Origin of the sequence: Embleya sp. NPDC008237 (assembly GCF_042956465.1) — a bacterium.
Lineage (GTDB): Bacteria > Actinomycetota > Actinomycetes > Streptomycetales > Streptomycetaceae > Embleya.
Map to the genome: position 1 here is coordinate 595,156 of NZ_JBIBGL010000002.1, position 55,635 is coordinate 650,790.

Annotated in this window: 50 protein-coding genes and 2 pseudogenes (1 of these 52 only partly in view); 29 read left to right on the plus strand and 23 right to left on the minus strand. The window is 73.0% G+C overall.

Features of this window, described 5'->3' with window-relative positions:
* Positions 1-138: 138 nt before the first annotated feature.
* Positions 139-1,026 carry a class I SAM-dependent methyltransferase gene (locus ACFZBU_RS05820; RefSeq protein ID WP_391582225.1) on the minus strand — a complete coding sequence of 296 codons (888 nt, stop codon included), beginning with the start codon at positions 1,024-1,026 and terminating at the stop codon, positions 139-141.
* Positions 1,027-1,408: 382 nt separating this feature from the next.
* On the opposite strand from ACFZBU_RS05820, the gene ACFZBU_RS05825 reads away from it, so the two are divergent.
* The 3 genes from ACFZBU_RS05825 (at position 1,409) to ACFZBU_RS05835 (ending at position 3,258) form a co-directional block, all read left to right on the plus strand.
* Positions 1,409-1,813 (plus strand): DUF4440 domain-containing protein, encoded by a 405-nt coding sequence (locus ACFZBU_RS05825; protein ID WP_391582226.1) that lies wholly within the window; start codon positions 1,409-1,411, stop codon positions 1,811-1,813.
* 71 nt (positions 1,814-1,884) lie between these two features.
* Positions 1,885-2,262: a DUF952 domain-containing protein gene (locus ACFZBU_RS05830; protein ID WP_391582227.1), complete on the plus strand. Its 378-nt coding sequence runs from the start codon at positions 1,885-1,887 to the stop codon at positions 2,260-2,262.
* 393 nt (positions 2,263-2,655) lie between these two features.
* Positions 2,656-3,258, plus strand: coding sequence for a DJ-1/PfpI family protein (locus ACFZBU_RS05835; RefSeq protein WP_391582228.1), 603 nt, complete (start codon positions 2,656-2,658; stop codon positions 3,256-3,258).
* 136 nt (positions 3,259-3,394) lie between these two features.
* Here ACFZBU_RS05835 and ACFZBU_RS05840 read toward each other — a convergent pair whose 3' ends face one another.
* Together ACFZBU_RS05840 and ACFZBU_RS05845 are read right to left on the minus strand one after the other, a co-directional pair.
* Positions 3,395-3,715 carry a transcriptional regulator gene (locus ACFZBU_RS05840; RefSeq protein ID WP_391582229.1) on the minus strand — a complete coding sequence of 107 codons (321 nt, stop codon included), beginning with the start codon at positions 3,713-3,715 and terminating at the stop codon, positions 3,395-3,397.
* Positions 3,702-4,307 (minus strand): hypothetical protein, encoded by a 606-nt coding sequence (locus ACFZBU_RS05845; RefSeq protein ID WP_391582230.1) that lies wholly within the window; start codon positions 4,305-4,307, stop codon positions 3,702-3,704. The genes ACFZBU_RS05840 and ACFZBU_RS05845 overlap by 14 nt, the downstream gene beginning before the upstream one ends.
* Before the next feature lie 201 nt (positions 4,308-4,508).
* Between ACFZBU_RS05845 and ACFZBU_RS05850 the strand changes: the two genes are divergently transcribed.
* From ACFZBU_RS05850 to ACFZBU_RS05870, 5 genes are all read left to right on the plus strand, one after another.
* Complete coding sequence (locus ACFZBU_RS05850) at positions 4,509-5,072, plus strand: dihydrofolate reductase family protein (protein WP_391582231.1); 564 nt, start codon at positions 4,509-4,511, stop codon at positions 5,070-5,072.
* 181 nt (positions 5,073-5,253) lie between these two features.
* Entirely contained in the window at positions 5,254-6,315 is a 1,062-nt protein-coding gene (locus tag ACFZBU_RS05855; protein ID WP_391582232.1) for an ATP-binding protein, read from the plus strand.
* Between the two features lie 12 nt (positions 6,316-6,327).
* A complete protein-coding gene (locus tag ACFZBU_RS05860; protein ID WP_391582233.1) occupies positions 6,328-8,202 on the plus strand; it encodes a hypothetical protein in 1,875 nt (624 codons plus the stop codon).
* A 238-nt stretch (positions 8,203-8,440) separates the two neighbouring features.
* Positions 8,441-8,821 (plus strand): DUF4180 domain-containing protein, encoded by a 381-nt coding sequence (locus ACFZBU_RS05865; RefSeq protein WP_391582234.1) that lies wholly within the window; start codon positions 8,441-8,443, stop codon positions 8,819-8,821.
* A gap of 467 nt (positions 8,822-9,288) precedes the next feature.
* Positions 9,289-10,080: a glutamate racemase gene (locus ACFZBU_RS05870; RefSeq protein WP_391582235.1), complete on the plus strand. Its 792-nt coding sequence runs from the start codon at positions 9,289-9,291 to the stop codon at positions 10,078-10,080.
* Positions 10,081-10,105: 25 nt separating this feature from the next.
* Here the strand turns inward: ACFZBU_RS05870 and ACFZBU_RS05875 are convergent, their stop codons facing one another.
* The 4 genes from ACFZBU_RS05875 to ACFZBU_RS05890 all read right to left on the minus strand — a co-directional run bounded on the left by ACFZBU_RS05875 (position 10,106) and on the right by ACFZBU_RS05890 (position 13,616).
* On the minus strand, positions 10,106-10,507 hold the full coding sequence (locus ACFZBU_RS05875) for a VOC family protein (RefSeq protein WP_391582236.1): 402 nt from the start codon (positions 10,505-10,507) through the stop codon (positions 10,106-10,108).
* Between the two features lie 177 nt (positions 10,508-10,684).
* Positions 10,685-11,431 carry an ABC transporter permease gene (locus tag ACFZBU_RS05880; protein ID WP_391582449.1) on the minus strand — a complete coding sequence of 249 codons (747 nt, stop codon included), beginning with the start codon at positions 11,429-11,431 and terminating at the stop codon, positions 10,685-10,687.
* Between the two features lie 89 nt (positions 11,432-11,520).
* The gene (locus tag ACFZBU_RS05885; protein WP_391582237.1) at positions 11,521-12,672 is read right to left on the minus strand and encodes an ATP-binding cassette domain-containing protein; all 1,152 of its coding nucleotides are present in this window, start codon (positions 12,670-12,672) and stop codon (positions 11,521-11,523) included.
* Between the two features lie 209 nt (positions 12,673-12,881).
* Positions 12,882-13,616, minus strand: coding sequence for a PadR family transcriptional regulator (locus tag ACFZBU_RS05890; protein ID WP_391582238.1), 735 nt, complete (start codon positions 13,614-13,616; stop codon positions 12,882-12,884).
* 283 nt (positions 13,617-13,899) lie between these two features.
* Here ACFZBU_RS05890 and ACFZBU_RS05895 point away from each other — a divergent pair, with 283 nt between their 5' ends.
* Positions 13,900-15,051: a serine hydrolase domain-containing protein gene (locus ACFZBU_RS05895; protein WP_391582239.1), complete on the plus strand. Its 1,152-nt coding sequence runs from the start codon at positions 13,900-13,902 to the stop codon at positions 15,049-15,051.
* Between the two features lie 419 nt (positions 15,052-15,470).
* Here the strand turns inward: ACFZBU_RS05895 and ACFZBU_RS05900 are convergent, their stop codons facing one another.
* Positions 15,471-16,310 (minus strand): NAD(P)H-binding protein, encoded by an 840-nt coding sequence (locus tag ACFZBU_RS05900; protein ID WP_391582240.1) that lies wholly within the window; start codon positions 16,308-16,310, stop codon positions 15,471-15,473.
* 176 nt (positions 16,311-16,486) lie between these two features.
* On the minus strand, positions 16,487-16,981 hold the full coding sequence (locus ACFZBU_RS05905) for an FBP domain-containing protein (protein ID WP_391582241.1): 495 nt from the start codon (positions 16,979-16,981) through the stop codon (positions 16,487-16,489).
* 101 nt (positions 16,982-17,082) lie between these two features.
* On the opposite strand from ACFZBU_RS05905, the gene ACFZBU_RS05910 reads away from it, so the two are divergent.
* From ACFZBU_RS05910 to ACFZBU_RS05930, 5 genes are all read left to right on the plus strand, one after another.
* Complete coding sequence (locus ACFZBU_RS05910) at positions 17,083-17,649, plus strand: TetR/AcrR family transcriptional regulator (protein ID WP_391582242.1); 567 nt, start codon at positions 17,083-17,085, stop codon at positions 17,647-17,649.
* A 239-nt stretch (positions 17,650-17,888) separates the two neighbouring features.
* Positions 17,889-18,416 (plus strand): DUF1697 domain-containing protein, encoded by a 528-nt coding sequence (locus tag ACFZBU_RS05915; RefSeq protein WP_391582243.1) that lies wholly within the window; start codon positions 17,889-17,891, stop codon positions 18,414-18,416.
* 154 nt (positions 18,417-18,570) lie between these two features.
* Positions 18,571-19,242, plus strand: coding sequence for an ArsR/SmtB family transcription factor (locus tag ACFZBU_RS05920; protein ID WP_391582244.1), 672 nt, complete (start codon positions 18,571-18,573; stop codon positions 19,240-19,242).
* Positions 19,243-19,535: 293 nt separating this feature from the next.
* A complete protein-coding gene (locus ACFZBU_RS05925) occupies positions 19,536-20,285 on the plus strand; it encodes an ABC transporter ATP-binding protein (protein ID WP_391582245.1) in 750 nt (249 codons plus the stop codon).
* Positions 20,285-22,843: an ABC transporter permease gene (locus tag ACFZBU_RS05930; protein ID WP_391582450.1), complete on the plus strand. Its 2,559-nt coding sequence runs from the start codon at positions 20,285-20,287 to the stop codon at positions 22,841-22,843. The genes ACFZBU_RS05925 and ACFZBU_RS05930 overlap by 1 nt, the downstream gene beginning before the upstream one ends.
* Positions 22,844-23,152: 309 nt before the next feature.
* Here the strand turns inward: ACFZBU_RS05930 and ACFZBU_RS05935 are convergent.
* Positions 23,153-23,407 (minus strand): annotated as a pseudogene (locus ACFZBU_RS05935) (NAD(P)H-dependent oxidoreductase); the annotation flags it as partial.
* A 54-nt stretch (positions 23,408-23,461) separates the two neighbouring features.
* Positions 23,462-24,523, minus strand: coding sequence for an NADP-dependent oxidoreductase (locus ACFZBU_RS05940; RefSeq protein ID WP_391582246.1), 1,062 nt, complete (start codon positions 24,521-24,523; stop codon positions 23,462-23,464).
* Positions 24,524-24,690: 167 nt separating this feature from the next.
* On the opposite strand from ACFZBU_RS05940, the pseudogene ACFZBU_RS05945 reads away from it, so the two are divergent.
* The 8 genes and pseudogenes from ACFZBU_RS05945 (at position 24,691) to ACFZBU_RS05980 (ending at position 35,770) form a co-directional block, all read left to right on the plus strand.
* Positions 24,691-27,974: pseudogene (locus tag ACFZBU_RS05945) on the plus strand (BTAD domain-containing putative transcriptional regulator).
* A 372-nt stretch (positions 27,975-28,346) separates the two neighbouring features.
* The gene (locus ACFZBU_RS05950; RefSeq protein ID WP_391582247.1) at positions 28,347-28,703 is read left to right on the plus strand and encodes an arsenate reductase family protein; all 357 of its coding nucleotides are present in this window, start codon (positions 28,347-28,349) and stop codon (positions 28,701-28,703) included.
* A 602-nt stretch (positions 28,704-29,305) separates the two neighbouring features.
* Positions 29,306-32,245, plus strand: a complete 2,940-nt coding sequence (locus ACFZBU_RS05955; protein ID WP_391582248.1) for a Na+/H+ antiporter subunit A — start codon at positions 29,306-29,308, stop codon at positions 32,243-32,245.
* Entirely contained in the window at positions 32,242-33,030 is a 789-nt protein-coding gene (locus tag ACFZBU_RS05960; protein WP_391582249.1) for a Na(+)/H(+) antiporter subunit C, read from the plus strand. Before ACFZBU_RS05955 ends, ACFZBU_RS05960 begins: the two co-directional genes overlap by 4 nt.
* Positions 33,027-34,598 (plus strand): Na+/H+ antiporter subunit D, encoded by a 1,572-nt coding sequence (locus ACFZBU_RS05965; protein ID WP_391582250.1) that lies wholly within the window; start codon positions 33,027-33,029, stop codon positions 34,596-34,598. The genes ACFZBU_RS05960 and ACFZBU_RS05965 overlap by 4 nt, the downstream gene beginning before the upstream one ends.
* A complete protein-coding gene (locus ACFZBU_RS05970) occupies positions 34,595-35,158 on the plus strand; it encodes a Na+/H+ antiporter subunit E (RefSeq protein ID WP_391582251.1) in 564 nt (187 codons plus the stop codon). The genes ACFZBU_RS05965 and ACFZBU_RS05970 overlap by 4 nt, the downstream gene beginning before the upstream one ends.
* Positions 35,155-35,418, plus strand: a complete 264-nt coding sequence (locus tag ACFZBU_RS05975; RefSeq protein ID WP_391582252.1) for a monovalent cation/H+ antiporter complex subunit F — start codon at positions 35,155-35,157, stop codon at positions 35,416-35,418. The genes ACFZBU_RS05970 and ACFZBU_RS05975 overlap by 4 nt, the downstream gene beginning before the upstream one ends.
* Position 35,419: 1 nt before the next feature.
* Complete coding sequence (locus tag ACFZBU_RS05980) at positions 35,420-35,770, plus strand: cation:proton antiporter (RefSeq protein ID WP_391582253.1); 351 nt, start codon at positions 35,420-35,422, stop codon at positions 35,768-35,770.
* Positions 35,771-35,824: 54 nt separating this feature from the next.
* Here ACFZBU_RS05980 and ACFZBU_RS05985 read toward each other — a convergent pair whose 3' ends face one another.
* Positions 35,825-36,256, minus strand: a complete 432-nt coding sequence (locus tag ACFZBU_RS05985; protein ID WP_391582254.1) for a type II toxin-antitoxin system PemK/MazF family toxin — start codon at positions 36,254-36,256, stop codon at positions 35,825-35,827.
* A gap of 448 nt (positions 36,257-36,704) precedes the next feature.
* Here ACFZBU_RS05985 and ACFZBU_RS05990 point away from each other — a divergent pair, with 448 nt between their 5' ends.
* On the plus strand, positions 36,705-37,484 hold the full coding sequence (locus ACFZBU_RS05990; protein ID WP_391582255.1) for a sirohydrochlorin chelatase: 780 nt from the start codon (positions 36,705-36,707) through the stop codon (positions 37,482-37,484).
* 201 nt (positions 37,485-37,685) lie between these two features.
* Positions 37,686-38,237 carry an urease subunit beta gene (locus ACFZBU_RS05995; RefSeq protein WP_391582256.1) on the plus strand — a complete coding sequence of 184 codons (552 nt, stop codon included), beginning with the start codon at positions 37,686-37,688 and terminating at the stop codon, positions 38,235-38,237.
* Between the two features lie 64 nt (positions 38,238-38,301).
* Here ACFZBU_RS05995 and ACFZBU_RS06000 read toward each other — a convergent pair whose 3' ends face one another.
* Entirely contained in the window at positions 38,302-39,198 is an 897-nt protein-coding gene (locus tag ACFZBU_RS06000; RefSeq protein ID WP_391582257.1) for a hypothetical protein, read from the minus strand.
* A 155-nt stretch (positions 39,199-39,353) separates the two neighbouring features.
* Between ACFZBU_RS06000 and ACFZBU_RS06005 the strand changes: the two genes are divergently transcribed.
* On the plus strand, positions 39,354-39,932 hold the full coding sequence (locus tag ACFZBU_RS06005; protein WP_391582258.1) for a TetR/AcrR family transcriptional regulator: 579 nt from the start codon (positions 39,354-39,356) through the stop codon (positions 39,930-39,932).
* A gap of 174 nt (positions 39,933-40,106) precedes the next feature.
* Here ACFZBU_RS06005 and ACFZBU_RS06010 read toward each other — a convergent pair whose 3' ends face one another.
* From ACFZBU_RS06010 to ACFZBU_RS06030, 5 genes are all read right to left on the minus strand, one after another.
* Complete coding sequence (locus tag ACFZBU_RS06010) at positions 40,107-40,547, minus strand: NUDIX domain-containing protein (protein ID WP_391582259.1); 441 nt, start codon at positions 40,545-40,547, stop codon at positions 40,107-40,109.
* Positions 40,547-41,251 (minus strand): HAD family hydrolase, encoded by a 705-nt coding sequence (locus ACFZBU_RS06015; protein ID WP_391582260.1) that lies wholly within the window; start codon positions 41,249-41,251, stop codon positions 40,547-40,549. Before ACFZBU_RS06015 ends, ACFZBU_RS06010 begins: the two co-directional genes overlap by 1 nt.
* Before the next feature lie 127 nt (positions 41,252-41,378).
* Complete coding sequence (locus ACFZBU_RS06020) at positions 41,379-42,212, minus strand: SWIM zinc finger family protein (protein WP_391582261.1); 834 nt, start codon at positions 42,210-42,212, stop codon at positions 41,379-41,381.
* Positions 42,209-44,869 (minus strand): DEAD/DEAH box helicase, encoded by a 2,661-nt coding sequence (locus ACFZBU_RS06025; RefSeq protein ID WP_391582262.1) that lies wholly within the window; start codon positions 44,867-44,869, stop codon positions 42,209-42,211. The genes ACFZBU_RS06020 and ACFZBU_RS06025 overlap by 4 nt, the downstream gene beginning before the upstream one ends.
* Positions 44,870-45,003: 134 nt before the next feature.
* Positions 45,004-45,801: a TetR/AcrR family transcriptional regulator gene (locus ACFZBU_RS06030; RefSeq protein WP_391582263.1), complete on the minus strand. Its 798-nt coding sequence runs from the start codon at positions 45,799-45,801 to the stop codon at positions 45,004-45,006.
* Between the two features lie 219 nt (positions 45,802-46,020).
* On the opposite strand from ACFZBU_RS06030, the gene ACFZBU_RS06035 reads away from it, so the two are divergent.
* Both ACFZBU_RS06035 and ACFZBU_RS06040 read left to right on the plus strand, forming a co-directional pair.
* Positions 46,021-47,040 carry an ATP-binding cassette domain-containing protein gene (locus ACFZBU_RS06035; protein ID WP_391582264.1) on the plus strand — a complete coding sequence of 340 codons (1,020 nt, stop codon included), beginning with the start codon at positions 46,021-46,023 and terminating at the stop codon, positions 47,038-47,040.
* Entirely contained in the window at positions 47,037-47,831 is a 795-nt protein-coding gene (locus tag ACFZBU_RS06040; protein WP_391582265.1) for an ABC transporter permease, read from the plus strand. Before ACFZBU_RS06035 ends, ACFZBU_RS06040 begins: the two co-directional genes overlap by 4 nt.
* 67 nt (positions 47,832-47,898) lie before the next feature.
* Here the strand turns inward: ACFZBU_RS06040 and ACFZBU_RS06045 are convergent, their stop codons facing one another.
* Positions 47,899-49,800: a hypothetical protein gene (locus tag ACFZBU_RS06045; RefSeq protein WP_391582266.1), complete on the minus strand. Its 1,902-nt coding sequence runs from the start codon at positions 49,798-49,800 to the stop codon at positions 47,899-47,901.
* 200 nt (positions 49,801-50,000) lie between these two features.
* On the minus strand, positions 50,001-52,283 hold the full coding sequence (locus ACFZBU_RS06050; protein ID WP_391582267.1) for an excinuclease ABC subunit UvrA: 2,283 nt from the start codon (positions 52,281-52,283) through the stop codon (positions 50,001-50,003).
* A 130-nt stretch (positions 52,284-52,413) separates the two neighbouring features.
* On the opposite strand from ACFZBU_RS06050, the gene tsaD reads away from it, so the two are divergent.
* Positions 52,414-53,487 (plus strand): tRNA (adenosine(37)-N6)-threonylcarbamoyltransferase complex transferase subunit TsaD, encoded by a 1,074-nt coding sequence (tsaD, locus tag ACFZBU_RS06055; RefSeq protein WP_391582268.1) that lies wholly within the window; start codon positions 52,414-52,416, stop codon positions 53,485-53,487.
* A gap of 145 nt (positions 53,488-53,632) precedes the next feature.
* On the opposite strand, the gene ACFZBU_RS06060 is transcribed toward tsaD, so the two are convergent.
* Entirely contained in the window at positions 53,633-53,842 is a 210-nt protein-coding gene (locus ACFZBU_RS06060; RefSeq protein ID WP_391582269.1) for a hypothetical protein, read from the minus strand.
* 75 nt (positions 53,843-53,917) lie between these two features.
* On the opposite strand from ACFZBU_RS06060, the gene ACFZBU_RS06065 reads away from it, so the two are divergent.
* Positions 53,918-54,607 (plus strand): helix-turn-helix domain-containing protein, encoded by a 690-nt coding sequence (locus tag ACFZBU_RS06065; protein ID WP_391582270.1) that lies wholly within the window; start codon positions 53,918-53,920, stop codon positions 54,605-54,607.
* 17 nt (positions 54,608-54,624) lie between these two features.
* Here ACFZBU_RS06065 and ACFZBU_RS06070 read toward each other — a convergent pair whose 3' ends face one another.
* Positions 54,625-55,038 carry a VOC family protein gene (locus ACFZBU_RS06070; RefSeq protein ID WP_391582271.1) on the minus strand — a complete coding sequence of 138 codons (414 nt, stop codon included), beginning with the start codon at positions 55,036-55,038 and terminating at the stop codon, positions 54,625-54,627.
* A gap of 142 nt (positions 55,039-55,180) precedes the next feature.
* Positions 55,181-55,635, minus strand: the final stretch of a protein-coding gene (locus ACFZBU_RS06075; RefSeq protein ID WP_391582272.1) for an MFS transporter. 787 nt of this gene lie beyond the right edge of the window; the window shows 455 of its 1,242 coding nt (coding positions 788-1,242); its start codon lies off the right edge, out of view; it ends in the stop codon at positions 55,181-55,183.

Consider the following 55,635-nt stretch of genomic DNA (forward strand, 5'->3'; position numbering starts at 1 on the left):
GGGGACACGATCGGCTCGGTGCCGGTCGTAGCCCCGCCCCCGCCGCCCGTTCGGGTGGCCGCGATCGGTCGTGCGTCGTGCCTCGGTCGGGCCGTGGGTCGATGCGGGCTCGGGTGGGCGATGGCGCGGCGGCGTGGGTCACCTTCGGGTGCAGGCGCGGGCGGTGTGGATCGTGGTGGCGGCGAGGTAGAAGGCGTCCGGGCGCCACAGGATGCCGGTGTCGGCGTCGGTGTCGAGCAGGGCGTCCACGGTGGCCAGGTCCTGCTCGTCGAGGCGGTCGGCCAACAGGGCCCGGCGGAGCGTCAGTTCGGCGTACAGGTGTTCGCGCGGCGCGGCGTCCAGCGGCGACGGCAGGTCGATCAGGAACGAGTGCGAACCGGTGGGGACCAGGCCCGCGCGGGCCAGCATGGCCGGCCAGTCCTCGACCTCGGCGCGGGCACCGGGCAGCGCCGCACGCGATTCGGCGAACCAGTCCTCGTGCGCGGCGTCCAGCCGAGCCTGGAGCCCCGGCCGGCCGATGCCGATGTCGCGGGGTAGGAAACGCGGGGCCAGGCCGCGTTCGGCGACCGCGATCACCCCGCCGGGGCGCAACACCCGGGCCAGGGCGTCCAACGCGGCCTGTTGGTCGCCCAGGTGGTGCACCGCGTCGCCGGCCCAGACCAGGTCGGCGCTGCCCAGCGCGTCCAGGTCGGTGGGCAGGTCGACCCGGTGGGTGCGGACCCGGTGGCCCAGGCCCTCGCGCCGGGCCCGGGCGCCGGCTCGGGCCAGCAGGGTCGGGCTGGGTGCGCCGGTGACCACGTCGGCGTTGGGGAAGTAGCGGGCGAGCAGGCAGGAGGCGATGCCCGGGCCGCCGCCGAGGTCGAGGATGCGGTCCACCCGGGCCAGCGTGTGGTCGCCGTACAGCGCGAGATCGCGCAGGCGCGCGGCGGCCTGTTCCAGGAACGGGGCGTGCAACTCGGCCTCGCTGTCGAGGTGCCGGCCGACGGCGTCCGGATCCAGGTCGTCCGGGCTGGGGTGGATGGTCATCGCTGGGTCTCCCGAGGTCGGGGCGCTCATCGCGGTGGGCGGCCGGGTCCGATCTTGTGCGTTGCGGGAGACAACGTCGGCGCATGGGCGCGGTAATCCATGGCGATGGCGGGGGGTTCGATGCGGGGCGGCTCGGGAGGCGGGTGTGGGGGCGGGCGATGCGCGGGACCGGGCCGGGTCGAGGCGGGTTGGTGCCTGGCGGGGCGGGGGATGGGGCGCCGGAGCGGATACGTTTGCGTGGTGCGTGCGGCGTGGTGCGAGTCGGGTGGCGAGGGCGCGACGGGTGTCCTGCCCGGCGGTTCGACGGGTACGACGCGTTCGACGGGTACGACGGCGACAGGTTCGACAGGGGAGTGGGATGTCGGTGACGGAGGCGGGGGCTGTGGAGCACGATGCTGTCGCGTGTCGAGCGGAGATCGTCCGGCTGCACGTGCTGATCGAGGGCCTGCTCACCGGCGCCGGCGGCGATGCGGTCGGATTCGCGCTCGCGCACGCACCGGACTTCACCCTGGTCGAGCCCGGCGGCGGCACGCTGTCCCGGCCCGAGGTGCTGGCGATGGTCGAGGGGGCACGGGGTGTGTTGCCGGGCTTGCGGATCGGCATCGAGGACGTGCGGGTGGTGGCGTCGGCGAGCGAGTTCGTGGTGGCGTCGTACCGCGAGGTGCAGGTGCGGGCGGACGGCGGCGGCGATGTGCGGGCCGCGACTGTGGTGTTCGAGCGGGATGCGTCGGCGGTGCACGGGCTGCGGTGGCGGCATCTGCACGAGACGTGGGTCGAACGCTCCTGAGGGCCGCGCGGGTGGATCCGGTGGGCCGGCGGGGTCAGGCGGGTCGGCGGTGCCTGTCTTAGGGTCGAGGGATGAGCGACGAGACCGTCTACAAGCTGGTGGGCACCGACGAATGGGCGACCGCAACGCGGCGCGGGGTGTTCGAAGGGGCCGGGATCGACCTGGTGGACGGGTACGTGCACCTGTCCACGCAGACGCAGGTGGCCGAGACGGCGCGTCGCCACTTCGCCGGCCGTGACGCGTTGACCCTGGTCGCGGTGGATCCGGGTGCGCTGGGGTCGGCGCTGCGCTGGGAACCTTCGCGGGGCGGTGACCTGTTCCCGCACGTGTACGGCCCGGTGGAGCCGGCCGCGGTGCGCTGGGCCGAGCCGCTGGAACTGCCCGCGACGCCCGACGGCGACGCGGTCGCCGAGGCGGTCCGACGGGTCTTGCGGGCGCGCGGGCACTGACCGCGATGGAGTGACCCTGCGTGATCGCAGAGGGATGCGGCGGATGGGACGAAGATGACGCCGGAGATGGCGGAGGACGTCGCGGAGTAATCATGTGTGACGCCCCCACCTGCGGTGAAGCGATGGCGCAATTCGTGGGATACGTGTCGTGGACGCCACGATCGGCGTGCGCGACGCTGGAGGGGGGAGAGAGCGCGAGTCGTTTTCGTTGCCTTCGACCCGTTCCGGTCGTCGGATCGGGTCGGTCCCTACGACGTTCGCCGACGTGCCGCTGTGGGGGACCCGTTCAGCGGGCGACCTGCTGCGTGGTGCGGCGGACGCGGTGTCGGCCGACCCCGGCGCCCGTGTGTCGGCTGCGTCGGTTGTATCCACTGAATCGATGAAGGAGACGTTGTGACCACCTACGGGCTGTTGGCGTTCGAGGGACTCGAAGAGCTCGATCTGGTCGGGCCCTGGGAGGTGTTCACCGCGTCCGCGATGTTGCGCGAGGGCGCGGACACCGTCACCACGATCGCAGCCGACACCGAACCGGTGCGCTGTGCCAAGGGATTGCGCTTGATACCCGAGCACACCTTCGCCGACCATCCGCGTCTGGACGTGCTGTTGGTGCCGGGCGGCGTCGGGACGCGGACCGAGGTGGACCACGAGGCGTTGATCGGGTGGATCGCACGTACCGCGAGCGATGCCGCCTGGGTGACGAGCGTGTGTACCGGAGCGCTGCTGCTGCACGAGGCCGGCCCCGCGCGGGGGCGCCGGGTGGCCACCCACCACACGTTCGAGGACGCCCTCGCGGCACGCGGCGACATCACCGTGGTCCGCGACGCCCGCTACGTCGTGGACGGCAACCTGGTCACCAGCCAGGGCGTTTCCGCCGGTATCGACATGGCGCTGTGGCTGGTCGGACGCCTGCACGGAGTCGAGCACGCCCGCGCGGTACGCCGCTACATCCAGTACGAGCCGGCCCCGCCGTACCTGGCGGACGCCCCTGGGGCCTGACACCGGGCCGGACCGGACCGCGCCGAACGTCGTGCGGGTCACGGTCGGCGCGGCAGCGGGTCGTGGTCCGGATGCGAAGCGGCGCGGTGGGTCGGGTCGGGATGCGGAGCGGCGTTCGGGTGGGGTCGAAGTCGGGCTATTCCGAGGGGGATTGCGCCGAGAAGTTGCGCAGGCGGTCCAACCGGTCCCAATGTCGGCCGATGCGCTCCCGGCCGGTCGCGGTCAGGGCGACGTTCGTGTTGGGCTTCCGGTGTACGAACCGCTTCTCGATCGTGACCAGTTCGGCCTCGGCCAGTCTGGTCAGGTGGCTGGAGAGGTTGCCCTTGGTCAGTCCGGTCGCGCGCTGCAGGAACACGAAGTCGGCGGACTCCACGGTGGACAGCACCGTCATGATGGCCAGCCGGCCCGGTTCGTGGATCAGCCGATCGAGGATCGGCCCGTCGCTAGGCGCCGCCATCGTCACCGCCGAGTGCGGGACCCTGGGCGGGACCGAAGGCGCGCTGGAGCGCCGCATGATCGAGGACCCCCGTCACTATCGTTGCCACGCCGACGAGCATAAGACCTCCATTGATCTTGCCCGTCGCCCCCACATCCCCCCAGATCGGCAAGAGACCGGCCGCCCCGACGGTGCCCCAGATGGCCACATGGTGCGGCCTCGGACGCATGCCGACGGCGTAGGAGACGTACATCACCGACGCGAACGCGGCGGTGGTGGTGCAGACCGGCAGGACGACCCGCCAGTCCAGGGTCACCGCGCCGGCCACCAGGGCCGCACCCGCGGCGGTGACGATCGCGGCCCTGGTGCGGTCTCGGCCCGACGGAGTGATCCGACCGTAGTGCTCGGCGTAGTAGCGGGTCACCCACAGGTGCACCGCCCCGGCCACCACCACCAGTGCCCCGGCGGTCCAGGTGACCCAGGCGTGGTCCAGCGGTTCCCACCTCAGGTTCGTCAGCCCGGCGACGATGATCAGGACGCCCGCCGGGACCGAGAGCAGACCTCTGAGGTACGAGTAGTCCGCCGCCGCCGATTCGAGGCTCTTACGATCCATCGTGGCCCTCCCCAAACTGGTTTGTGCCACAGACTCTACGGGTCGGGAACGAGCTTGCAAACAGGTTTGTGTCACAAACTTGGCGCGGGGATCCTGGGCGGTCGGGAGATGGGACGGGCTGGGCGTGGGCGGTGGCGGGCAGGGTGCGGCGCGGGGCGATGGGGGTCGTACTGTCGAACCCGGCACCGAGGAGGACTTCCGATGCGTAGCGTGACCTATTCGATGAGCGTCTCCCTGGACGGCTACATCGCCGGGCCGGACGGCGGCTTCGACTGGACGACGCCCGACGAGGAGGTCTTCCGGTTGGCCACCGACGAGGTGCGGGCGGTCGGTGTCCACCTGTTGGGGCGACGGCTGTACGAGACGATGCTGTACTGGGAGACCGTCGAGCAGAATCCATCGCTCGACTTCTCGACGCTCGCATTCGCCGCGATCTGGAAGCCGCTCCCCAAGGTGGTGTTCTCCACCACGCTCTCGGCGGTACAGGGCAATGCCCGCCTGGCCTCCGGCGGCCTGGCGGAGGAAATCGAGCGGTTGCGAGCCGAACCGGGCGACGGCGACATCGCGATCGGCGGCGCGACTCTCGCCGCCGAGGCGGCCGCGTCGGGTCTGATCGACGAGTACCGGGCCAGGGTCTACCCGGTGCTGGTCGGCGGTGGCGTTCCGTTCTTCCCCCGGCACGAACACCGGGCGGATCTCGAACTCGTCGAGACCCGCGCCTTCGGCTCGGGAGTCGTCTACCTCCGCTACCGCGTGGCGCGTTAGCCGGCCGGCCGAGACGTCCGCCGCGTATTCGTCCCGGGCCCGATTCGGTCGTCCCGGGGCGTCGCCGGGCGGGAAAATCGGGCGACAGGTGTGGGGTTGGGCGGCAGTATTCGGGGGGCGGTCGCCGCTGTTCCCGCGGTGGTGTTCTGCCGGAACTTCCGTGCTCTGTGGAAAGGTTGCCGTGCAGGCCGCGCATACGATCACGCCCGCCCTATTGCCCGAGGTCTTGTTGCATACCGCGCTGGTGCGGCCGGTTTTCGTATGGGGGGCGCCCGGGATCGGGAAGTCCTCGTTGGTTCGGGATTTCGCCCGATCGCTCGGGCTGGAGTGTGTGTCGTTGCTCGGCACCCAGTTGGCTCCCGAGGACCTGATCGGCGTACCGCAGATCGTGGACGGGCGCAGTCGGTTCTGTCCGCCCGAGCAGATCGCCCGGGACGAGCCGTACTGCCTGTTCCTCGACGAACTCAACGCCGCGTCGCCGGATGTGCAGAAGGCGTTCTACTCGCTGATCCTGGACCGCCGGATCGGCTCCTACACGCTGCCGGCCGGCTCCGTGGTGATCGGCGCGGGCAACCGGGCGAGCGACAACGCGCTGGCTCGACCGATGTCCTCGGCGCTGATCAATCGCCTGGTGCACATACATTTGCGTGCCTCGGTCGACGACTGGCTGACCTGGGCCGCCGAGAACGGCATCCACCCGTGGATCCTGGACCATGTGCGGGCCCGGCCGGACCACCTGTGGAGCGCGCCGCCCAAGACCGAGGAGGCGTTCTCCACGCCGCGTGCGTGGCACATGCTCTCCGACGGGCTGTACTCCTTCGGCCCGGACATCACCGACGAACACGTCCGGCTGCTGGCACACGGCACGCTCACCCCCACCCACGCCGCCGCGTTCCTGGGCTTCCTCAAGACCGTGCGCAACGCGTACGGCCTGGATGCCATCGTCAAGGGGGACGCCCGCTGGCCGGCCGCGCCCGCCGACCGCGATCTGCTGTTCTTCCTGGTGGAAAGCTTCCGTGCGCGGCTGGCCAAGGACCTGCCCGCGGACCGTCGGCACGTCTCGCCCGCGCTGCGCGACTTCGCCTTCCGCGCCAAGGCCCTCCTGGTCGAACTCGCCGAGATCTCCCTGGAGATGGCCCAACTCGTGATCGCCGAGGACGACACCGGCGCCGCCCCGCTGCCCGCGTGGTTCCTCGTCGAGACCGCCCGCGACCTGCCGCGCCTGGTCGGCGCGCGGCGCTGAGCGGCCGGGCCGATGTCCGCGCGCCGCGCCCGCAAACCCGAGGTCGACCAAGCGCAACGAGCCCTGAAGGCGCAGAACGCCGGTTGGAAGCTGGCCTGCGTCCCGCCACTGGACCACGTCGGCGGATCGGCGAGACACGCCCACGCCAACCAGGCCCCCGGCGCGCTCGGCTACGTCACCAGTCGCGGCCTCCTCGTGGTCGATCGGCACCGCTACGTGCCGCCCACCGCGTGGGCCCGCGGCTACACCCACCTGCTGCTGCACCTGGCCATGGGCCACCTGGACCCGGACCACCTCGCCGAGGTCGGCCTGGGCGATCCGGCCGCCGAGATCGACGCCGCGTACGGCACCGCGTGCTGCGTCGCGGTACACCACTTCGCCGCCGGCCTGGGCATCGGCACGCCCCTGGACGACCTGCCCGAACTGCCCGTCGGCGACGAGCGCGAACTCACCGACCGCTGGCGCCGTGAGGGCGTCCCCCCGGCGCTGCGCCGCATCGGTGTCAACGGCGACTCGCCCTGCATGTGGCGCAGCCCGCCCTCCGCGAGCGCCGCGCCGCCGCCGGACTGGTCCGCCCTGCTGGCCCGCGGCCTCGTCCGCATGGTCGCCGGCTCGCTCGACTCCGCGGCCGGCGAGAGCAACCGGCGAACCGCCCGCGCCGACGGCCCCTGGGACCGGGCGCTGTCCTGGTTCGTCTCCTCCTACCCCCTCCTGGGCGCCCTCGCCGCCGGCCTCACCGTCGTCGCCGACGCCGAACTGGCCCGTTCCTGGGACATCACCATCGCCGCCGTCGACGCCGAGCACGGCGAGATCTACGTCAACCCGCACGCCGGCCTGAGCGTCGAGGAATGGCGCTTCGTCCTCGCCCACGAGATGTTGCACGCCGCGCTGCGGCACGACCGCCGGCGCGAGCACCGGGACGCGCACCTGTTCAACGTGGCGTGCGACTACGTGATCAACGGGTGGCTGGTGGAGATGGGCGTCGGAGTGTTGCCGGACGGGCTGCTGTACGACGCCCGCCTTGCCGGCCTGTCCGCCGAGTCGGTGTACGACACGCTGACCACCGACCTGCGCCGGGCCCGCAAGCTGCGTACCCCCGGCTCGCGCGAGCACGGCGACATGCTGGGCGAGTGGCTCTCCGAACCGGGCGCCGCGTCCCGGCGGTCGAGCCGACGGGGGCGGTCGGGGACACTGCCGGGGGCAGGTGGGCCCGGCGGTTCGTTCGTCGACCTGGACGCGTTCTATCGGCGCGCGCTCGCCACCGGGCTGGCCTACCACGATCCCGGCCGCGGACTGCTGCCCGCCGGGCTGATCGAGGAGATCCGCACGCTCGAACAGCCGCCGCCCGCATGGGACGTACGACTGGCCCGCTGGTTCGACGAGCACGTGCGGCGCCCCGAGTCCGCACGCAGCTACACCCGGGCGAGCCGGCGCCAGGCGTCCACGCCCGACATCCCGCGGCCCGGGCGGATCCGGCCCTCGGACGTCGACCGGCTGTGTACGTTCGGCGTGGTCCTGGACACCTCCGGTTCGATGGATCCGGTACTGCTGGGCAAGGCATTGGGCGCGATCGCGTCGTACGCCACCGCGCGGGACGTGCCGGCCGCGCGCGTGGTGTATTGCGACGCCGCCGCCTACGACGCGGGCTATCTGCCGGTCGAGGACATCGCGCACAGGGTGCGGGTGCGCGGACGCGGCGGCACGGTGTTGCAGCCGGGGATCCGGCTCCTGGAGGGCGCCGCGGACTTCCCCGCGGACGGCCCGATCCTGGTGGTCACCGACGGGCAGTGCGATGTGCTGCGGGTGCGGCGCGAACACGCCTTCCTGGTCCCGGCGGGCGCCCGGCTGCCGTTCACGGCGCGCGGGCCGGTGTTCCGGGTTCGCTGAGGCGGGCGGCGGCAGCCGAACGCGACGGAGAACTCGGCTTGCACGGGCGACGATTGCGCGCCTCGGCAGGCGAGCGCGTACCCCGAATACCCGAGGCCGCAGCCCGGTGCTCCCGGCCGGGGCCGCGGCCCGCCGGCCGGAATCTCGGATGCGGTGGGCCGGCCCGGCGACCAGACTCGGAGACCGGTCGCCGCAAAACGGGACCGCCGTATCGGAGTTCGGAAGGACGTTGCTCGACATGCCCGACACCATGGAAACCCTGCACGACACCTCGGTGTGGATCTGCGCCCCGGAGGGCGCGCCGATCCGGTCGGTAGGCGACGCCCTCGATCTGATCGGCGAGGCGGGCTACCGGGGCGCGAGCTGGGTCGTACTGCCGACGGCGCGCCTGGACCCGGACTTCTTCCGGCTGCGCACCGGCGTGGCCGGCGAGGTGTTGCAGAAGTTCGCCAACTATCGGATGGGGGTGGCCATCCTGGGCGACGTCACCGAGCACACCACCGCGAGCGAGGCGCTGACCGACTTCGTCCGCGAGTGCAACCGGGGCAGGCAGGCGTGGTTCGTGCCCGACCTGGACGCCTTCACCGGCCGCCTCGAGGAGGAGGGCTCCAACCCGTGAACGCGGCCCGCCCCGGCCTCGACGAACTCGGCTCCCCGATCCCCGGCGTGCGCCGACTCGCGGCGCTCACCGGGGCGGGCATCTCCACCGGATCCGGTATCCCCGACTTCCGCGGCCCGCACGGCGTCTGGACCCGCGACCCCGCGCGCGAGCAGGACACCCACCGCAAACGGCACACCACCGACCCGTCCGCACGAGCCCGCCCGGGGCGGGACCTGGCCGGGCCGACCCCGCCCGCCCCGGCGCCGCCCACCGGACGCTCGCCCGGGCGCGGGCCCACATCGTCACGCAGAACGTCGACGGTGACCGGGGGAGCCGGTGGTTGGGGGGCGGGGGTCGGGATCGGGCGGCCGACGGTCGGTGGTCGGGTGCCGGATCGGGCATCGAGCGGGCCGTGTCGGGTGGCACCACGCCCACGAACGCGCCCCTCGTCGGGTGCGTGGGTCGGGGCGACTAGGTTGGACGGCATGCTTGTGGCGTTGATCGATTCCGGGACGGGACTGTTGCCGACGGCGGGGTGGCTGCGACGGTTGCGGCCCGACCTCGACCTGCTGCTGTGTATGGACCCCGACCACATGCCGTGGGGCGACCGTGGCGAGGCGGTGATCACCGGGCGGGTGCTGGCCGCCGCGGACCTGGCCGCCGAGCGCGGCGCCGAGGGCATCGTGGTGCCGTGCAACACCGCGACCGTGACCGCGCTGGACGCCCTGCGCGCACGCTGCGAGCCCGCCGTGCCGGTGGTGGGCACCGTGCCGGCGATCAAGCCCGCCGCCGGATCGGGCGCCCCGTTCGCGGTGTGGGCCACCGTCGCCACCACGGCCAGTGCGTATCAGGCCCGGCTGATCGAGGAGTTCGCCGCCGGGCGCACCGTGGAGCGGGTGGCCTGCCCCGGTCTGGCCGAGGCGATCGACCGGGCCGACGAGGCGGCCGTCGAGACCGCCATCGCCGATGCCGCGCGGCGTACCCCCGCACATTGCGCCGGCGTGGTCCTGGGCTGTACGCACTACCCGCTCGTCGCCGACCGGATCGCCGCCGCGCTGCCCGCCGGAGTGGGGCTGTACGACAGCGCCGAGGCGGTCGCGCGGCAGACGCTGCGCCGGCTGGGCCTGACCGAGGACCAGGACGCGCTGCCCGGCACGATCGAGGTCACCCTGAGCGGACGTCCCGGCCTGCTGCCGCCGAACGCGCTGGCCTATCCCCTCGGCCGCGCGCTCGCCGCCGGCGGTCGGCCGGCGCCCGCCCGCCCGCAGCCGGCCTGAGCCGACGCGGGGCCGACGACCCGCGCTACACGTTCCAGGTCCGGGTGCACAGCACCAGCTGATAGCCGTCGGGGTCGACGACGGTGACGCCGTATTCGTCCCAGTACGGGTTGTGCGCGGTGGTCCGGGTGCCGCCGGCCGCGACCAGCCGGTCGACCAATGCGGGGTCGATCGGGGCGCCGAGATAGAGCACGAAGAGGTCCTCGGCCGTGGGCGTGGGCGGCAGCGGGTTCTCCGGGTCGATGGTCAACTCGAAGTGCCAACTGCCGCCCGGGATGCCGACCATGACCAGGTCCCACTCGCCGGAGACGCGCTCGGTGGTGCGCCACAGGACTTCCAGCCCCAGGCCCTCGACGTAGAAGCGTTCGGCGGCGGCCAGGTCGCGCGAGGGGCGGGCGACGCGTACGTGCGTGTCGGTGCTGATCATGCGGGTGAGATTAGCGGGTGGCCGCCGACCCCCGACGGCGTGTGCCGACCCCGACTGGGCCGGCCGCCGACCGTCCGCCGCCCGCTCGCCGACCACCCGTGGACCGGGCGGATCCGGGCGGATCCGCGACGGTCCGCGGGCATGACGCCGGCCGAGCGGGGGCGTGCAACCGGTGTGTTACACCGACTTCCGGTACCCGTGGAACGTGCGCATCGACACCCACACCGCGAACGCCGCCAACGCGACCAGGGCCGCGCCGCGTCCGGCGACCAGGGTCCAGTCGGGGTCGGCGCGCATGGCCGAACGGGTCGCCGTCAACGCCCAGTCGAGGGGATTGAAGCGCGCGATCGCCCGCATCCAATCCGGCATCCGGGACGGCGGCATGAACGCCGACGACATGAACGTGAGCGGCAGCAGCAGGAACGTGTTCAGCGCGATCACGGTCTCGCGTTCGCGGGCCACCATACCCACCGCATTGGAGAAGGCGCCGAACACCGTGCCCAGTACCGAGGACACCCCGATCAGCACCAGAACCCCGGCGAACCCACCCGGATAGTGCGCGCCGGCCAACCGGCCCAGGCCGATCATCACCAACGATTGGAACGCGGTGGAGCAGCCCTGGGCCACCACGTTCGCGTTGACGAGCGCACTGCGCCGGAGCGGGGTGACCAGGAAGCGGTTGAGGGTGCCGCGCTCGATCTCCTCCAGGATGCCCATGCCGGCCCACATGTTGGCGGACACCGCGTTCATCACCACCACGCCCGGGACCAGGTAGTCGAGGTAGGACCCGGCGCCGAAGCCGGGCAGGTCGGCGATGTCGCGGAAGAGTTGGCCGAAGAGGAAGAGCCAGATCACCGGCTGGATCAGGGTGATCACCAGGTAGGCGGGCTGACGGACGAAGACCCGGAACTGACGGTCGGTCATGTACCAGGTGTGGGTGATCGTCTCGCGCAGAGCCCCGACACTCGGGACGTGCGTGGTGCCCGCGGTGGTGGGGACGCCGGCTGCGGTGGTCATCGCGTCTCTCCTTCGGCGGCGTCGATACGGAGGTTGTCGGCTGCGGTGGTCCCGGCATCGGCGCCGTCGGGTGCGTCCGCCGCGTCCGCCGCGTCCGCCGTACTCGCCGTGTCCGCCGCGTCGAAGCGGCGGCCGGCGTGCCGCAGGTAGACGTCGTCGAGGGAGGGGCGGGCCACCGTGACCGCGCCGACCCGGGCGCCGGCGTGGTCGAGTGCCGCCAACACTTCGGGTACCGCGGCGGCACCGTTGTCCGCGCGGGCATGCACCGCGCGGACATCGACGGTGATCTCGCGGATGCTCGGCACCCGGGCCAGCGCGTCGCGCACCGCGGGCCCGGCCGGGTCGAGCAGGTCCACGTGCACCGCGTCGCCGCGCAATCCGGACTTGAGCTGTTCGGGGGAGCCCTCGGCGACCACCCGGCCGTGGTCGACGATGGCCAGTCGCGCGGCGAGCCGGTCGGCCTCGTCGAGGTAGTGCGTGGTGAGCAGGATGCTCAGACCCTCGCCGGCCAGGCTGCCGATCTCGTCCCACATGTCGGCGCGGGCCTCGGGATCGAGGCCGGTGGTGGGCTCGTCCAGGAAGAGCACCTCGGGATGGTGGACCAGACCCAGCGCCACATCCAGCCGGCGCTGCATGCCGCCGGAGTAGGTGCGCACCGGGCGGCGCCCGGCCTCGGCCAGGCCGAAGCGGTCCAGCAGGTGGTCGGCGCGCCGGCCCGGCTCGCGACCGCGCAGGCCGAACAGGTGCCCGGTCAGGATCAGATTCTCCCGAGCGGTGGCGGCCGGGTCGGCGCCGGAGCGCTGGGCGACCACGCCGATGGCCCGGCGGACCCGCGCCGGGTCCCGGGCCACGTCGTGCCCGGCGACCCGGGCCGTACCGGAGTCGGCGGCGGCCAGCGTGGTGAGAATCTTGACGGTGGTGGACTTGCCCGCGCCGTTGGGCCCGAGCAGGCCGAAGACGGTGCCGGGCGCGACGCTCAGGCTCAGCCCGGCCAGCGCCCGGACGCCCTGAGGGCTGCCCTTGAGCGGATAGGTCTTGACGAGATCGTGCGCCTCGATCGCGGGCGCGCCGGTGCCGGCGAGGCCGACGTGTCCGGGCGCGCGACCGTCGTGGACGGTTGCCGCCGTCCGTGCGGTGTGCTGCTCCATGCTGGAGTGGATCCCTCCGGTCGACATTCGGTACGGCGACGCCGCGTGGCTCGCCGACCTGCGACAAGAGGACCGGGGATACGATGAGTTCGGTGCACCTCGTATGTGCCGGTCCCTGTTGCCGCAGGGTTTCGGTGCGAGGTTCCCGGCCCTCGGGAGCGGTGTTCGAGCACCGCCCGGGGGCCTTTTTTCGGTCCGGGGTCGTGGTTTTACCGGGTGGGGTCGTCGGTGCCGGCTCCCCGATCGTGCTCGGTGGGTTCAGTGGGCTCGCCGACCTCGTCGAGTTCGCCGAGTTCGGCGGGTAGGACTGCTTGGGCTGCGGTGTCCATGTCGGCCCAGCGGGAAGGTGTTTCGCCGGTCGCGCGGAAGTGGCGCCACTCGGTGACACCGGAGAGGCTGTCGTCCGCGATCTCGGCGAGCAGGCCGCGCACCCAGCGTGCCTCGGCCTCGGCCATGGCCAGTTCGTACTCGTTCTCGATCAGGAACACCCTGGGCAGAAAGCTCGTGAGCTCCGCGAGTTCGGCGCGCCCGCGTGCGACGTGGGCGTCGATGGCTTCGACGCGACGCCCGAGCAGGTCGGTCACCTCGTCCGGGGCGAGCACGCCCATCAGGGACAGGGCGGCCTCGAAGCGCGGGAACTCGTGCACCCGAACGGACAGCAGCTCGCTCAGCCACTCGCGCATCTCGGCGTCGCCGGCCTCGGTCACCGCATAGGTGGTGCGCTCCGGCCGGCGGCCCTCACGGTCGACCCCGGTGGCGGCGATCAGACCGTGCTTCTCCAGGTTGCGGACCACGGTGTACAGCGAGCCGTAGTTGATCTTGATGCTGTTTTCCTTGCCCCGACTGCGCAACAGCTGGGCGATCTCGTACGGATGGCGTGGCTGCTCGGCGACCGTCACCAGCACGGCGAGTGCCAGCGGGTTGTCGATCCTGCGCCGGGCCATGGACCGCCTCCGGGAGAGTGCGAATACTCGTCACCGAATATACGACTGCGGGTAGCCGGAGTCCAGGACCGCGCGAAGGTCGGGGACGACGGATGGGGGCGCTCATTCGGGCGGGTCGCACGGATGGCATGCCATCGGGCGAGACGCCATCGGGCGGATCGCAGTCGGACGGGCCTCCGTCGGGCGGGCGCGAATTCGCGGGGACGGATGGTCGGCGAGGCGGAATTTCGGTGGCGTGCATCGGGGTTGGCGTTCGGTGAACGTCCGAGATCATGGGGGAAGCATGTCGAGCGAGATGGTGGTGTCGGGGAGCGTCGCGGCGGGATTCGAGGAGGTTCGGACCGAATTCGCCGCCGCCCTGGCCGAATTGCCGGACGAGCCGGGAGCCCAGCTCGCGGTGTACCGGGACGGTCGCCGTGTGGTCGACCTGTGGGCGGGGGAGGGGGTCAGGGGGGACACGCTGACCCCGGTCTACTCGACCACCAAGGGCGCCGCGCATCTGGTGGTGGCGCTGCTCGTGCAGGACGGTGTACTGGACCTCGACCGCGTCGTCGCGCACTACTGGCCGGAGTTCGCCGCATACGGCAGGGGCGGACTCACGCTGCGCGAACTGCTGGCCCACCGCTCCGGGACGGTCGGGGTGGACGGCGGGTTCACCCTCGCGGAACTGGCCGACGACCGGCTGCTCGCCGAGCGCCTGGCCGGCCACCGGCCGTTCTGGGAGCCGGGCACGGCGTACGGCTACCACGCCTTCGTGATCGGGGCGCTCACCGGCGAGGTGGTGCGCCGGGCCACCGGGCGTTCGCTCCAGGAGATCTACGAAGAGCGTGTGCGTGCGCCGCACGACCTGGACATGTACCTCGGCCTGCCCCTCGAACTGGAGGCCCGCACGCTGGACATGTTGCCGATGCAGCCCACCCCGCAGCAGCGGGCCCGGATCGCCGCCGACGCGCCCGATCGGTTCGGCCGTACCGGAGTCGCCTTCAACCTGAACGCCGAACCGGCCACGGACCTGGTCGAGTTCGCCAACACGCGCGAGGTGCGCGCGCTGGGCCCGGCCTCCTCGGGCGGTGTCGGCAACGCACGCGGGCTGGCCGGGATGTACGCGGCCGCGATCTCCGGTCTGGACGGTCGGCCGGCGCTGCTCAAGCCGGACACCGTCGCCGAGTTCGCGCACGTGCGCTGGGGCGGCACCGATCTGGTCACCGGCGAGCACGACCACTTCGCGCTGGGATTCGAGGCATTGGGCCTGCGCTACGAGTTCCTGGGCGACGACGCGTTCGGCCACAGCGGTGCGGCCGGCTCACTGGGCTTCGCCGACCCCCGAAGCGGCACCGCCTACGCCTACACCCGACGTCGCTTCGCCTACCCGGGCGGCGCGGCCCCGGAGAACACCCGGCTCGCGGCGGCGGTCTTCCGGTCGATCGGCGCCTGACTCGGACGGCCGTGTGCGGCCGGCCGGGAACCGTTTTCCGGTCGGCCGCACACGGCCGTGCCCGCGCGGATCGTCTCTTGCTCCCTCTCCCGTGCCCGGTCCGCTGTCGTGGCCCCGGGCAGGGGTGGGGCATTCAGGCTCGGCGCGCCGTCGGGGTCCGCGCCATTGGGCCGCGCAAACCGCCGGCCACCCGTGCGCCGCCGGGCCCCTACGTCCCCCGCGGCCCCGCCGTGGGCCCTCCGCCCCGCCCCGGATTGCGCCGCACCCCCGGCCTCGTCGAGCCGCCTTTCGCCTCATCTCCCGGCTTCCGCGCCGTGCCGCGCAACCGGAGGCTGTCCCCGGCGTGGGCTGTTCCCCCGCCGTCTGCGCGCTGCGCCCTCTCCGCGCCGCCCCCTCTCCGCCCCGCGACGCGCGGTGGGTCAGCTGAAGTCGGGGCGGTGGTCCCGGGCCCAGGTTTCGAAGGAGCGGGCCGGGGTGCCGGTCAGGTCCCGGATCGTGGTGGTGATCAGCGGTGTTTCGGCGGGTGCGTCGGCCCCGGCGAGGAGCGCGTCGACGAGGGCCGGCGGGCGGCCGTCGGCGAGCATCCGGGCTCGCGCGGCGGCCACCGGGACCGGCTCGAAGCGCAGCGTCCGGCCGATCGCCGCGCCGATCAGCCGGACCTGGTCGGCCCGGCCGACCACCTCCGGACCGGTCAGGACGTACGTGGCCCCCGCGTGGCCGTCCTCGGTGAGCACGCGGACCGCCGATGCGGCGACGTCGCGTTCGTGCACGACCGGCTTGGCGGCCAGGTCCGGGCCGCGGACGACGCCGGACTCGCGGATCTGGCCGGCCCACCCCAGGGCGTTGCTCGCGATGGTCTCCGCTCGGAGGAAGGTCCACGCGGCGGTCGACTTCGCGATCACGCCTTCCATCCCGGCGTGTAGCCCGCTGATCGGGTCGCCCTGGCGGTCGACGTCGTCGCGCACGCGCGAGGAGGAGAGGTAGACGACGCGATCGGTGTGCGCGGTGACCGCGTCCAGCACGCCGGGCGCGCCCTCGGTGGTGAGAAAGGGCCAGATCAGGAACACCGCCTCGACCCCGGTCAGAGCCGCCGCGAGGGTGTCCGGCTCGGCCAGGTCCCCGGCCGCCACCTCGACCTCGGCGGGCAACCCCGCCGCCTCCGGACGACGCGCCAGGGCCCGCACGGGAACTCCCGCGGCCAGTAGTTGCCCGACCACCTGTCGGCCGACGTTTCCGGTTGCCCCGGTCACCAGAATCATGTGCGAGTTCCTCGTGGTTGGAAGACGGTTGGTCCCATCTCGTCGAGAGTGATCTTGCAACCTCGACGCCACTCGAGGTCAAGGCCTTTCGGCCGGTCCCGGGTCCGAGGTCGAATCCGCGACCGGATGCGGGACCGGCCGCCCGATGATCCGGACCCCGAGGCACGGGCGGCGGTCTACTCGATGACCTTGGCCAGGAATGCCGACAGGTTGCTTCGGGTGCGTTCGATCTGTTCGGCCAGGGTCAGGGACTCCTCGAAACGCCCGCCGGGCGCCGGGGCCTTGAGGCCGCGGGTGTACAGGGAGCAGGCGAGGTCGGTGCAGATGTATACGCCGAACGAATTGCCGTCCCGGCCCGCCCGCCCGGTCTTGCGCGCGGTCATCAGCGAGACGCCGCGGCCCGGGTGCGTGGTCAGGCACAACGAGCACATGCTGCGGTGCAGGTAGCCTCGCTGCTGGGCGGGAAAGCGCAGGGCGAGGCCGACGATCCCGCCCCGGTATTCGGTGACCAGATAGGTGCGGTCGGGTGCCCCCGGATCTCCCCAACCCAGGAAATCCAGGTCGGCCCACGGGCGTTCGGCCAGGTCACGGGGTACCGGAAGGCGCTGTGCGGCACCTTTGGAACAGTTGACGAACGACGTACGGATGTCCTGCTCGGTGAGTGGGTTCATGCGGCGGAAACTAACAGTGCCTAGGTACCCTAGGCAAATACCTAGAGGCTCTAGGCAACGCGGACGGCGCGGTGACCGGCGCCGCGACGGAAGGGTGGCGTGTGGCTCGGGCGGGACTGACGGCGGAACGGGTGACGCGTGCGGCGGCGGATCTGGCGGACGAGGTGGGGTTCGAGAAGATCACCCTGACCGCGCTGGCGCGCGGCTTCGGGGTCAAGGACGCGAGCCTGTACTCGCACGTGAAGAACCTCCAGGAACTGCGGCTCGGGATCGCGATGCTGGCCGCCGACGAACTGGCCGATCGGATCGGCGCGGCGGTCGCGGGCCGGGCGGGCAGGGATGCGCTGATCGCCTTCGCCCGGGCGTACCGGGAGTTCGCCTTGGAGCGTCCCGGCCGCTACGCGGCGACCCAGGCGCGGATCGACCCGGCGCTGCTGGCCACCTCGGAGGGCTACCGGCGCAATCTCGACAACACCTACGCGATGTTGCGCGCCTACGGTCTGGAGGAGCCGGACCTGACCGACGCGGGACGGCTGTTGCGCAGCGTCTTCCACGGTTTCGCGGTGCTCGAGGGCAACGGCGGGTTCGGCCACGTACGCAAGCCGAGCGAGTCCTTCGACCGGGCGGTGGAGGCACTGCACGTGGCGCTGGAGAACTGGCCGAGCTGAGGCGGTCGGCCGAACGGGTCGGCCGAGTCGGTCGGTCGGTCGGCCGGTCGGGCGGAACCGGTCGACCGAGGCGGTCCGGGCGAATCCGGGCCGGGGCCGCCGGGGGCGAGGCGATCCGCCGCGATCGGGCCCGCTTCGGCGTGCCGTCGCCGGATGCGATGGAATCGGCGCGATCGGTTCGATCATGGTGCGCGGAGCGGGCGTCGTACGGGCGATCCCGGGCGCGAAGGAGGCACGTGGTGACGAAGTACGTGGCGCTGTTGCGCGGCATCAACGTGGGTGGGCATCGCCGGGTGCCGATGGCGGATCTGCGTCGTGTCCTGACCGAGCTGGGATACACCGAGGTCAAGACGCTGTTGCAGAGCGGGAACGCGGTTTTCGAGGCGGCCGAACAGCCGACCGCCGACCTGGTGGCGGCGATCGAGGCCGGGCTGGCCGGCGAGTTCGGATTCGCGGTCGACGTGATGGTGCGCAGCGGCGCGGAAATGCGCGCGGTGGTCGCGGCGAATCCCCTGGAGGTATCCGACCCGGCCAAGTGCGCGGTGGCGTTCCTGAGCCCGGCCGCCGATCCGACGGAGCTCGGCCGGGTCGATCCGGCCGGCTACGCGCCGGACGAACTGCGGCTGGGCGACCGCGAGTTGTACATGTACTTCCCGGACGGTCTGGGCAAGGCCCGGCTGTCGCCGATCCTGGCCCGCAAGCTCGGCAACACGGCCACCGTCCGCAATTGGAACACGGTGACCAAGCTGCTCGCGATGGTCGAGTGAGATCGGGGTGACGATCCGATGGCGGTGGCCCTGCTCCGCCTGATCGGCCTCGGGTGATCGACCGGCATTTCGGACCCGCCGCGTCTTCGGGTGGTGGGTGCGATCGCCGTGCAAACCATTGCACAATTTCCTGTGCACAGATTATTGTGCATATGTGGCCGTGTCACCGGAACGCCGAGATGTCAGCGAACTCGAAGCGCTGAAGGCTTTGGCGCACCCCCGACGCCAACGGATCCTGCGGGAACTGGAGGCGAGTGGGCCCGCGACGTCCGCGTCGCTGGCCCGGGCGCTGGCACTGAACACCGGCGCGACCAGCTACCACCTCCGGGAGTTGGCCCGACACGGGTTCGTCGAGGATTTCGTGGATCCGCACGCGCACGGGCGCGAGCGGTGGTGGCGCGCCGTACAGCGGGACCTGCGCTTCCCGCCGCGCAGCGAGCAGAGCGAGGAGATTCGGCCGGTCGTCGACGAGCTGAACCGCCTGGCATTCGCGGCCGACCTGGAGGAATACCGCAGGGCGCAGACCACGACCGAGGCCGAAGGGGGGATGGACATGCCGTACTCGCGCGGGACCATCCACGTCACCCCGGCCGAACTGGGCGAGTTCTTCGAGGAGTACATCGCGCTCCTCAACCGGTACAAGCGGGCCGGACCGCTGCCGGCCGGGGCCCGCGCGGTACGGACCCGCTTCCTCACGTTCCCGGCCACGAACGGTGGGCGCGACGACGGCGGGGCCGACGATGAGCACGACGGTGGGCGGGCCGACGAGGGGGCACCGGAGAGCGCCGACCCCGGTAGCGGTGAGCCCGGAACCGGCCGGCTCTGAGCGGTCGGGCCGGCATTCGGTTTCCGGCACCCGACGCGTGCGGGCGCCGGCGGCCGGGCGCACCGGCACGCGGGACCCGGCTGTCCGGGCCCGCTCTTCGAGACCCGAATGACCCAATTTTCGAGATCCGAGTTTTCGAGACCCGGCCGTCCGAGACCTCGGCATTTCACCCGACCCCGAACCCGAGCACCGAGCCGTCGATGCGCCGCGCGTCGGCGCACGTGTCGGCGACTCCGGAATCCGTCCGGCTCGGCATCGATCCCCATCCGAAGAGACAAGGGCGGCACCGCACCATGAGTACGCACGACCGGATACCCGACGCCGTGTCGCTGACCGGCGTCGGACGCATCCACGGCAAGGGCACCGCCGCGGTCACGGCACTGCACGACGTCACCGTCGGCATCCGGCGTGGCAGCTTCACCGCGGTCATGGGGCCCTCGGGCTCCGGGAAGAGCACGTTCCTCCAGTGCGCCGCCGGCCTGGACCGGCCGACCAGCGGCAGCGTGCGGCTCGGCGACACCGACCTGTCCGGGCTGTCCGAGACCGGCCTGACCGAACTGCGGCGCGAGCGGATCGGTTTCGTCTTCCAGGCGTTCAACCTGATGCCCTCGCTGACCGTGCTGGAGAACATCACGCTGCCGCTGCGCCTGGCCGGCCGCAAGGCGGACCGGGCCTGGTCGGCGGAGATCGTCCAGCGGGTGGGCCTGACCGGGCGTACCGAACACCGGCCGGCCGAGTTGTCCGGCGGCCAGCAGCAGCGGGTCGCGATCGCCCGCGCGCTGGTCACCCGGCCCGAGGTGGTCTTCGCCGACGAACCCACCGGCGCGCTGGACACGGTCACCGCCAAGGAGGTGCTGGCGCTGTTGCGCGACACCGTGGACGCGATGGGCCAGACCGTGGTGATGGTCACCCACGACCCGGTCGCCGCGTCCTACGCGGACGAGGTGCTCTTCCTCGCCGACGGACGGATCACCGACACCCTGGCCGGGGCCGGCGCGGACCGGATCGCGGACCGGATGACGCACCTGGGCGCGTGGGCCTGATGCTCTTCCTCGCCCTGCGTACCCTGCGCGCCCGCAAGGGCGGCTTCGCCGGCGCGTTCGTCGCCCTGGTGTGCGCGGCCGCCCTGGTCACCGCGTGCGGCGCGCTGCTGGAGACCGGCCTGCGCGGCGACATCCGGATCGAACGCTACGCCGGTACCGACACCGTGGTCACCGCCGACCAGAACCTGCACTGGACCAAGCACAAGAAGGGCAAGACCAAGACCAAGTCGAAGCCGCTGACCGAGCGGGCGTGGCTGGACACGACCGCCGTGGACAAACTGCGCGCGGTACCGGGCATCGAGGCCGTGGTCCCGGAACTGACCTTCTCGGCCCACGTGCTCACCGCCTCCGGCCGGGCCCTGGACACCGACGACAACGCGTGGGGGCACGCCTGGGAGTCGGCCCGACTGACCCCGTTCACGCTGCGTGCGGGCCGGGCACCGACGGCACCCGGCGAGGTCGTACTGGACGCGGATCTGGCCCGCCGGGCCGCGGTCCCGGTCGGCGGCACGGTCACCGTGCAGGCCGGCCAGGCCCCGGGCGCCTACCGCGTGGTGGGCATCGCGGCGCCGCCCGGCCGGGACGCCCTGGCCCGGCAGGCCAGTGTGTTCTTCGCCGATGCGGACGCCCGACGGCTGGCCGGACACCCCGGACAGGTCGCCTCGGCGGGCCTGTTCACCGCACCCGGCGCGAACCCGAGCACCGTGCGCGCGGCGGCCCGGGAGGCCCTGGCGGGCACCGGCGCGCAGTTGCGTACCGGTACCGATCGCGGGCCGGCCGAGTTCCCCGCCGCGGCCAAGGCCCGGGTGACCCTGGTCAGCCTGGGCGGCGCGCTCGGCGGCACCTCGTTGCTGGTGGCGATCCTGGTCGTGGTGGGCACCTTCGCGCTGTCCGTCCAGCAGCGCCGACGCGAGATCGCGCTGTTGCGGGCGATCGGCGCGACGCCTCGGCAGATCCGCCGGATGGTGGGCCGCGAGGCACTGGTGGTGGGCCTGATCGCGGGCGCACTCGGCGCGTTCGGCGGGCTGGGGCTGGCCCGTTGGCTGCACGGGCGGTTCGTCGCGTTCGGCGTGATGCCGGACACGCCGGCGCTGAAGCTGAGTGCGATCCCGCCGATCGGCGCGGTGCTGCTGACCCTGCTCGCGGCCTGGACGGCGGCGCGCGTGTCGGTGCGCCGAGCCGCGCGGATCCGGCCGACCGAGGCGCTCGCGGACGCCGCGATCGAACGACCGCGGCTCGGCGTCGTGCGCACGATCGGCGGCGTGGTCGCGGCGCTGGGCTACGGCGTACTCCTGCTGGTGCTGCGCACCCTGGACACCGAACCCAAGTCCACACCGGTCACCTTCCTGACGGTGATCGTCGCCACCGTCGCGATCGCGCTGCTCGGTCCGCTGCTCGCGCGCGCGGGTATTGCCGTGCTGGGTCTGGTGGTCGGGCGCCTGTCGCCGATCAGCGGGTTCCTCGCGGCGCGCAACGCACGGGCGGCCGCCGAACGGGTGGCCGCGGTGGTGACTCCGCTGAGCCTGGCGGTGGCGATGGCGTCGACCATTCTGTTCACCCAGACCACCGCGAGTCACGCCGCGGGGGAGCAGGCCAAGGCGGGCACGTTGGCCTCGTACACGCTGGTCGCGGGCCCCGGGGTGCCGGGCAGGGCGGCGGAGACGGTGCGGGCGGTGCCGGGGGTCGAGGTGGCGACCGCGGTCCTGCACACGCTCGTACGGGCCGGCCAGGACAAGTTCCCGGCCCAGGGCGTCACTCCGCAGGGCGTGCAGCGCACGCTCGACCCGAAGACCCGGTCCGGCTCGTTCGCGGCGCTCGCCGACGGCACGGTCGCGGTGAGCGAACAGGCGGCCAGGACCAAGGGGGTCGGGGTCGGCGACGATCTGCGGATCACCATGGGCGACGGGGTCCAGGTCACCCTGAAGGTGATCGCGGTGTACGAACGCGGCCTGGGCTTCGGCGACCTGACGCTGCCTCATGCGCTGGTGGCGGCGCACGTGGATCGGCCGGCGGCGGAGGCGGTGCTGATTTCCGGTACGGACGCGGCCGCGGCCGGGTCGGCGCTGTCGCGGGAGGCGTTGCAGCGGGCGCTGGGCGAATTCCCCGGGGTCCGGGTGCTGGATCGGGGCGAGGTCGAGCAGGCGCGTCGGGACCAGGCCGGCACCCAGGCCCAGGTCAACTACGTCGCGATGGGCCTGATCATCGCGTTCACCGGCATCGCGGTGGTGAACACGCTGGTGATGGCTACTTCGGCGCGGCGGCGGGAGTTCGCGCTCCTGCAACTGGTGGGTACCACGCGTCGGCAGGTGATGCGGATGCTTCGCTGGGAGACCGGGGCCGTGGTGGTGTTGGCCGCCGTGCTGGGGTCGGTGGTCGCGTACGCGACGTTGACCGCGTACAGCGTCGGGATGACCGCGAGTGCTTCTCCGTATGCGCCGCCGTTGACGTATGCGGCGGTGCTGGTGGCGGCGACGGGGTTGGCGTTCGTGGCGACGGTCGTGCCTGGTCGCGTGGCGTTGCGGGGGAATCCCGCTGACGCGATGGGGTTGCGGGACTGATCGGCCTCATGCGCCGGCGGGGCTGATTGGACCTGGCCTTCGGCCGAGGTCGCCTCAAGCGCCGGCGGGGCTGTTTCGCCTCAAGCGCCGGCGGGGCTGATCGGCCTCATGCGCCGGCCGGGCTGACTGGCCTCATGCGCCGGCGGGGCCGATGTGTGGCGGCCGAGTCGTTGTTTGCCTTGTGCGCCGGCCGGGGATCCGGCCGGCGCCTTGGGGTTTGGGGGGTCAGGGGGTGGGGGCGGGGTGGGTGAAGGTGGTCAGCACCTCTTCGGTGGAGGTGAGGAGGGTGGTGTCGTGGGCGCCGGTGGCGATCGTGTCGGCCGCCTCGATCCGGGCCATGTGTGCGCGTACCTCCGCGCTGTAGACCTTGTCCCGGTCGGCCCAGTCGGGTTCGTCCTCGACGGTCATCCGCGGGTCGAACCCGTCGGCGTGCAGGTCGAGTACGTCCACGGTGTGGCCGTCGGCCCGCAGCCGGGCTCGGGTTCGGGCGGCGACCCGTGCGGTCAGCGAGTCGGCCCGCGGGTGGGCGAGGACGACGAGGGCGTGCGGCGCTTCGGTGGTCACGGCGTGGCCTTCCTCGGTGGTGGTGTCGGTGCCGGAGGGAGCGGGCGGGGCGGGTCAGTCGGCCAGGCGGACGAGCATCTTGCCGGTGTTGACGCCGTCGAGCACGCCGAGGAAGGCGGCGGGAGCCTGCTCGATGCCCTCGAACACGGTCTCCTCCGTGCGCAGCGAACCGTCGCCGAGCCAGCCGATCGCGCGCTCGGTGAACTCCGGGAACAGTGCGAAGTGGTCGGTGACCAACAGGCCGCGCAGGTTCAACCGCCGGACGTAGGCCTGGAAGATGTTGCTCGGGCCGGGCACCGGCTCGGTCGCGTTGTAGCCGCTGATCGCGCCGATCAGCGCGAACCGGGCGCCGACCCTGGCGTTCGCGATGGCCGCTTCGAGGTGGTCGCCGCCGACGTGGTCGAGGTAGACGTCGATGCCTTCGGGAGCGGCCTGGGCGAGCTGGTCGCCGATCGCGCCGGCCCGGTAGTCCAGCGCGACGTCGTAGCCGAACGCGTCGCGCAGCCGGGCGGCCTTGGCCGGGCCGCCCGCCGAGCCGATCACCCGGGCGGCGCCCAGCTTGCGGGCGATCTGGCCGGCCACACTGCCGACCGCGCCCGCCGCACCGGACACGAACACGGTGTCGCCCTCGCGGACCGGGGCCACCTCGGTCAGCGCCGCGTAGGCGGTCAGACCGGTGGTGCCCAGCACACCGAGGTACGCCTGGGCGGGTACCGCGGAGGTGTCCAGCACGATGGCGGTCGCCGCATCCACGACCGCGTACTCGCGCCAGCCGGCGAAGTGCGACACGGTCGCGCCGACCGGGATCGCGTCGGAGCGGGAGGCGATCACCTCGCCGACCGCGCTGCCGTCCAGGACCGCGCCGAGCTCGAACGGGGGGATGTACGACTCGACATCGTCCATCCGGCCGCGCATGTACGGGTCGACCGACATCCACGTGTTGCGGACCAGGATCCGGCCCTCGGTCAGGGCCGGGATCGCGGCGGTGACCAGCTCGAAGTCGGCGGCCGTGGGGGCGCCCACGGGGCGGGCGGCCAGGCGGATCTCGCGGCCGGTGGTGACGAGGGCGTCGGCGGCGGTAGCGGTGGTGGCGTTGGTGCTGGTGTTCGTGGACATGGTGTGGGCTCCCGGGTTCGGTGTTTCGTGTCGTTCGGTGTGTCTCGCGGCGTCCCGAACTCGATGACACGAGAGTGGCGCCGGCCGCGCACGGAATCCTGCGGGTCCACGCACGGATGCCCGCGGTCGACCGTCAGAGCCCGGTTGACCTGCGCTAACGTGACGGCATGCGCTTCGGGGTGATGGGTCCGCCGGCGGTGTGGACCGCGGACGGACGGCCGGTTCGGGTCCCGGAGTCGAAGGTGCGTGCGCTGCTCGCGGACCTGCTCGTGCACCGCGGCCGCCCGGTCTCCGCGGACCTGTTGGTGGAGGACCTGTGGGGCGCGGACCCGCCCGGCAATCCGACGAACACGCTGCAGACCAAGGTCTCCCAGTTGCGCCGGGCGCTGGAGGCGGCCGAGCCCGGAGGTCGCGAACTGGTCGCCTACCGCCCGCCCGGCTACGAGCTGCGCGTGGATCCGGACGCCGTGGATGCGGACCGGTTCGCCGAGTTGATCGCGCAGGCGCGGGCCGCTGCCGACGTGCGTACCCGGGCGGGGTTGCTCGCGGATGCGCTCGCGCTGTGGCGTGGGCCGGCGTTCGCCGACTTTCGGGACGAGGAGTTCGCCCGCACGGCGATCACCCGGCTGGACGAGCAACGGCTGACCGCCATCGAGGACTACGCCGAGGCGCGCTTGGAACTGGGTGAACACACGCTGCTTGCCGACGAGTTGGGGGAACGGGTCGCGCTGCATCCGGTCCGGGAGCGGCTGCGTGCGACGCACTTGCGTGCGCTGTACCGCTCCGGACGGCAGGAGGAGGCGTTGGCCGGGTACGCCGAACTGCGCGAACGGTTGGCGGAGGAACTGGGCCTGGATCCGGGGCCGGAGTTGGCCGCGCTGCATCGGGCGATCCTGGCGCAGGATCCGAGCCTGGCCGCGGCTGCGGCGCCGGCCGATGCGGCGACCGGGGTGGCGGCGGGGGTTGCTGCGCGGGCGCGGAGCAATCTGCCCGCGGCGCTGACCGAACTGGTCGGCCGCGAGGATGCCGTGGCCGAGGTCGACGGGCTGCTCCGGGGCGCCCGGCTGGTGACGCTGACCGGCCCCGGCGGCGTGGGCAAGACGCGGCTCGCGCTGGAGAGTGCGGCCCGGGCGGTCGACGACGCAGCCTTCCCGGACGGGGTGTGGTTGGTCGAACTGGCCGGTCGGCGCGACCCGAGCGGCGACGACCTGGCGGACGCGATCGCCTCGGCGCTGGGCATCCGGGACGAGGTGACGGCCGGTGCGGGGCATCGCGCGGCCGAGTCGCGGACCCGGCTGGCGGACGCACTGCGCGGGCGTGGGCTGCTGCTGGTCCTGGACAACTGCGAGCACGTGATCGAACCGGTCGCGGAACTGGCCGACCTGCTCCTGCGGGCCGCGCCGGAGTTGCGGATCCTGGCCACGAGTCGGGAGCCGCTCACGGTGGGCGGCGAAATGTTCTGCGTGGTACGGCCGTTGGTGGTGCCGGCCGTCGGGGCGGCGCCGGCGGCACTGGCCGAGTCCACGGCGGTACGGCTGTTCGTGGCCCGGGCGGCCGCCGCGGCACCCGGGTTCGTACCGGACGCCCATACGGCGGACGCGATCGCCGCGATCTGCCGTCGCCTGGACGGGATTCCGCTGGCTCTGGAACTGGCCGCCACCCGGGTGCGCGGGCTCGGGGTGCACGGCCTCGCGGCGCGCCTGGACGACCGGTTCCGGGTGCTCGGTGCGGGTCGGCGCGGGGTGCCGGCCCGGCAGCAGACGCTGCGCGCGATGATCGACTGGAGTTGGGAACTGCTCGGCACGGCGGAGCGGATCGTGCTGCGCCGGTTGGCGATCCACGCGGACGGATGTGCCCCCGAGGCTGCGGAGGCGGTCTGCTCGGGGACCGAGGTGGCCCGGGCCGACGTGCTCGATCTGGTCGGGCGGTTGGTCGATCGTTCGCTGGTGGTGGTGGTCGAGGGGCCGTACGGGCCGAGGTATCGGCTGCTGGAGTCGGTGGCCGCGTACTGCGTGGAACACCTCCACGCGGCGGGTGAGTTCGATGTGGTGCAGGGTCGACACGACGGCTTCGTGGCCGAGTTCGTCGAGTACGCCGGATCGCGTCTGTACGGCCCCGATCAGCGTGAGTGGTTGACCCGGCTGGACGCGGAGAACGGGAACCTGCGCAGCGCACTGGACGGCGCGGTGCGACGCGCGGACGCGGGGCTCGCGGTGCGGCTGGCGGGTGGGGCGGCGTGGTACCGGTTCCTGCGGGGGCGCTATCGCGAGGCGTGGCGGGCGTTGGACGCGGCGTTGACGGTGGCGGTGGAGGGTCGGGCGGATCCCGCGGATGCGGACGCGGTGGACTCGGCTCGGGCGGCGGCGGGAGCATGGCGGGCCGGGTTCGCGATGTTGATCGGGGACGGCAGCGATCCGGTGCGGCAGAGTCGGGACGCGTTGCGGGCGTACGAGGGGACCGTGCCGGGGAGGGCCCGGGCCGAATGGTTCCTGGGCCTGGCACACCTGCACGTGGGCGACGCGGTCGCGGGCGGCGAACTGATCGAACGGGCCCTCGCCGGCTTCCGGGCGGGGGACGACACGTGGGGCGTCGCGGCGGCGCTGACCGGTCGGGCGAAGGCGGCGATGTTCCGCGGTGACCTGGCGGCGGCCGGTGAGGCGGCGGCGGATGCGGCGGCACGGTTCGCGGCGCTGGGCGATCGGTGGGGACTCGTGCAGGCGTCGGACCAACTCTCCTATGTGGCCGAGGTGTCCGGCGAGTACGAACGCGCCGCCGCGCTGCATCGCGAAGGGCTGCTCGGGGCCGAGGAGTTGGGCCTGTGGACGGATGTGTCGTACCGGTGGTCCGGGCTCGGCCGAATCGCGCTGTTGCGGGGCGAATTCGGACGGGCCGAGGAGTTCCACGAGCGTGCGCGGCAGCTCGCGGTCGAGCAGTCGGACCGGTTCGCCGAGGAGTTCGCCGAGGTGGGGCTCGGACTGGGGGCGCGGCGGGCGGGAGACCTCGCGGCGGCCGAGCGGCATTTGCGCAATGCCCTGGAGTGGAATCGTCGGCTGCACGAGGACGGCGTGCCGTTCTACGGAGTGACGCTGCTGATGGCCGAGTTGGGCTTCGTGGCCGAACTGCGGGGGGATGCGGTCGGCGCGCGGGAATTGCATGCGGAGGGCTTGGCGGCGGCGCGGGCATCCGGCGATCCGCGGGCCGTCGCACTGGCGCTGGAGGGCCTGGCCGGGGTCGAGGCGATCTCGGGCCGGCCGGCCGAGGCGGCGACCCTGCTGGGCCGCGCGGACGCACTCGGGCCTCGATCGGCGCGCCCTTGCCGGTCGCCGAACGCGGCGACGTGACGCGGATCGAGGCGGCGGCCCGCGGGGCGCTCGGCGCTCCGGCCTACGCGACCGCCTTCGGTATCGGGGCCGACCCCTCGGGCGACTTGGACGCATTCGGCGACGCGTGATGCCTGGCGGCAGGCGGCAGGCGGCAGGCGGCAGCGGGGACGGTCGGCGCCCCGTCGCCGATGCGACCCGGTTTCTTCCTCGACGGCCTCGAGCGCCGGCCGGGCTGGTGGTTTCGGCGGACGTTGAGTGTCGCGTTGGTCGGGTCGGGCCTCAAACGCCGGCCGGGCTGATGGTTCGACCACCCATGGGAGTTCGCTTCGTTCGTTTCGAGCAGCGGCCGGGTCGAAGGTTCGGCCGGTTCGGGTGGGTGGCTTTCCGGGGGTCGGCTGGGCTGCGGGGGTTGGCCTCGTCAGGGACCGGGATGGCAATTCGGTTGGCTGGGTGTTGAGTGTGGTGGGGCCGGAGCGGGGCGAGGGGTACGGTCGGGGGTCATGGAGATTTGGATCAATCCCGCGTGTTCGAAGTGTCGGTCGGCGTTGTCTCTGCTGGATGCGGAAGGGACCGAGTACACCGTGCGGCGCTATCTGGAGGAGCCGCCGACCGTGGCCGAGCTGGAAGCCGTCCTGGCTCGGCTGGGGCTGGAGCCGTGGGACATCGCGCGAACCGGTGAGGCGATCGCCGGTGAGCTGGGTCTGAAGACGTGGGCCCGTGAGGCGGCCGAACGGGGTCGCTGGATCGCCGCGTTGGCGGAGCATCCGATCCTGATCCAACGGCCGATCATCACCGCCGACGACGGCAGCGCCGTAGTCGCCCGCACCCCGGAGGCGGTCCGCTCCGTCCTCGACTGAGCACCCGAACCGGAGCCGGCGCCCAAGCCGTGGCAGGTGGCCGAGCCGGGGTCGGAGCCCGACCCGAGTCGGAGTTCGCCCTGACTCGAGCCGGAGGCCGTGCCCGAGCCGGAGTCGGTGGCCGAGCCGGAGTCGGTGGCCGAGCCGGACCCGAGTCCGGCCCGGACCCGTGCTCGGAGCCCAACTTGGTGCCCGGCCCGACCCCGGAGGCCGAGCCGGAGTCGAAGCCCGTCCCGGGGCTGGTGGCCGGGCTCGACCCGCCCGGCCCGGGGCCGGATCCGGGCCCGCTCGGACCCCGAGCCCGACCCGGCTCGCACCCGGAGCCCGACCCGGCTCGGATATCGGGGAACGAGTTCCCGCCCGACCTGAGCAGGGGCCGAGGGAAAGCCCGAGCCGGAGCCCCCGGTCGGGGGCCGGCGCTCGCGCCCGTCCCCCAACCGCAGCCGGACGCTCAGCCCCCCGAAGCCCCGACATCCCGTGCCCCCGTCGTCGTCCTCCGATGGTGCGTTTCGCCGGGTGGAGCTTGGTGGGGTGGGTGGAAAAACGGGAGACATGTGTCCGATTAGAGGTGATTTGGGGGAATTGCCCCATATCTTGACGTCATGATCTTCTCGGTGGCCTCGTACTTCGTGGTCGCGGCGGTCGCCCCGTGGTTGGTTCGGCGGCTCGGGCGGGACGCCTTCCTCGTGCTTGCCGCGCTTCCGGTGGCGACCACGGGATGGGCGTCGGCCCAGGCCGGGGCCGTGTTCGACGGACGGTCCGTGGTCGAATCGCGCGAGTGGATTCCCCGGTACGGTGTCTCGCTGGCGTTTCGCTGCGACGCGCTCGCGCTGCTGATGGTGTTCCTCGCGGCGGGCGTGGGGGTCCTGGTCCTGGTCTACTGCGCGCGCTACTTCGCCGCCGACGAGCCCGGTCTCGGGGCGTTCGCCGGCGTCCTGGTCGCGTTCGCCGGGGCAATGATCGGCCTGGTCACCACCGACGACCTGATCCTGCTGTACGTGTTCTGGGAACTGACCACGGTCTTCTCCTACCTGCTGATCGCCCATCGCAGCGAACACCGCGGCCCACGCCGGGCCGCGATGCAGGCGCTGACCATGACCACCTTCGGCGGCCTGGCGATGCTGGTCGGACTGATCCTGCTCGGTGAGACGGCGGGCACCTACCGGCTCTCCGAGATCCTCGCCGCCCCGCCCGGCGGTACCGTCGTGACCACCGCCACCGTACTGATCCTGGTCGGCGCGCTGTCCAAGTCGGCGATCGTGCCGTTCGGCTCCTGGCTGCCCGCCGCGATGGCGGCGCCCACCCCGGTCAGCGCCTACCTGCACGCCGCCGCGATGGTCAAGGCCGGCGTGTACCTGGTCGCCCGTCTGGCCCCCGGCTTCGCCGAACTCGCGCCGTGGCCACCGATCGTGCTGATCACCGGCTGTGCCACTCTGCTCCTGGCCGGCTGGCGGGCGCTGCGCGAGGACGACCTCAAACGGGTGCTCGCCTACGGCACGGTCAGCCAACTCGGGCTGCTGATCGTGGTCACCGGCGCGGGCAACCGGGACGCGGCGCTCGCCGGCATTGCGATGCTGGTCGCCCACGCCCTGTTCAAGGCCACCCTGTTCCTGGTGGTGGGCATCATCGACCACGCGGCCGGCACCCGGGACCTGCGCCGGCTCTCCGGCCTGGCCCGGACCATGCCGGTCACGTGCGCGGTCGCGGTGGTGGCCGCGCTGTCCATGGCCGGACTACCGCCGACGGCCGGATTCGTCGCCAAGGAGGCGGTCTACGAGGCGTTCCTGCACCGGGGCCGCACCGACACCGTGGTGCTCGGCATGCTGGTCGCCGGGTCGGCGCTGACCGCCGCGTACAGCCTGCGCTTCGTCTGGGGCGCCTTCGCCCGCAAACCCGAGGTACCCACCACCCGGTGCGAGCCGCCGAGCGGACTGCTGCTCGGCCCCGCCGTCCTGCTCGGCGCGGGCTGCCTCGCACTCGGCCTCGCCGCGGGGTCGCTGGACCACTGGATCTCCTCGTACGCCGACCTGTTCCCGCCCACCGGGTCCGCCTATCACCTGGCGCTGTGGCACGGCCCGGGCATCGCGCTGAACCTGTCCGGTGCCGCGATCTGCGTGGGCATCGTGTTGTTCCTGGCCCGCGAGCCGGTGCTGCGCCTGCAATCGGCCACCGCCCGGATCGAACCCTCGCGCCTGTACGACGCACTCGTGCGCGGCGTGGACCGGGGAGCGCTGCAACTGACCGGCACCACCCAGCGCGGCTCGATGCCGGTCTACGTCGGAGTGATCCTGCTCAGCCTGATCGCGCTCACCGCCGCGACCGCTCTGGGCAACCTCCCGCTGCCGTTCCCGCACTCGCCGCGCTGGTCCGACTCGGCCGCCCAGGTCGTGGTCGGCGTGCTCGTGATCGGCACCGCGTTGATCGCCGCCGGCACCCGGGACAGGTTGCCCGCCGTGCTCCTGGTCGGGGTCACCGGCTACGGCTGCGCAACGCTGTTCGTGCTCCAGGGCGCTCCCGATCTCGCGCTCACCCAGGGCCTGGTCGAGACGGTCAGCGTGGTGGTGTTCCTGCTGGTGCTGCGCCGACTCCCGCGCCGGTTCGCGGACACCACCCGGCCCGGCCGCCGGGTCGTGCACATCGCCCTGGGCGCACTCACCGGGGTGGTGCTCGCAGGCGTCGCCGTCTCCGCGTTCGCCGCGCGGACCCGGCCGCCGGTGTCCCAGGCCTTCGCCGCCGCGGCGAAGGAGGCGGGCGGCAAGGAGATCGTGAGCGTGCTGCTGGTGGACATCCGCGCGTGGGACACGATGGGCGAGATCGCCGTCCTGGCCGTCGCCGCGATCGGCGTGACCAGTCTGATCTTCGTCCGCCGCGACCGCGGACTGCCCCGACTGGGCGACCGCGCCCCGGACCCGGCGGCCGCGGCCGGCGGCAGGGAGAGAGACATCGGCGGCACCGCCGACACCGGCCGGGCGCCGGGCCCCGCCGGAAGCAGCGCCCATATCCCCGGCGAGTCCACCTCGGCCCCGGCGCACGGCCCCTGGCTGACCGCCGCCGACACGCTCGCCCCCGAACGGCGGACGGTGCTCTTCGAGGTGGTCGCGCGCGTCGCGTTCCCGACCGTGCTGGTGTTGTCGCTGTACTTCCTCTTCAGCGGCCACTCCACCCCGGGCGGCGGCTTCGCGGGCGGCATCACCGCCGGGCTCGCGCTGCTGGTGCGCTATCTCGCGGGCGGGCGGTACGAACTGGCCGAAGCCGCACCGCTGCCCGCCGGGCGGCTGCTCGGCACCGGGCTGGTGATCAGCGCGGGCACCGGCTTGGTCGGTCTGATCGCGGGCGGGTCGGCGCTGCGCAGCACGGTGATCGACGGCACGCTGCCGCCCTTCGGCGACGTGCACATCGCGACGTCGGTGTTCTTCGACATCGGCGTCTACCTGCTCGTGGTCGGCCTCGTGCAGGACGTGCTCGGCGCGCTGGGCGCCGAGTTGGACCGACGCATCGAACAGACCCGGGACCGGGACGCCGAACGGACGGTGATCGTATGAAGAGCCCAACGATGATCCTGGTACTGACCGCCGCCGTGCTCGTGGGCGTCGGGGTCTACCTGGTGCTCGAACGCAGCCTCACCCGGGTGCTCCTCGGGGTGGTGCTGATCGGCAACGGCGCCAACCTGATCGTGCTCGCCGGGGGTGGTCGTGCGGGCGGCGCCCCGGTGCTCGGGGTGACGCTGCCGGCCGCGATGAACGACCCGTTGCCGCACGCGATGGTGTTGACCGCGATCGTGATCACGCTCGCGGTGACCGCGTTCGTATTGTCGATGGTGCATCGGCACTGGGAAGTGACCGGATCCGACGAGATCCAGGACGACACCGAGGACCTGCGCGTGGTGCGCCGCGCCGAGCGCGGCGATCTGCGCGCCGAACACCGGCGACTGCGCCGCGAGTTGCGTAGGCAGACCGCCGAGCGTCGGGCGGTGGTGCGGCGGCTGGGGACCGAGGCCCGGGCGAACTACGCCGCCGAGTGCCGGCGGCTGGGCGTGGATCCGAGCGGGCACGGCGGTCAACCGGAGGCGCAGCGGATCGCGCGCGAGCGACGCGAGGAACTGCGGCTGCGGCTGCGCGGGATCAAGTCCGAGCACCGCATCCAACAGGCCGAGCTGCGAGCCCGTTTCCGGCGGGCGCGGCGCGAGTTGAACCGGCAGGCGCGGGCCGAGCGGGCGGCCGTCGCCCGGGCGGACAGTGTGGTGGATGCCGTGCCCGACACCGAGTTTCCGCGCGGCGTCGGCGACCCCGTCGGTCCCGAGCGAGGTCGGAACGGGCCTATTCGATGAACCACCTGGTGCCGCTCCCGGTCCTGCTGCCGCTGTTCGGCGCCGGGCTCAAGTTGGCCATCGGCGGTCGATTGCCGCGCGGTCAGCGGCTGATCAGCGTCGGGGTGCTGACCGCCGTGCTCGGTGTGGCGATCGCACTCCTGGTGGCGGCCGATCGGGACGGCCCGGTGGTGGCCCGGTTGGCGGGGTGGCCGGCGCCGACCGGGATCGTGCTGGTGGCGGACCGGTTGTCGGCGCTGATGCTGGTGGTCTCCTGTGCGGTCACCCTGGGCGTGCTGGTCTATTCGATCGGCCAGGGCCGGGCGGACGAGGACGAGGCCACGCCGCTGTCGGTGTTCCACCCCACCTATCTGATCCTGGCCGCGGGAGTGGCGAACGCCTTCCTGGCGGGCGACCTGTTCAATCTGTACGTCGGCTTCGAGGTGCTGCTCGCGGCCAGTTACGTGCTGCTGACCGTCGGCGGCACCGCCGCCCGGGTGCGGGCGGGCGCCGGCTATGTGGTGGTCGGCCTGCTCTCCTCGGTGGTGTTCCTGTCCGCGATCGCGATGGTGTACGCGGCGACCGGCACGGTCAATCTGGCCCAACTCGCGGTGCGGCTGCCGGAGGTGGATCCCGGTGTGCAACTGGTCCTGGAATCGATGTTGCTGATCGGATTCGGGGTCAAGGCGGCGGTGTTCCCGCTGTCCGCGTGGTTGCCCGACTCGTATCCGACCGCGCCCGCGCCGGTGACCGCGGTGTTCGCCGGACTGCTCACCAAGGTCGGGGTGTACGCGATCATCCGGGTGCAGACGCTGCTGTTCCCGGACGGGCGGCTGGGTGATCTGCTGCTCGTGGTGGCCGCGGCGACGATGATCGTCGGCATCCTGGGCGCGATCGTGCAGAGCGACCTGAACCGGCTGTTGTCGTTCACGCTGGTGAGCCACATCGGCTACATGGTCTTCGGGATCGCGCTCGCGAGCGCGGCGGGCCTGGCCGGTGCGGTGTTCTACGCGGTGCACCACATCACCGTGCAGACCTCGTTGTTCCTGGTCGCCGGGCTGATCGAGCGGCGCGGCGGAAGCACCGACCTGGGCCTGCTGGGCGGGCTGGCGCGGATGTCGCCGGCGCTGGCGGTGTTGTTCTTCGTGCCCGCGATGAACCTGGGCGGGATTCCGCCGCTGTCCGGATTCCTGGGCAAGTGGCTGCTGTTGCAGGCGGGCGCGGAGGCCGGCTCGGCGGCGGCCTACGTGCTGATCGGTGCGGCGGTGGGCACCAGCCTGTTGACGCTGTACGCGATGGCCCGGGTGTGGGGGCAGGTGTTCGGCGGCTCGGCGGACACCTCGGGGGCGACCGCGTACTCCTTCGGCGCGACTCTGAGCGGGCGCGACGTGGCCGCCACCGCCAATGTGCTGCCGCGCGCGATGACGCTGGCGACCTGCGCCCTGGTCGTGGTGGGGTTGGCGTTCACCGTGCTGGCCGGCCCGCTCGTCGCGCTGACCGATCGGATCGGTGTCGAACTGGTGGGTCGGGTCGCCTATATCGAGGCCGTGCCGCTGCTCGGCGGCTTCGCCCGAGGAGCGGGTCGGTGACCGCCCGCCGGCTCCGGATTCGCACCCGGCGTGTCTCGCCGCTGCCGGTGGGGTGGCTGGTCGTGGTGTGGGTCGCGCTGTGGGGCACCCTGACCGTTGCCAACGTGCTCACCGGGCTCGTGGTCGCGGTGTCGGTGCTGGTACTGCTGCCGCTGCCGCCGGCGCACGACCGGTTGGCGTTCCGGCCGTGGGGACTGGCCCGGTTCGTGGCCAGGTTCGCGCTCGACCTGGTGCTGTCCTCGCTGCGGGTGGCCTGGCAGGCGCTGTGGCCGGGCCGGTTGCCACGCAGTTCGGTGGTGGGGGTCGAGTCGGCCACGCGTTCGGACCTGCTGCTCACGCTGACCGTGCTCGCGCTGAACGTGCTGCCCGGCAGCATCGTGATCGAGATTCGTCGGGGCCGGCCCACCATGTTGTTCATCCACGCCCTGGGCGCGGAGACGCCTGCCTCGGTGGAGGCGGCCCGGCGGGCGGTGGTGCGCCTGGAGGCTCGTGTGGTGGCCGCGTTCGGTACCCGCGAGGAACGTGCCGTTTCGACCGGAACTCCCGGAGGTGGTCCATGAATCCGCTCGTCGGCGGCGCCGTGATCGTGCTGCTCGGCGCGGCCGCGGTGCTCGCCCTGATCCGGCTCGTGCGCGGGCCCTCGACCCTGGACCGGGCGGTCGCGGTGGACATGCTGCTCGCGGTGATGTTGGCCGCGATCGCGGCGGAGGCCACCTTGAACCGGCACACCACGACCGTCCCGGTGTTGCTGGCGCTGGCCCTGGTCGGTTTCCTGGGGTCGGTGTCGATCGTGCGCTTCTCGGCGCGCGAGGGCGACTGACGTGCGGGCCGGCGAGTTCGCCGACGGCGCGTCCGCGGTGTGCCTGCTCACGGGTTGTGCGCTCGCGTTCGTCGCGGGCGTGGGGTTGTTGCGCTTTCCGGACACGCTGTCACGGATGCACACCGTGGCCAAGCCGCAGGTCCTGGGCCTGCTGCTGGTCACGCTCGGCCTGGGGCTGCGGCTGCGCAGCGGGATCGACATCGGGATGCTGGTGATGGTGGCGTTCTTCCAACTGACCACCGTCCCGGTGGCGACCCACCTGGTGGGACACGCGGTCTATCGGCTGCCGCACCTGCCGACCGGGGATCTGGCCGTCGACGAACTCGCGGACGGGGCCGATCCGAAGCCCTGAGAGCCGGCCCGGGGGCGTGGTGCAGGTCGGCGGACGCGGCGGTCGCGGGGTCGGTCAGCGCACGCGGTGGGCGCGACTGATCCGGGACCACACGCGTCGATCACACACGCCGGCGGGGCGGCGGAAGGCGTCGTGGTCGATCGTGCGCAGCGGTCGGGTCTCCAGCCAACTGCGCCGGCCCGCACCGGGATCCCAGGTCTTGGTGGGCAGTCGTACGTAGCGGTCCCGGGTGCTCTGGTCCCGGCTGGTGATCTTGAGCACCTCGGCGCCGCGCGGGCCGACCCGGACGACCAGGCACGGGCGGTCCTTGGCCTCGTCGCCCTCGTCGAAGGGCACCGAGGCCCACCAGATCTGGCCGGGAGCCGGGCGGGCCGAGCGGCCGGAGGGCACCGGCGGCGGCGCGGTGCGCGTTCGGCGGCGGCTGAGGAACCACCCGAGGGGGGCCACGACGAGGACGACCACGAGGGCCGGGACGAGGAACTTCATGACGCCTGTCTACCCGATCCGGGCCCGACGCAGGGAGGCCGCGGGGCCGGCCGGCCGGTGCCGGGCGCCGAGAACCGGTGAACGTTTCCGGTCGCGGCACCGTCGTATTTCACTCCGATGCGTGAGGTTGGCGGGTTGGTCCGGCGGATACCCGGGACGAGACAACCGTCGACCGAGGGTCCGGCCGGGGCCCGCGCGTTCGTCCCGGGTCCGCGGAGCAGCCGGCTCCGCGGCCCGTGACTCGGCGCGCCCGCACGCCGGTCGGCCCGGCCCGCGCCCGGCCGCCGGGGCCGCCGCACGCCTCGGGCCGAGGCGGGCCCTCGGTCGTACCCGCCGCAGAAAGGAATCCACGATGAATGCGGAACCCTGCGAGATCGACGAGTGCGCCGCGTCGTTGCCGGCCGGCCCGGCGTCGGCGTTCGGCGTCGACCCGATCGGCGGCTGAGTCGTGTCGGAGCGGGTGGCGGTGGTGGTGGTCGGCGGGCACGAGAGCGCGAACGGCGCGGCGCTGCCGGGGTTGTTCGGGCCCGAGGTGACTTCGGCGGCGTGCGGCCGGCAACTGCATCGGGCGGTGGGCGCGGTGTTGCGGGCCGGCGCGGATCGGGTGTGCGTGGTGCCGATAACGGTGGGCCGGGACCCGGGACTGGCCGTGGACGCCGCACGCACGTTGCTCGCGCTGCCGGCGGCGGACCGGGCCCGGGTGCTGCTGAGTCGGCCGTTCGCCGGTGCGGAGCAGCTCACCGGATGGCTGCGCGCCGCCGCGGCGCGGGTGCCGGAGCGGGCCGCGCTGCTGGTGGCGGCGCCGGCCGGGGACGCGCACGAGGACGCGGAGCTGTACCGGATCGCCCGCCTGGTGTGGCAGCACGGCCCGCACCGGATCGTCGAGGTCGCGCTGATCGGCGGCGATCCGGATCTGGGCCGCGCACTGGAGCGTTGCCGCGTGCTGGGTGCGGCTCGGACCGTCGCGCTGCCCGCGTCCTTCGTGCTGCCGGCCGTGCCCGGCGTGGCCCCGCTGTTGTCGAGGCCGGCGGCGGCCGGGGTGCTGGCGGCCCGGGTCGGCTCGGCCGTCGAGCGGCTGCGGGTGCACGGCGACGACGGCCTCGCGGCGGTCGGGGCGCAGGCACCGTCGGCCACCGTCCCGGACGGGTCGCATCTCGACCGCGGCCGGCCGCCCGTCCCGACCCACGGCCGCGAGTTCGTGCCCGCGTCCGTGATTCCCGTTGCCTAGGCCGTGTCCGGCGGATCCTGGTGGGGCCGCGCCGCCTGGCATCCGCCCTTCGGGCTCCTCGCTGCGCCCGTCTCGCCGCACCGGAGAAACAGCCGAACGGAACCACCATGCGGTTGCTTCTCCGGCACGCCGAGCCACGGCCCGGACGACGCGACCTCATCCACCACGATCCACCGGACACGGCCCAGGAGGGTCCAGCCCATGGTCACGGCCCAACCACAGCGGTACCTCTACCGCGACCACCCGGCCGAGTCGGCGGCGGATCGCCGCACGCTGACCGTCCCGGTGCGCAACACCGGTGACCGGGTGATCCGGGTCGGGTCGCACTTCCACTTCTTCGAGGTCGACCCGACGCTCGTCTTCGACCGGGCGGCGACGTTCGGGATACGGCCCAACATCGCGGCGGGTACCTCGATCCGGTTCGAGCCGGGCGGCAGCCGGGACGTGGAACTGCGCCCGTTCGCGGGCTCGGGGCGCCTGGTCGGCTGCGCCGACCTGCCGCGCGGCGCGGCAGGCGCGCAGCCGGCCCGGCTGGCGGCGACGCTGGGCGCGATCGAACACGGTCTCCGGGAGGCGCATGCGCGGGCCGGACGGACCGACGCGGTTGCACCGGAGCCCGCCGCCGGCGCCGCACAGCCCCCGGCCGGACGGGCGGGCCGGCCCGCCGGTCGCCCGATCCGCGGCAAGCCCGGCACCAGGCCGCCGACCAAGCCGGGATCCGTGCCCGGCGCCGCGCGAAAGGGTCCGCGCTGACCAGGATTTCGGCTTCCGTGACCCGGTCGCCGCGGCCGGGCGCGGGGAGCGCGCGGGCCCGCGATCAGCCCTGGTGCGGGTACGTCATGCCGATCCCGAGCGTGGACTGCATCGGCAGGAGGCCGGTGCCGATCGTGTCCATCACGGCGGGCAGGATCAGGTCGGCGAGTCGGGCCGCCTCGGCGGCGCCGATGCATTCCCATGGCCCGGCGGCGAGTTCGTCGGTGAGTGCCTCGACGGAGTCGCGGCCGGTCCGGCCCGCCTCGGTGGCGGTGCCGTCGGCGTTCAGCCAGCCGCGGGCGACCAGGCGTTCGCGTGCCGCGTCCCACTCGTCGGCGGTCCACTGCCGGCTTGCGAACACCTCGGCCGGGGCCGCACCGGCGGCGCTGTGCGAGACCAGCGCCTCGACGCCGTCCAGGCGGTGCGTCAGCAGGGCCGCGATGTGGCCGTCGCCGCGGTGTTCGCGCAACCGGGTGATCGCCTGCCACAACACCAGGTGCGGCTCGTCGGCCCAGGGGAGCGCGGCGTGCGCGGCCGCCAGCGGGCGACCGACGGTGTCGGCGGCCTCGGCCACCCGGCGGGTCAGCGCCGCGGCCTCGGCGATCTCCGGCGCGTGGATCCGCTCGCCGAGCGCCGAGCGCAGCGTGGCGTCGGCCGCGCGCAGCCGGGCCGCGAGCACGGCGGCGGGGTCGGCGATCGCCCAGGCCTGCGGGACGTATCGGGCGACCATCGCCGGGCTGAAGCTGTAGAAGGTCGAGGTGACCAACTCGGCGGAGGCCGCACCGAGCGCCGCGGCGCGCATCGCGAAGTACGCGGGCCATCGCTCGTCCACCGAATAGCCGAGCGCCGCAGCCTCCTCGAACATCTCCGGCGAGTAGTAGTTCAGCGCGTGCAGCGGCTCCAGGGTCTGCCACATCCGGCGCACCAGTCCGGCGTTCAGGGTCTCGTTCGTCGCGCTCATGGCGTGTCCTCTTTCCTCCCGGGCGGTTGGGCCCGGTCGTGCCGGGACCGCTCGGCCGCGGTCGTGTCGCCGAATCCGGCGTCGAACTTGTCACTGGCAAGATTGCTCGCCCATCGCAAACTTGTCAATGCCTAGATCCCGGGTAGCATCGACCCATGACCACCGGACGCCCCTATCACCACGGCGACCTGCGCCGCGCCGTGCTCACCGCCGCCTTGGACGTGGTGGCCTCGGACGGGATCGGCGCGATCAGCCTGCGCGACCTGGCCCGCCGCGCGGGCGTCTCGCACGCGGCCCCCGCACACCACTTCGGCGACAGGACCGGACTGCTCACCGCGATCGCCGCCGAGGGCTACGGGCTGCTCGCCGACGCGCTCGCCGAGGTCGCCCCGGGCGGCTCGGAGGCACTGCGCGAACTCGGCGTGCGGTACGTGCGCTTCGCGCTCGCGCATCCCGCGCACTTCGAGGTGATGAACCGCCCGCATGTGGTCGACGGCACGGACCCGGAACTGCTGCGCCTGCGGGCCCGGGCCGGTGCGTCGCTGCGCGGCGGCGTCGCGGGGGTGCCGGCCGAGCGCCGAGGCGACATGGACCGGGCGGTGCTCGCCGCGTGGTCGCTCGCGCACGGCTACGCCACCCTGTGCCTGTCCGGTGGGATCCCCGAGGCCGGCGATCCGGCCGACACCTTCCGGGCGCTGGCCGGCATGTTGTTCGCGGGGCCCGTGACGGAGTGACGCACGACGCCGTCCGCGCCGTTCGGCTCGCGAGGCCCCCCGATCCGCCCGGAACGATGGATTCCGCGCACGCCGACCCGGGCGGCACCCCGCACGGTCATCGAACCCCGGGCACCGCCCACCGGGCCGGGATCGGGTCACCGCGAGGGTGCGACCGGCGCCGGCCCGGCCCGGTCACCCGGCCCGTACGAGCCACTCCCGAAACAGCGCGAGGCCCGCGGCGCACTGGGAGTGCAGCGGGTTCGGCAGCGCGTCGGGCGCGAACCATTCCAACGCGTCGAACTTGTGCGGCTCGCCGATGGCGACCCGGTCCGGATCGACCCGGACCGCGAACACCACCGCGACCCAGTGCGACCGGACCGGGTCCCCGCGCAGCACGTTGCGCACCCCGAGGGTCTCGATCGACAACGCCTCGGTCGCGTACTCCTCGCGCACCTCGCGGGCCACCGCACGCTCGAACGTCTCGCCCCACTCCAATGCACCCGCACCGGTGTCCCAGGTGCCGGCCTCGTCCCGGGCCGCCGCCGCCCGGCGCGCCAACAACACCCGTCCGGCCCCGTCGTGGCAGACGAACACGCAGGACACCGACGGCGCCGTCGGCCGGTCCGTCGCCATCAGAAGTGCTTCAGTAGTTCGGGGAACGCGGTCAGCGTCAGCACCCGATCGTCGTGCGGGTCCAACTCGCTCTGCTCCAGGACCCACGTGTGCGCGTTCGGGATGAACACCGCACCCAGCCCCGCGCCGCGCGCCGGCAGAATGTCCGACTTGGGGGAGTTCCCGATCATCCAGGTCGTCTCCGGCACCAGCCCGTGGGTGCGGGTGAGATCGAGATAGGCGTCGACGCCCTTCTCCGGCACGATGTGCACGCTGCCGAAGTGGGGGGCCAGCGCGGACGCGTCGATCTTGCGCTGCTGCTCCTCGGTGTCGCCCTTGGTGAGCAGCATCAGGTCGTGGCGCGCGCCGAGCGTGGTGAGCGTCTCGACGACGCCGGGCACCAGTTCCACCCGATTCTCCAGCAGCGCGACCGCGAGCTGCTCGATGTGCCGCAGCTCCGCCTCGGTGGCCGGCCGCGCGTGCAGCCGCTCCAGCGCCTCGCCCAGACTGCGCAGGAACATCTTGCTGCCGTACCCGTGCGTGATCGCGTTCGCGGCCTCGATGTCGTTCAGGATCGCGCGGATCTCGGTCCGATTCAGCGTGGGGTGGTCGAGCCAGTCGAGCCAGTCGTCGATGACCCGCTCGAACAGGATGTTGTTCTCCCACAACGTGTCGTCGGCGTCGAAGATCAGGACCTGACGCGGGAGGCCCGTCGGCGTGTGCATGGTTGGTTTCGTCTCTGTCCGCTCGGCGACCATGGGCCGTTCATCCTAGGACGAGCCGCCGGCCCCGCTCATCGGATTTTCCGACCGAGGCCGCGGCATGCCGGCGGCACGAGGCCCGGCCCGTTCCTCATCCGCCGCTCGGGCTTCCTGCCGGACTCCTGGGGTGGGTCTCGTCGAGCAGCTCGCGGGCGCGCCGCGCGGCTTCGGCGACGAGCGACTCCAGCGCGCCCGCCGGGATCCCGGGCGGAGGTGTGATCGCCATCGCCGGGACGGTGTCCGGCACCGGAGGCGGGTCGGCGGGCAACGGATCGGCCGCCCGGTATGCCTCCCGGGCGGCGACCCCGCCCCCGGCTCCGGGCGCGCCGGCCGGCGACCCGGGGGCCCGGCTGCTCGGGTCCCGCTCGCGCAGGCCGTCCAGGACCTTGCCTTCGTCCCGCCCGCGGACCAGCAACAACACGAACGGGTCCGCGTCCAGCAGCCAGGCCGCCTGGTAGCACAGCGCGGCGGCATGCCGGCAGGGCAACTCCCAGTCGGGGCAGTCGCAGTCCGGGTCCAGGTCGCCGATGCCCGGCAGCAGGCCGACGTCCGCGTCCTCGGCCGCCGTCACCAGCTCCTGCGGCATGTCCCGGTCCAGCAGTGCGGCCAGGTGTCCGGACTTGACGGCCACCTGGTCCAGGAACCGATCCCACTGCGCATCGGTGAGCCGCTCGATGCGTACCACCGTCTCGTACTGCGACCCGTCCGCGTCGTACACGGATGCCGCGATCCGACCCGGGCCCACGGTGATCGGGCCGACCCGACCGGAGCCGGCGTACGCGCGGCCCTTGCGCAGCGGTTCGCCGGAGAGCGCGGAGTCCTCCAGGGCATCGGTCCAGGCGCGCCCCCACCAGGTCCGTCCCCTGGCGCCGCGTGTGGCGCGCGGGGCGAACGCGGGGAAGGCGCGGGCCGGTTCCGCGGTCATCGGGTGCTCCTCAGCTCGACCAGATTCGCCAGTTCGGTGTCGGAGAGTTCGGTCAGCGCGGCCTCGCCGCCGGTGAGCACCGAGTCGGCCAGCGCGCGCTTGTCGCGCAACATCGCGGCGATCCGGTCCTCGATGGTGCCCTCGGCGATGAACCGGTGCACCTGGACCGGCCGGGTCTGGCCGATCCGGTACGCACGGTCGGTGGCCTGCTCCTCCACGGCCGGGTTCCACCAGCGGTCGTAGTGCACGACGTGGTCGGCACGGGTGAGGTTGAGCCCGGTGCCGGCCGCCTTGAGCGAGAGCAGGAACACCGGTACCGCGCCGTCCTGGAATCGCGCGACCAGCGCGTCGCGGCGGGCCGGCGCGGTGCCGCCGTGCAGGAGTTGGTTGCCGATGCCGCGGGCGTCGAGATGCCTGGCCAGCAGCCGGGCCATCGTGACGTACTGGGTGAAGACCAGGACCGAGCCGTCCTCGGCGAGGATCGTGTCGAGCAACTCGTCGAGCAGTTCGAGCTTGCCGGAGCGACCGTCGAGGCGGGGCTCGCTCTCCTTGAGGTATTGCGCCGGATGGTTGCAGATCTGCTTGAGCCCGGTGAGCAGGCCGACGATCTGCCCGCGCCGGGCCATGCCCTTGCTGTCCCGCAGTTCGGCCATCGCCTCGCGCACCGCCGCCTCGTACAGGCCGGCCTGCTCGCGGGTGAGCGACACGGGCTGGTCGGTCTCGGTCTTGGCAGGCAGCTCCGGCGCGATGCCCGGGTCGGACTTGCGTCGGCGCAGCAGGAACGGCGCGATCAGCCGGCCCAGCCGCTCCGCCGTGGGCCCGTCCCGGTCGGCCTCGACCGGCTTGACCCAGCGGCGGCGGAACGCGGCGAGGCCGCCGAGCAGGCCGGGGGTGGTCCAGTCGAGGATCGCCCACAGCTCGGACAGCCGGTTCTCCACCGGGGTGCCGGTGAGCGCGATCCTGGCCTGCGCGGGAATCGTGCGCAGCGCCTTGGCGGTGCCCGAGGTGTGGTTCTTGACGTGCTGCGCCTCGTCCGCGACCACCAGGCCCCACGGCACCTCGGCCAGCCGGGCCCGGTCCAGGCGCATCGTGCCGTAGGTGGTGAGCACGAAGCCGTGGGCGAGGTCGTCGAGGGTGCGCGCACCGCCGTGGAAGCGGCGCACCGGTGTGCCCGGTGCGAAGCGCTCGATCTCCCGCTCCCAGTTGCCCAGCAGCGACGCCGGGCACACCACCAGGGTCGGCGCCGGGTCGGCGCCGTCCGGCGAGGCGGCCCGGCGGTGCAGGTGCAGCGCGATCAGGGTGACGGTCTTGCCCAGGCCCATGTCGTCGGCCAGGCACCCGCCCAGGCCCAGCGAGGTCATCCGGTCCAGCCAGCGCAGGCCGCGCAGTTGGTAGTCGCGCAGGGTCGCGGCGAGCGCGTCCGGCGCGGCGATCGGCTCGGCACCGCCGTCCGCATCCGCGAGCCGCTCGCGCAGGTCGTCCAGCCAGGCCGAGGTGCCCACCTCGATCCGCTTGCCGGCCACCTCGATGCCGCCGGTCAGGGCCGCCGTGAGCGCCTCGATCGGGGTGAGCGGCTTGATCGAGCGGTTGCGGGCCTTGGCGATCAGGGCCGGGTCGACCAGTACCCACCGGTCGCGCAGCCGCACCACGGGCCGGTGCGATTCGGCCAGCGCGTGCATTTCGGCGGCGGTCAACGGGTGGTCGCCCAGGGCGAGTTGCCAGTCGAAGCCGAGCGGGGTGTCGCCGCCGAGGAAGGCGCGCAGGTCGCCGGGCTCGCGGTCGTGCACGCCGACCACGGCCTTGGCGGTGAGATCGCGCACCAGGTCGCGCGGCCAGTGCACCTCGACCCCGGCCGCGGCCAGACGCGCGGTGGCGGCGCCGAGCAGCGCACCGAGATCGTCGTCGCCGACCACCACCCGGTCCGGCACGCCGGCGTTCAGCAGCGGCTCCAGCGCGGGCCACACCCGGGCGGCCCGGCGCAGCGCGAGCAGCACGTCCAGTCGGGCCCGTTCGCCGAATCGCGGGTCGGTGCCGGTCCACAGGGTGTCCGCGTCGATCACCGCGGTCGGGTCGGCGAGCGAGTGCACCTGGACGGTCGCCCGGAACGGCGCGTGCTCGACGTCGTGGGTCTCCAGCCGCAGCGAGATCCGTACGCCGGTGTCGATCCCGGCGGCGACCCGGTCCGACCACGAGCGCAACTCGGGCAGCCGGTGCGCGTCGGTGCCGGCGAACGCGGTGCCGGCGCCGGCGCGCGGGGCGGGACCGGTGGGCGGCGCGGCGGCGGTGCGCGGCATGGTGTCGGCGACCGCGTCCAGGAAGGCCCGGATCAGCGGCGCGGCCTCCGGGAGCAGTGCGCCGCTCGGGGTGGGTATCGCCCGTGCCTCGCCCGGCATCGCGTCGGCGAGCGCGCGCACCCGCTCCACGTCGGCGGCGTCCAGCGGCCCGGCCCGCCACGCGTCGTGGTCGCCGGGGGAGAGCCCGGGCAACATCCGGCCGCGGGCCACCAGTTGCAGGGCGAGTACGGTGGCCGCGCCCCAGAACGCGGCAGCCGGGTGGGCGTCGGCGGACCGGCGGGCCCGGGAGAGCAGCCGGACCGCGTCGGCGACCGGCACCAGGACGGCGGGATGGGTGTGCTCGCTGCCGTCGGCGTCGAGCACGGTGACGGTGTCGGTGCCGGTCGGGTGCGGCCAGAAGGCGACGGTGCCGGCGCGGGGCGGGTCGGCCGGCGCGAAGGTGGCGGCGTGCCGGATCAGGTCGGTCGGAACGTGCGTGCTGCGGGTACCGATGTTCGCTACTCCTGCGGTGCGGGGGATTCCGTCGTGGCGACCGGTTCTGCCGGGCGCCGCGAGCGGATCAGGGTCTCGATGCCGTCCAGGACCAGGCGCAGGCCGAACTCGAAGCCCGCGTCGGGGGCCTCCTCGTAGGTGCCGGCGGCCCAGACCCGGGTGAGGGTGGGGAAGCGGGCGGGTTGGATGAGTCGCTCCAGGTACGGCGTGCTCTCCGCCCACCAGTCCTCGTAGCCCTCGCCGCTGCTCACCGCGTCCTGGTTGACGTCGACGGCGAGTTGGGTGATGCCTCGGACGTAGGCGTCGACGAGCCCGACGATGTGCGCCATCTCCGCCTCGGTCAGCCCGAGGTCGGCGATGGTGCGCAGCGCCGACTCGGCCCGGGCGGTGATCCGCGGGCCCATCAACAGCAGGCCGGGGCCCCACAGTTGCACCACCCACGGATGCCGCTGGGCGAGCGCGTGGTCGGCGCGCGCGTGCCGCTCCAGCGCCGTGCGCCAGCCGAGCCCGGACGTGTCGGGCAGTTCGTTCTCGCCCAGCACGGTGTCGAACATGACGTGCAGCAGTTCGGCCTTGCCCGGCACGTAGGTGTACAGCGACATGGTGCCGACCCCGAGCCGCTCGGCGACCGCGCGCATGGACAGCGCGGCGAGCCCGTCGGCATCGGCGATCTCGATCGCCGCGTGCACGATGCGGTCCACGGTCAGCCCCTGCTTGGGGCCGCGGGTGGGTGCCTCGCCGGTGCGCCACAACAAGGCGAGGGTACGCGCGGGATCCGCGCGCCTGCTCTTCTCTCGTGCCACGTGCGTACCCTCTCCGAGAACTCCGTATCGCGTACGGTACGACATCCGAAGTTGATCGACAAGGCCGCCGAGGCGATGGGGGAACACGCTTGCCGAGAGACTCCGTATCACGTACGGTACGGCGTACGGATCAACTCCGTACGTCGTACAGAGTCGGCGTGCGAGCGGATTTTGCGCGGTTCCATCGGGCCGCGAACAGCGATACGCAAAGGGGTGTACATGCCACTGGCGATCTCCGCCGAAGGCGTGACCAAGGTGCACGGCGCCACACGGGCGCTGGACGGTTTCGATCTGGAGGTCCCGGCCGGGACGGTGCACGGATTGCTCGGGCCCAACGGCGCGGGCAAGACCACGGCGGTGCGGATCCTGACCACACTGCTGGGTCCGGACGGCGGGCGGGCCGAGGTGGCCGGGTTCGACGTGGTGCGCGACGCGGCGCGGGTGCGCACGCGGATCGGGCTGCTCGGCCAGTACGCCGCACTTGACGAGGTGCTCGGCGGGCGGCAGAACCTGGAGATGTTCGGCCGGCTGTACCACCTGGGTGCCCGCGCGGCCCGGGCCCGGGCGGGCGAGCTGCTGGAGCGGTTCGCGCTGACCGACGTCGCCGAACGGGCGGTGACCACCTACTCGGGCGGGATGCGGCGCCGGCTGGACCTGGCCGCGTCGCTGATCCAGGCACCCGAGGTGTTGTTCCTGGACGAGCCGACCACCGGCCTCGACCCGCGTGGCCGTACCGAGGTGTGGGACGCGGTGCGCGCGCTGGTGGCGGGCGGTACGACCGTGCTGCTGACCACGCAGTACCTGGAGGAGGCGGACCGGCTCGCGGACACGATCTCGGTGGTCGACCACGGCCGGGTGATCGCCCGGGGCACACCCGCCGAGCTCAAGTCCCGACTCGGCGGCGACCGGATCGACGTGGTGGTCCGCGAACCGCTCGACCTGACCGCCGCGGCCGCGATCCTGGCCCGGATCGGCAACGGCAACCCGGAGGTCCGCCACGACGAGCGCCGCGTCGGCATCCCGATCACCGACCGGGTGGGCGCGCTCACCGCGACGGTGCGCGCGCTGCACGACGCCGGGATCGAGGCGGAGGACATCGTGCTGCGCCGACCCACCCTCGACGAGGTCTTCCTGACCATCACCGGCGTACGCCGGGACGAGGAACCGGTCGACGACGCGGGCGGATCGCGCCGTACCGGCCGAGCCGGCACGGGCGACGCGAGCGAGGTGGCGGCATGAGTACCGCGCTGCGCCGAGCCCTGCCGGACACCTGGACACTGACCCGCCGCACCTTCGCGCACTGGGCCAGGCAGCCCGCGCCGGTGCTGGTCGGGCTGCTGTTCCCGGTGTTGATGGTGCTGATGTTCGGCTACCTGTTCGGCGGCGGGATGGACGTGCCGGGCAGCGGCGACTATCGCGAGTTCCTGATGCCGGGCATGTTCGCGATGACCATGGTCTTCGGGATCGAATCCACCTTCACGGCGGTCGCCGGCGACGCGGCGCGCGGGGTCACCGACCGCTTCCGGTCGATGCCGATGTCGCACTCGGCCGTGGTCGGCGGCCGGGTGCTCGCCGACATGCTGCACGCCGCCGTCGGGCTGTTCGTACTGATCTGCTGCGGGCTCGCGGTGGGCTGGCGATGGCACGAGGGGCCGGCGCGGGCGGCGCTCGCCGTTGCGATGTTGCTGGCGCTGCGGCTGGCGGTGTTGTGGATGGGCATCTACCTGGCGCTGCGTGCCAAGGGGCCCGAGTCGGTCGCGGTCCTGCAGATCCTGGTCTGGCCGCTGGGATTCCTGTCCAACGTATTCGTCTCGCCCGACACGATGCCGGGCCTGCTCGGCACGATCGCCGAGTGGAACCCGCTGTCCGCGAGCGCGGGCGCCGGCCGCGAATTGTTCGGGAACCCCGGCTGGGCCGGCGGCTCGTGGGTCGCCGACCACACGATCGTGATGTCCTTCGTCTGGCCGCTCGTGCTGATCGCGATCTTCGCGCCGCTGTCGGTCCGGCGCTATCGCGGACTCGGTCGCTGACCGCCCCTCGTGGTCCGGCCGCTCGCGAACCCGCGAGCGGCCGGACCACGCGGGCCCGGGCGCGGGATCAGCCGGGCCCCTCCCCGCGTTCGACCAACTCCCAGGCGTGCGCGAACATTTCCGGCAGGGTCAGCCGCCAGACCTGCTCCTCCCAGACCTGGTCGCCGATACGCCGCACCCCCAGCAGATTCGCCTTCCACACCTCGATCGGCCACAGCGGCTTGCGTGCCTTGGCCCAGTCGCCCGGCAGGAAGACCCCACGGCCGGCGCGGGGCCGCTTGTCCGCGACCACCACGCCGGCCGCCACCAGCGCCGCCGCGGCCTTCCGGTGCCGAGCGGCGTTCCAGCCGTTCCACAGCCGGACCCGTCGATCGCTCGGGCGCTCGATCGCGAGCAGTTGCAGGTACAGCGCGGCCGCATCGGCGTCCACCCCGAGCGCCTTCTCGACCCGCGCGACGGTCTCCGGCGCGCTGAGCGCCGGATCGGCCTCGTATCCGCCGGCCGGCAGCGTGTCGCCGGCCACCCGTTCCACGACCCGCGCGCACCAGTCCCCGCGCAGCATGTCGACGGCGTCACGCACGGGTGCGCCACCGGAGGCGACCCGCCGCAGCAGCGCGGAACGCTCGTCGTCGCCGTACCGGGCCGGCCGGAAGTACGTGCGCACGAAGGGGTTGGGGCAGCCTTCGCTCGGCTCGGCGATGGTGGCGATGCTCAGACCGTCGTCGAAGCTCGCGGCCTTCAGCGGTATCGGACCGACATAGGGGCGGTCGCCGAACAACTCGCGCAACTGATCGGCCGACTCGTGGTAGCGCGCGGTGTACCCGGCGTCCAACAGCAGACCCGGATGATCGAGCCGAGCGCGCAGCGCGGCCACCGTGGCGGGCAGCCCGGCGCGTACCGGATCCCCGGCGGGCAGTTCGGCGTAGACGATCGGCAGGGCGTCGGTGAGTGCCTTCAGGAACTCCTGGAACCAGCGCACACCCTGTTCCTCGCTGGTGCAGTACGTCCCCCCGAGCCCCTCCGCCAGCCACGGATCGTGATCCCGGCCGGTCAGGGGATGTGTCTCGGGGGCCATGAAGGCCGCACAGACGTGCGCGGCGGGGGTGTGCACGGTGAGTCCGGTGTGTTCGGCGAGCACGGCGAGGGTCGCTTCCGGTACCTGCCGCGCGCGTCCGAACCGGGTCTGCCACGCGGCGGCGATCCGGGCCGCGAGCGCACCCGGGCCGGCCGGCTCCCACAACTCGGCCGGGTCCTCGGGCAGGACGCGAGCGAACAACTCCAGCCGGTCGAGCTCGGTCAACCGGCGCAACTCGTCGTAACCGGCGTCCGCTTCGGCCGTACTCAGCCCGAACACCGCGCGCTGCTCGGGATCCAGCGGCGGCAGCGTGCGAATCCCGCCCGCGTCCCCGATCACCAACAGCGTCGCCGCAGCCCGGGAGACCCCCGTCTGCGCCCCCAGCAGTCGCACCGCCGCCGGATCCCAGGCCATCGGCCCGCGCTCGCGCACCAGCGCGACCAGCCGGCGCAATTGATCCGCGTCGCCCCAGCCGCGGGCGGCCTCGACCCAGTCGGCCGGCGCACCGAACTCGGGCGGATCGGCGTCCCCGGTACGCACCTGGACGACGTTGCAACGTCCCTCACTCGGCCAGGTGATCGCGACGGTGGCGCCACGCTCGTCCCGCACCGCCCGGGCATCGGCTCGGGCGACCCCGGTACGCAACCGGGCCGCGGGGTCGGCCATCGGCGTGGCCGCCCAACTCTCCAGGAACGCCAACAGCGCCTCGCGGTGCTCGACCCTGGTCCCCGGCGCCGCCGCGCGCAGCGCGACCGCCGCCATCCGGCCGATCAGCGGCGGCCAGGACCCGTCGCCGACGATCCCCGGCCCGTCCTCCCCGGCCGGCGGATCCCACGTGCCGGCGAGGTAGCCACCGACCCGTTCCAGGGAGGCCAACGCATTCCAATTCCACATCCCCAGACCGGTGACCAGACCCGACATAGCCGGGGAGAGCCACTGATCCCAGGGACCAACCGTCGTAGGTGCCATGCCACATCCCTACCGCGCGCCGCCGACGCGCCCCACCCCGCCCCCGCCGCGCCCCGCGGCCGGCACCGGGTTCGCCGGGTGCTCCGAGCCGACCGCGGGGCGGGAACAGCGGGCGCGGGCACGGGTCAGCTCGCCCGGGCCCGTTCCGCCGAGGCCAACGCGGCCCGCAGGAATTCGGCGGTTGCCGAGTCCTTTGCCTCGACCAGTTCGGCCGGCGTGCCCTCGAAGACGACCAGGCCGCCGTGCTTGCCGCCGCCCGGGCCCAGGTCGAGCACATGGTCGGCACGCTTGACCACGTCCAGGTTGTGCTCCACCACCACGACCGTGTTGCCCGCGTCCACGAGCCGGTCCAGCAGCCGGATCAGGGTTTCCACGTCGGACATGTGCAGGCCCGTGGTCGGCTCGTCCAGGACGTACAGGCTGCCCGTCTTGTGCAGTTCGCTCGCGAGCTTGAGCCGCTGCAACTCGCCGCCGGAGAGCGAGCTCAGCGGTTGTCCCAGGGTCAGGTAGCCGAGGCCGACCGAGACCAGCGACCGCACCCGGGTACGCAGCGCCTGCTCGGTCAGGTAGTCCACCGCCTCCTCGGCGGTCAGCGCCAGCACGTCCACGATCGACTTGCCGCGCAGCCGGTACGCCAGGACCTCGTCTCGGAACCGCCGTCCCCCGCACGCCTCGCAGCGGGTGGTGACCGGGTCCATGAAGGCCATGTCGGTCCGGATGACCCCACGCCCCTGACACTCCGGGCAGCCGCCCGACGAGTTGAACGTGAACAGCCCCGGATCCACGCCGTTGGCCTTCGCGAACAGCCTGCGCAGCGGATCGGCCACGCCGACGTAACTCGCCGGCGTCGAGCGTGCGGAGATGCCCACGCCTGACTGGTCGACCACCACCGCATCCGGGTGCGCCGCGACCAGTACGTCCGAGATCAGCGTGCTCTTGCCCGAGCCCGCGACCCCGGTGACCACGGTGAGCACGCCGGTGGGGATGTCCACGTTCAGGTTCCGCAGGTTGTGCAGGTTCGCGCCGCGAATCTCCAGCGCGCCGGTGGGCCGGCGAAAGCTCGGCTTGAGCGCGGTGAGCCGGCGCAGCGCCTGCCCGGTCGGCGAGTTCGACCGGCACAGTTCGGCGAAACCGCCCTCGAACGTGACGGTGCCGCCGTGGATGCCCGCCCCGGGCCCGACGTCCACGATGTGGTCGGCGATCGCGATCACGTCCGGGTCGTGCTCGACCACGAGCACGGTGTTGCCCTTGTCCCGCAGCCGGGTGAGCAGGTCGTTGAGCCGGACCACGTCGCGCGGGTGCAGGCCCACGCTCGGCTCGTCGAAGATGTAGGTCATCCCGGTCAGGCTCGATCCGAGGTAGCGCACCATCTTCAGCCGCTGCCCCTCGCCGCCGGACACCGTCGAGGTGGGCCGATCCAGGTGCAGGTAGCCGAGCCCGATCGCGATGATCCGTTCCAGCGCGACCGCCGCGGGCCGGGCCACCCGGCGGGCCACCGGGTCGGCCAACCCGGTGAGCACCTCGACCAGATCGCCGATCTCCATCGCCGCGTAGTCCGACAACGAGCGCCCCTCGATCAACGATGACCGCGCCGCCTCGTTCAGCCGGGCCCCCGCGCAGTCCGGGCACTCGCCTTCGGTGACGAACCGGGCGATCGTCTCGCGGCTCTTCTCGGCCAGTGCGGAGGTGTCCCGGTTGAGGTAGAGCCGGTTGAACCGGTCGACGAGTCCCTCGTAGTCGATGCGGTGCCGGCCGTTGCTGTTGACGATCTCCACCTTGGCGCCGGTGCCGCGCAGGAACAGCCGCCACTGCTCGTCGGTGAACTCGCGCACCGGGACGTCGGTGGGGTAGAGGCCGTGGTTCGCGTACAGCTGCCACTGCCAACCGCCGACGGCGAACCCCGGGTGCCGGATCGCGCCGTCGCGGATGCTCCGGGTCGGGTCGATCAACGCGTCCAGGTTCAGCCGCACCGTGCGCCCGAGGCCCTCGCAGGTCGGACACATGCCGTTGGGATCGTTGAACGAGTAGTGATTGGAGGGTCCCGCCGACGGTGTGCCGTGCCGGGAGAACAACACGCGCAGCAGCGGGTGGATGTCGGTCATCGTGCCCACCGTCGACCGCGAGTTGCCGCCCACCGGGCGCTGGTCGACGATGATCGCCGTCGACAGGTGCTCGATCGAGTCCGCCTCCGGCCGTTCGTGCTTGGGCAGTCGGTTGCGGATGAACGCCGTGAACGTCTCGGCGAGTTGCCGCTGCGACTCGACCGCGATGGTGTCGAACACGATGGACGACTTGCCCGAACCGGAGACGCCGGTGAACACGACGATCCGGTTCTTGGGGATGCGCAGCGACACACCCTTGAGGTTGTGCTCCCGGGCGCCGGTGATCACGATGCTGTCGTAGTTCATGTCGGCAACGTACGAAAGGGTCCCTGACACATGCTGTCAAGGATTCGCGGCGATTCGGTACCGACGACGAATTGCCGAGACTGTTGCACGACATGTGCAAGTGCGTTCCATGGGCAACTAAGCTCGTGTCATGAGCGCCTCACCCATCGTCCTCGGCATCGAATCGTCCTGCGACGAGACCGGCGCCGGCCTGGTCCGGGACGGCCGGCTGCTCGGCCACGCGGTGGCCACCAGCATGGCCGAACACGCCCGATTCGGCGGCGTGGTGCCGGAGATCGCAGCCCGCGCGCACGTGCACGCGATCACCCCCGTGGTGCGCGCCGCGCTGGACTCGGCCGGGCTGCGCCGCCGCGACGTCGGCGCGGTCGCGGTGACCACCGGACCCGGCCTGGCCACCGCCCTCCAAGTCGGCGTGGCCGCCGCCAAGGCATTCGCGCTCGCGCTGGACGTGCCCCTGTACGGAGTGCACCATCTGGCCGGACACGTCGCGGCCGACACCCTCGAACACGGCCCGCTGCCCGACCCCTGCGTGGTGCTGATCGTCTCGGGCGGCCACACCTCACTGCTGCTCGTGCGCGACCTCGCCCGCGATCCGATCCTGCACCTGGGCGACACCTTGGACGACGCGGCGGGGGAGTGCTTCGACAAGGTGGCCCGGGTGTTCGGCCTGCCCTATCCGGGCGGGCCGGCGATCGACCGGGCCGCGCGCGACGGCGACCCGCACGCCGTGGCCTTCCCGCGCGGACTCACCGGCCCGCGCGACGACCCGTACGCGTTCTCCTTCTCCGGCCTCAAGTCCGCCGCCGCCCGGTGGGCCGAGCGCTCGCGCGCCGGCGGCGGCGCGTTGCCGGTCGCGGACGGCGCCGCCGCGCTCCAGGAGGCGGTGGCCGACGTCCTGACCCGCAAGGCGGTCGCCGCGTGCACCGCACACGACGTGCGGACGCTGGTCGTGGTCGGCGGCGTCGCGGCCAATTCCCGGGTGCGCTCGCTCGCGGCCGAGCGCTGCGCCGCCGCGGGCATCACCCTGCGGGTGCCGCCGCCACGCCTGTGCACGGACAACGGCGCGATGATCGCCGCCGTCGGCGACCTGCTGATCCGTGCCGGCGTCGCGCCGGCTCCGCTTCACGTGTCCATCGATCCGTCCGCGCCCCTGGAGTACGCGCGCCTGCACCCCACGGCGACACCGACGCGCGCCGCCGGATGACCGCGCGGATCCGCACCTCGACCCCGGTGGCACCGGCACTGCGCTGCCACCGGCGGTCGGGCCGACGACGGGTCGGCGCGGTCGCGTCGCCGGACACCGCGGCGTTGCCGCACCGGCGGCATCCGGCACGCGAGGCGCCGGCGGCTCAGGGGGCGTAGCGCAGCAGCCAGTCGTTGTTCGGGTCGCGGCCGAACTCGGGATCGTTGGGCGGATCGGCCGGGAGTTCCTCGACCTGGTCGGCCGTCGCGACCCGCTCGGGCAGCTTGCCCCAGCGGGCGGCCCGAGCGGCCTGCTCCACGCCCTCGCCGGGGGACTCCGGTGCCGGCTGCTGCTCACGCTGCGCTTCGTTGTCCATGAGCCCCTACCCTGTCCGAGTCGTGCACGTTGACACCCCAACGGTACCGCCCCCCGCCACCGGGATACTGGGACCGTGTACGTCGAACGTCGTTCCCACCTGGCGCCGCTGATCGTCTGGACCCGCACGGTCGAGACCGCCGGATCGGCACGCGTGTTGCCCGACGGTTGCATGGACCTGATCTGGTCCGGTGCCGAGCTGATCGTGGCCGGCCCCGACACCCTCGCGCATTCGGTCCAGAACACGCCGGGCGCGCGCTATGCGGCGGTGCGCTGCGCGCCCGGGATCGGGCCCGCGCTGTTCGGGCTCCCGGCCGACACGCTGCGCGATCGACGGGTCCCACTGGCCGACGTGTGGGGCGAGCGCACTGTGCGGATGCTGACCGAACGCATCGCCGGCGCCGCCGATCCGGCCGCCCTCCTCGAACGCCTGGCCGCCGAGCGGCTGCGCGACCGGGACGCCGAGGCGGCCCGGTTCGCCGGCGCGGTGGTCGGCGAACTGCGGGCCGGCGCCGACGTCGCGGCCGTCGCCGCCGGGGTCAACCTGAGCGAGCGGCAACTGCACCGCCGCTCGCTCACCGCGTTCGGCTACGGGCCCAAGACGCTGGGCCGGGTGCTGCGACTGGACCGCGCGCTGGATCTGGCGCGCGGCGGGGTTCCGGCCGCCCGGGTCGCCGCCGTTGCCGGCTACGCGGACCAGGCCCACTTCGCCCGGGACGTCAAGGCCCTGGCCGGAGTCCCGCTGCGCACCCTGCTGTCGGGCTGAATTTCGGCGGTCAACCGCTACGAGGCCGGGTCCGGCAGCGGCGCGAGCAGGTCGACGCCGTTTCCGTCCGGGTCGTGCAGGACCGCGTACCGCTGTCCCCAGAACGCGTCCCACGGTGCCAGGTGCCCGGTGTGCCCGGCCGCGACCAGCTCGCCGTACACCTTGTCCACGTCGGCCGGGTCGGCGAACGCGAAGGCCAGCGAGGCCCGGTGGCCGCCGGTCGGGGCGGTCCACCCGGGGTCGAACGAGCGCACCGTCTCGACCGAGTCCAGAACCAGCAGCGGGCCTTCGGGCAACGTCACCTCGACATGCGGGAGCGCGTCGTGCTCGGCGGGGATGTCCAGGCCGAGCGCCCGGTAGAACGCGAGCGACGCGGCCATGTCGGTGACCACGAGCCCGATGAAGTGGAAACGAAACGCACGAGAAGTCATGCCTTCACGCTAGCCGGCGGCACCGGTCGTGATCTTGAACGAATCGGACGTGTTTCCCCGTGCGCCGACATGTCGGCGCACGCGTGCCAGGCGGCGAGTGGGCGCACGCGTCCGACGCGCCCACTCGCCGTCTCGGGCGTGCTCACCCGCGGTCCCGCCGCGCCGCCGTCAGGGCGAGCAGTGCGGTCGTCGCGGCCAGGACACCGCCGAACCACAACACCGAGGCGGTGGCCACGGCATCCACCGCGACGCCGCCCAGCAGCGAGCCGAGCGCGATGGCGATCTGGAACCCGGTGACGAACACCGCCGACGCCGCCTCGGGCGCATCCGGAGCCGAGCGCAGCAACCACGCCTGCAAGCCCACCGGCACCGCGCCGTAGGCCAGTCCCCACACGAGCATCGCCGTAGCGGTACCCGGCGTCCAGGCCCCGCACAGGGCGAGCACCGCGACGGCGACGGCCAGCAGCCCGGCCGCGACCGCGAGCGTGCCGTGCGGAGCACGCCCGATGTACCCGCCGGCCACGAAGTTGCCCACCACACCTGCCACGCCGTAGCCGAGCAGCAGCCCGCCGATCGGCCCCGGACCCAGGTCGCCGA

What these genes read in the sequence shown, in the direction of transcription:
- ACFZBU_RS05840 (WP_391582229.1), bottom strand. Translation starts at nt 3,715, where the DNA reads ATGGCGGCGCCTAGCGACGGGCCGATCCTCGATCGGCTGATCCACGAA.
- ACFZBU_RS05940 (WP_391582246.1), bottom strand. Translation starts at nt 24,523, where the DNA reads ATGTCCACGAACACCAGCACCAACGCCACCACCGCTACCGCCGCCGAC.
- ACFZBU_RS05950 (WP_391582247.1), top strand. Translation starts at nt 28,347, where the DNA reads ATGGAGATTTGGATCAATCCCGCGTGTTCGAAGTGTCGGTCGGCGTTG.
- ACFZBU_RS05880 (WP_391582449.1), bottom strand. Translation starts at nt 11,431, where the DNA reads ATGACCGACCGTCAGTTCCGGGTCTTCGTCCGTCAGCCCGCCTACCTG.
- ACFZBU_RS06000 (WP_391582257.1), bottom strand. Translation starts at nt 39,198, where the DNA reads ATGAGCGCGACGAACGAGACCCTGAACGCCGGACTGGTGCGCCGGATG.
- ACFZBU_RS05905 (WP_391582241.1), bottom strand. Translation starts at nt 16,981, where the DNA reads ATGAACCCACTCACCGAGCAGGACATCCGTACGTCGTTCGTCAACTGT.
- ACFZBU_RS05895 (WP_391582239.1), top strand. Translation starts at nt 13,900, where the DNA reads ATGTCGAGCGAGATGGTGGTGTCGGGGAGCGTCGCGGCGGGATTCGAG.
- tsaD (WP_391582268.1), top strand. Translation starts at nt 52,414, where the DNA reads ATGAGCGCCTCACCCATCGTCCTCGGCATCGAATCGTCCTGCGACGAG.
- ACFZBU_RS06005 (WP_391582258.1), top strand. Translation starts at nt 39,354, where the DNA reads ATGACCACCGGACGCCCCTATCACCACGGCGACCTGCGCCGCGCCGTG.
- ACFZBU_RS05985 (WP_391582254.1), bottom strand. Translation starts at nt 36,256, where the DNA reads ATGAAGTTCCTCGTCCCGGCCCTCGTGGTCGTCCTCGTCGTGGCCCCC.
- ACFZBU_RS06010 (WP_391582259.1), bottom strand. Translation starts at nt 40,547, where the DNA reads ATGGCGACGGACCGGCCGACGGCGCCGTCGGTGTCCTGCGTGTTCGTC.
- ACFZBU_RS05865 (WP_391582234.1), top strand. Translation starts at nt 8,441, where the DNA reads ATGCCCGACACCATGGAAACCCTGCACGACACCTCGGTGTGGATCTGC.
- ACFZBU_RS06015 (WP_391582260.1), bottom strand. Translation starts at nt 41,251, where the DNA reads ATGCACACGCCGACGGGCCTCCCGCGTCAGGTCCTGATCTTCGACGCC.
- ACFZBU_RS05925 (WP_391582245.1), top strand. Translation starts at nt 19,536, where the DNA reads ATGAGTACGCACGACCGGATACCCGACGCCGTGTCGCTGACCGGCGTC.
- ACFZBU_RS05900 (WP_391582240.1), bottom strand. Translation starts at nt 16,310, where the DNA reads ATGATTCTGGTGACCGGGGCAACCGGAAACGTCGGCCGACAGGTGGTC.
- ACFZBU_RS06040 (WP_391582265.1), top strand. Translation starts at nt 47,037, where the DNA reads ATGAGTACCGCGCTGCGCCGAGCCCTGCCGGACACCTGGACACTGACC.
- ACFZBU_RS05885 (WP_391582237.1), bottom strand. Translation starts at nt 12,672, where the DNA reads ATGGAGCAGCACACCGCACGGACGGCGGCAACCGTCCACGACGGTCGC.
- ACFZBU_RS05850 (WP_391582231.1), top strand. Translation starts at nt 4,509, where the DNA reads ATGCGTAGCGTGACCTATTCGATGAGCGTCTCCCTGGACGGCTACATC.
- ACFZBU_RS05870 (WP_391582235.1), top strand. Translation starts at nt 9,289, where the DNA reads ATGCTTGTGGCGTTGATCGATTCCGGGACGGGACTGTTGCCGACGGCG.
- ACFZBU_RS06035 (WP_391582264.1), top strand. Translation starts at nt 46,021, where the DNA reads ATGCCACTGGCGATCTCCGCCGAAGGCGTGACCAAGGTGCACGGCGCC.
- ACFZBU_RS05860 (WP_391582233.1), top strand. Translation starts at nt 6,328, where the DNA reads ATGTCCGCGCGCCGCGCCCGCAAACCCGAGGTCGACCAAGCGCAACGA.
- ACFZBU_RS05955 (WP_391582248.1), top strand. Translation starts at nt 29,306, where the DNA reads ATGATCTTCTCGGTGGCCTCGTACTTCGTGGTCGCGGCGGTCGCCCCG.
- ACFZBU_RS05875 (WP_391582236.1), bottom strand. Translation starts at nt 10,507, where the DNA reads ATGATCAGCACCGACACGCACGTACGCGTCGCCCGCCCCTCGCGCGAC.
- ACFZBU_RS06070 (WP_391582271.1), bottom strand. Translation starts at nt 55,038, where the DNA reads ATGACTTCTCGTGCGTTTCGTTTCCACTTCATCGGGCTCGTGGTCACC.
- ACFZBU_RS05820 (WP_391582225.1), bottom strand. Translation starts at nt 1,026, where the DNA reads ATGACCATCCACCCCAGCCCGGACGACCTGGATCCGGACGCCGTCGGC.
- ACFZBU_RS05930 (WP_391582450.1), top strand. Translation starts at nt 20,285, where the DNA reads ATGCTCTTCCTCGCCCTGCGTACCCTGCGCGCCCGCAAGGGCGGCTTC.
- ACFZBU_RS05890 (WP_391582238.1), bottom strand. Translation starts at nt 13,616, where the DNA reads ATGGCCCGGCGCAGGATCGACAACCCGCTGGCACTCGCCGTGCTGGTG.
- ACFZBU_RS05845 (WP_391582230.1), bottom strand. Translation starts at nt 4,307, where the DNA reads ATGGATCGTAAGAGCCTCGAATCGGCGGCGGCGGACTACTCGTACCTC.
- ACFZBU_RS06020 (WP_391582261.1), bottom strand. Translation starts at nt 42,212, where the DNA reads ATGACCGCGGAACCGGCCCGCGCCTTCCCCGCGTTCGCCCCGCGCGCC.
- ACFZBU_RS05830 (WP_391582227.1), top strand. Translation starts at nt 1,885, where the DNA reads ATGAGCGACGAGACCGTCTACAAGCTGGTGGGCACCGACGAATGGGCG.
- ACFZBU_RS06050 (WP_391582267.1), bottom strand. Translation starts at nt 52,283, where the DNA reads ATGAACTACGACAGCATCGTGATCACCGGCGCCCGGGAGCACAACCTC.
- ACFZBU_RS06045 (WP_391582266.1), bottom strand. Translation starts at nt 49,800, where the DNA reads ATGTGGAATTGGAATGCGTTGGCCTCCCTGGAACGGGTCGGTGGCTAC.
- ACFZBU_RS05995 (WP_391582256.1), top strand. Translation starts at nt 37,686, where the DNA reads ATGGTCACGGCCCAACCACAGCGGTACCTCTACCGCGACCACCCGGCC.
- ACFZBU_RS05960 (WP_391582249.1), top strand. Translation starts at nt 32,242, where the DNA reads ATGAAGAGCCCAACGATGATCCTGGTACTGACCGCCGCCGTGCTCGTG.
- ACFZBU_RS05965 (WP_391582250.1), top strand. Translation starts at nt 33,027, where the DNA reads ATGAACCACCTGGTGCCGCTCCCGGTCCTGCTGCCGCTGTTCGGCGCC.
- ACFZBU_RS05975 (WP_391582252.1), top strand. Translation starts at nt 35,155, where the DNA reads ATGAATCCGCTCGTCGGCGGCGCCGTGATCGTGCTGCTCGGCGCGGCC.
- ACFZBU_RS06060 (WP_391582269.1), bottom strand. Translation starts at nt 53,842, where the DNA reads ATGGACAACGAAGCGCAGCGTGAGCAGCAGCCGGCACCGGAGTCCCCC.